This window comes from Streptococcus sp. HMSC10A01, assembly GCF_001807785.1.
Lineage (GTDB): Bacteria > Bacillota > Bacilli > Lactobacillales > Streptococcaceae > Streptococcus > Streptococcus gordonii.
The window spans coordinates 311,768-369,438 of sequence record NZ_KV790983.1 but is presented as its reverse complement, the minus strand read 5'-3'; the positions used below and the strand labels follow the sequence as shown (position 1 = coordinate 369,438).

Annotated in this window: 42 protein-coding genes and 4 pseudogenes (2 of these 46 running past the window's edge); 33 read left to right on the top strand and 13 right to left on the bottom strand. The window is 42.2% G+C overall.

Annotated features, from left to right (window positions below):
* From msrB to HMPREF3108_RS08840, 6 genes are all read left to right on the top strand, one after another.
* Positions 1 to 719, top strand: partial view of a peptide-methionine (R)-S-oxide reductase MsrB gene (gene msrB / locus HMPREF3108_RS08870; RefSeq protein ID WP_070494286.1) — the 3' portion only. It extends 217 nt beyond the left edge of the window; only the last 719 of its 936 coding nucleotides appear in the window; its start codon lies off the left edge, out of view; its stop codon occupies positions 717 to 719.
* An 84-nt stretch (positions 720 to 803) separates the two neighbouring features.
* Entirely contained in the window at positions 804 to 1,490 is a 687-nt protein-coding gene (locus HMPREF3108_RS08865) for a DUF4947 domain-containing protein (RefSeq protein ID WP_070494284.1), read from the top strand.
* A 92-nt stretch (positions 1,491 to 1,582) separates the two neighbouring features.
* Positions 1,583 to 2,854: a TRZ/ATZ family protein gene (locus tag HMPREF3108_RS08860; RefSeq protein ID WP_070494282.1), complete on the top strand. Its 1,272-nt coding sequence runs from the start codon at positions 1,583 to 1,585 to the stop codon at positions 2,852 to 2,854.
* A 283-nt stretch (positions 2,855 to 3,137) separates the two neighbouring features.
* Positions 3,138 to 5,066 carry a beta-glucoside-specific PTS transporter subunit IIABC gene (locus HMPREF3108_RS08855; protein WP_070494280.1) on the top strand — a complete coding sequence of 643 codons (1,929 nt, stop codon included), beginning with the start codon at positions 3,138 to 3,140 and terminating at the stop codon, positions 5,064 to 5,066.
* 156 nt (positions 5,067 to 5,222) lie between these two features.
* Positions 5,223 to 6,485, top strand: a complete 1,263-nt coding sequence (locus HMPREF3108_RS08850) for a CapA family protein (RefSeq protein WP_048777392.1) — start codon at positions 5,223 to 5,225, stop codon at positions 6,483 to 6,485.
* 352 nt (positions 6,486 to 6,837) lie between these two features.
* Entirely contained in the window at positions 6,838 to 7,032 is a 195-nt protein-coding gene (locus tag HMPREF3108_RS08840) for a hypothetical protein (protein ID WP_070494277.1), read from the top strand.
* Between the two features lie 111 nt (positions 7,033 to 7,143).
* Here HMPREF3108_RS08840 and HMPREF3108_RS08835 read toward each other — a convergent pair whose 3' ends face one another.
* Complete coding sequence (locus HMPREF3108_RS08835) at positions 7,144 to 8,016, bottom strand: AraC family transcriptional regulator (protein WP_070494275.1); 873 nt, start codon at positions 8,014 to 8,016, stop codon at positions 7,144 to 7,146.
* 110 nt (positions 8,017 to 8,126) lie between these two features.
* Between HMPREF3108_RS08835 and HMPREF3108_RS08830 the strand changes: the two genes are divergently transcribed.
* From HMPREF3108_RS08830 to HMPREF3108_RS08755, 16 genes and pseudogenes are all read left to right on the top strand, one after another.
* Entirely contained in the window at positions 8,127 to 9,563 is a 1,437-nt protein-coding gene (locus tag HMPREF3108_RS08830) for a glycoside hydrolase family 1 protein (RefSeq protein ID WP_048775461.1), read from the top strand.
* A 122-nt stretch (positions 9,564 to 9,685) separates the two neighbouring features.
* Positions 9,686 to 11,356 (top strand): MutS-related protein, encoded by a 1,671-nt coding sequence (locus tag HMPREF3108_RS08825; protein ID WP_070494272.1) that lies wholly within the window; start codon positions 9,686 to 9,688, stop codon positions 11,354 to 11,356.
* The gene (locus HMPREF3108_RS08820) at positions 11,353 to 12,180 is read left to right on the top strand and encodes a Cof-type HAD-IIB family hydrolase (RefSeq protein WP_070494270.1); all 828 of its coding nucleotides are present in this window, start codon (positions 11,353 to 11,355) and stop codon (positions 12,178 to 12,180) included. The genes HMPREF3108_RS08825 and HMPREF3108_RS08820 overlap by 4 nt, the downstream gene beginning before the upstream one ends.
* A gap of 5 nt (positions 12,181 to 12,185) precedes the next feature.
* Positions 12,186 to 12,818 carry an SGNH/GDSL hydrolase family protein gene (locus tag HMPREF3108_RS08815; protein WP_070494268.1) on the top strand — a complete coding sequence of 211 codons (633 nt, stop codon included), beginning with the start codon at positions 12,186 to 12,188 and terminating at the stop codon, positions 12,816 to 12,818.
* 147 nt (positions 12,819 to 12,965) lie between these two features.
* Entirely contained in the window at positions 12,966 to 13,361 is a 396-nt protein-coding gene (locus HMPREF3108_RS08810; RefSeq protein WP_046164964.1) for a CopY/TcrY family copper transport repressor, read from the top strand.
* A gap of 18 nt (positions 13,362 to 13,379) precedes the next feature.
* Complete coding sequence (locus tag HMPREF3108_RS08805; RefSeq protein ID WP_002901455.1) at positions 13,380 to 13,751, top strand: cupredoxin domain-containing protein; 372 nt, start codon at positions 13,380 to 13,382, stop codon at positions 13,749 to 13,751.
* A 10-nt stretch (positions 13,752 to 13,761) separates the two neighbouring features.
* Entirely contained in the window at positions 13,762 to 15,984 is a 2,223-nt protein-coding gene (locus HMPREF3108_RS08800; RefSeq protein ID WP_053794196.1) for a heavy metal translocating P-type ATPase, read from the top strand.
* 451 nt (positions 15,985 to 16,435) lie between these two features.
* Positions 16,436 to 18,212, top strand: a pseudogene (gene spxB, locus HMPREF3108_RS08795) (pyruvate oxidase).
* Between the two features lie 109 nt (positions 18,213 to 18,321).
* Positions 18,322 to 18,669, top strand: a complete 348-nt coding sequence (locus HMPREF3108_RS08790) for a VOC family protein (RefSeq protein WP_061596180.1) — start codon at positions 18,322 to 18,324, stop codon at positions 18,667 to 18,669.
* A gap of 541 nt (positions 18,670 to 19,210) precedes the next feature.
* The gene (locus HMPREF3108_RS08785; protein ID WP_048777379.1) at positions 19,211 to 20,785 is read left to right on the top strand and encodes an ATP-binding cassette domain-containing protein; all 1,575 of its coding nucleotides are present in this window, start codon (positions 19,211 to 19,213) and stop codon (positions 20,783 to 20,785) included.
* 251 nt (positions 20,786 to 21,036) lie between these two features.
* A complete protein-coding gene (locus HMPREF3108_RS08780) occupies positions 21,037 to 21,297 on the top strand; it encodes a SemiSWEET family transporter (protein ID WP_001291473.1) in 261 nt (86 codons plus the stop codon).
* A 208-nt stretch (positions 21,298 to 21,505) separates the two neighbouring features.
* On the top strand, positions 21,506 to 22,945 hold the full coding sequence (locus HMPREF3108_RS08775) for a 6-phospho-beta-glucosidase (RefSeq protein WP_048777378.1): 1,440 nt from the start codon (positions 21,506 to 21,508) through the stop codon (positions 22,943 to 22,945).
* A 382-nt stretch (positions 22,946 to 23,327) separates the two neighbouring features.
* Positions 23,328 to 24,008: a response regulator transcription factor gene (locus tag HMPREF3108_RS08770; RefSeq protein WP_070494266.1), complete on the top strand. Its 681-nt coding sequence runs from the start codon at positions 23,328 to 23,330 to the stop codon at positions 24,006 to 24,008.
* Between the two features lies 1 nt (position 24,009).
* The gene (locus HMPREF3108_RS08765; RefSeq protein WP_048777376.1) at positions 24,010 to 24,885 is read left to right on the top strand and encodes a sensor histidine kinase; all 876 of its coding nucleotides are present in this window, start codon (positions 24,010 to 24,012) and stop codon (positions 24,883 to 24,885) included.
* Positions 24,886 to 25,334: 449 nt separating this feature from the next.
* Positions 25,335 to 25,568 (top strand): annotated as a pseudogene (locus HMPREF3108_RS08760) (hypothetical protein); the annotation flags it as partial.
* Between the two features lie 121 nt (positions 25,569 to 25,689).
* Positions 25,690 to 26,308 (top strand): annotated as a pseudogene (locus HMPREF3108_RS08755) (helix-turn-helix domain-containing protein).
* Positions 26,309 to 26,396: 88 nt separating this feature from the next.
* Here the strand turns inward: HMPREF3108_RS08755 and HMPREF3108_RS08750 are convergent.
* From HMPREF3108_RS08750 to pabB, 8 genes and pseudogenes are all read right to left on the bottom strand, one after another.
* Complete coding sequence (locus HMPREF3108_RS08750) at positions 26,397 to 27,119, bottom strand: lantibiotic ABC transporter permease (RefSeq protein WP_060553118.1); 723 nt, start codon at positions 27,117 to 27,119, stop codon at positions 26,397 to 26,399.
* Positions 27,112 to 28,044 carry an ABC transporter ATP-binding protein gene (locus HMPREF3108_RS08745; protein ID WP_070494264.1) on the bottom strand — a complete coding sequence of 311 codons (933 nt, stop codon included), beginning with the start codon at positions 28,042 to 28,044 and terminating at the stop codon, positions 27,112 to 27,114. Before HMPREF3108_RS08745 ends, HMPREF3108_RS08750 begins: the two co-directional genes overlap by 8 nt.
* Before the next feature lie 145 nt (positions 28,045 to 28,189).
* Positions 28,190 to 28,885, bottom strand: coding sequence for an ABC-2 family transporter permease (locus HMPREF3108_RS08740; protein WP_070494262.1), 696 nt, complete (start codon positions 28,883 to 28,885; stop codon positions 28,190 to 28,192).
* An 11-nt stretch (positions 28,886 to 28,896) separates the two neighbouring features.
* Positions 28,897 to 29,804 (bottom strand): annotated as a pseudogene (locus HMPREF3108_RS08735) (ATP-binding cassette domain-containing protein).
* A 142-nt stretch (positions 29,805 to 29,946) separates the two neighbouring features.
* Positions 29,947 to 30,639, bottom strand: a complete 693-nt coding sequence (locus HMPREF3108_RS08730; RefSeq protein ID WP_070494260.1) for an ABC transporter permease — start codon at positions 30,637 to 30,639, stop codon at positions 29,947 to 29,949.
* A gap of 37 nt (positions 30,640 to 30,676) precedes the next feature.
* A complete protein-coding gene (locus tag HMPREF3108_RS08725) occupies positions 30,677 to 31,435 on the bottom strand; it encodes an ABC transporter permease (protein WP_048777369.1) in 759 nt (252 codons plus the stop codon).
* 16 nt (positions 31,436 to 31,451) lie between these two features.
* Positions 31,452 to 32,360 (bottom strand): ABC transporter ATP-binding protein, encoded by a 909-nt coding sequence (locus HMPREF3108_RS08720; RefSeq protein ID WP_048777368.1) that lies wholly within the window; start codon positions 32,358 to 32,360, stop codon positions 31,452 to 31,454.
* A gap of 220 nt (positions 32,361 to 32,580) precedes the next feature.
* On the bottom strand, positions 32,581 to 34,314 hold the full coding sequence (gene pabB / locus HMPREF3108_RS08715) for an aminodeoxychorismate synthase component I (protein WP_048777367.1): 1,734 nt from the start codon (positions 34,312 to 34,314) through the stop codon (positions 32,581 to 32,583).
* 132 nt (positions 34,315 to 34,446) lie between these two features.
* On the opposite strand from pabB, the gene HMPREF3108_RS08710 reads away from it, so the two are divergent.
* From HMPREF3108_RS08710 to HMPREF3108_RS08670, 9 genes are all read left to right on the top strand, one after another.
* Entirely contained in the window at positions 34,447 to 34,818 is a 372-nt protein-coding gene (locus HMPREF3108_RS08710) for a hypothetical protein (RefSeq protein WP_048777366.1), read from the top strand.
* 278 nt (positions 34,819 to 35,096) lie between these two features.
* Positions 35,097 to 37,349, top strand: coding sequence for a 5-methyltetrahydropteroyltriglutamate--homocysteine S-methyltransferase (gene metE, locus HMPREF3108_RS08705; RefSeq protein ID WP_048777365.1), 2,253 nt, complete (start codon positions 35,097 to 35,099; stop codon positions 37,347 to 37,349).
* 137 nt (positions 37,350 to 37,486) lie between these two features.
* Positions 37,487 to 38,341 (top strand): methylenetetrahydrofolate reductase [NAD(P)H], encoded by an 855-nt coding sequence (metF, locus tag HMPREF3108_RS08700; protein ID WP_053794185.1) that lies wholly within the window; start codon positions 37,487 to 37,489, stop codon positions 38,339 to 38,341.
* Positions 38,342 to 38,796: 455 nt separating this feature from the next.
* Positions 38,797 to 41,181, top strand: a complete 2,385-nt coding sequence (locus HMPREF3108_RS08695; protein ID WP_070494258.1) for a phosphoketolase family protein — start codon at positions 38,797 to 38,799, stop codon at positions 41,179 to 41,181.
* A 224-nt stretch (positions 41,182 to 41,405) separates the two neighbouring features.
* Positions 41,406 to 42,248, top strand: a complete 843-nt coding sequence (locus HMPREF3108_RS08690) for a Cof-type HAD-IIB family hydrolase (protein ID WP_070494257.1) — start codon at positions 41,406 to 41,408, stop codon at positions 42,246 to 42,248.
* An 11-nt stretch (positions 42,249 to 42,259) separates the two neighbouring features.
* Entirely contained in the window at positions 42,260 to 42,856 is a 597-nt protein-coding gene (locus HMPREF3108_RS08685) for a histidine phosphatase family protein (RefSeq protein WP_080982543.1), read from the top strand.
* Positions 42,853 to 43,464 carry a histidine phosphatase family protein gene (locus HMPREF3108_RS08680; protein WP_048777361.1) on the top strand — a complete coding sequence of 204 codons (612 nt, stop codon included), beginning with the start codon at positions 42,853 to 42,855 and terminating at the stop codon, positions 43,462 to 43,464. The genes HMPREF3108_RS08685 and HMPREF3108_RS08680 overlap by 4 nt, the downstream gene beginning before the upstream one ends.
* Positions 43,465 to 43,909: 445 nt before the next feature.
* Complete coding sequence (locus HMPREF3108_RS08675; RefSeq protein ID WP_070494255.1) at positions 43,910 to 48,394, top strand: SGO_0316/SGO_0317 family LPXTG-anchored serine peptidase; 4,485 nt, start codon at positions 43,910 to 43,912, stop codon at positions 48,392 to 48,394.
* An 84-nt stretch (positions 48,395 to 48,478) separates the two neighbouring features.
* Positions 48,479 to 52,963, top strand: coding sequence for an SGO_0316/SGO_0317 family LPXTG-anchored serine peptidase (locus HMPREF3108_RS08670; RefSeq protein ID WP_048777359.1), 4,485 nt, complete (start codon positions 48,479 to 48,481; stop codon positions 52,961 to 52,963).
* 91 nt (positions 52,964 to 53,054) lie between these two features.
* Here HMPREF3108_RS08670 and HMPREF3108_RS08665 read toward each other — a convergent pair whose 3' ends face one another.
* The 4 genes from HMPREF3108_RS08665 to def form a co-directional block, all read right to left on the bottom strand.
* Positions 53,055 to 53,471 (bottom strand): hypothetical protein, encoded by a 417-nt coding sequence (locus HMPREF3108_RS08665; RefSeq protein ID WP_011999846.1) that lies wholly within the window; start codon positions 53,469 to 53,471, stop codon positions 53,055 to 53,057.
* The gene (locus tag HMPREF3108_RS08660; RefSeq protein WP_070494253.1) at positions 53,452 to 54,351 is read right to left on the bottom strand and encodes a phosphodiester glycosidase family protein; all 900 of its coding nucleotides are present in this window, start codon (positions 54,349 to 54,351) and stop codon (positions 53,452 to 53,454) included. Before HMPREF3108_RS08660 ends, HMPREF3108_RS08665 begins: the two co-directional genes overlap by 20 nt.
* Complete coding sequence (locus HMPREF3108_RS08655; protein WP_070494251.1) at positions 54,348 to 55,391, bottom strand: bifunctional glycosyltransferase family 2/GtrA family protein; 1,044 nt, start codon at positions 55,389 to 55,391, stop codon at positions 54,348 to 54,350. The genes HMPREF3108_RS08660 and HMPREF3108_RS08655 overlap by 4 nt, the downstream gene beginning before the upstream one ends.
* A 229-nt stretch (positions 55,392 to 55,620) precedes the next feature.
* Positions 55,621 to 56,235, bottom strand: a complete 615-nt coding sequence (def, locus tag HMPREF3108_RS08650; protein WP_045505510.1) for a peptide deformylase — start codon at positions 56,233 to 56,235, stop codon at positions 55,621 to 55,623.
* Between the two features lie 155 nt (positions 56,236 to 56,390).
* Here def and HMPREF3108_RS08645 point away from each other — a divergent pair, with 155 nt between their 5' ends.
* Both HMPREF3108_RS08645 and HMPREF3108_RS08640 read left to right on the top strand, forming a co-directional pair.
* On the top strand, positions 56,391 to 57,533 hold the full coding sequence (locus HMPREF3108_RS08645; RefSeq protein ID WP_070494250.1) for an MFS transporter: 1,143 nt from the start codon (positions 56,391 to 56,393) through the stop codon (positions 57,531 to 57,533).
* A gap of 1 nt (position 57,534) precedes the next feature.
* Positions 57,535 to 57,671: the 5' portion of a pseudouridine synthase gene (locus tag HMPREF3108_RS08640; RefSeq protein ID WP_070494248.1), read on the top strand. Its footprint extends 592 nt past the window's final position; 137 of the gene's 729 nt are visible here — the first part of the coding sequence; the start codon lies at positions 57,535 to 57,537; its stop codon lies beyond the right edge, outside the window.

Below are 57,671 nucleotides of genomic sequence, written 5' to 3'. Positions count from 1 at the left end.
GAGTTATTGATCCTCTGTCGGTCAATAAGCAGGGAAATGATGTAGGACGCCAGTATCGGACAGGTGTTTACTATACCAATCAAGCTGATAAGGCGGTCATTGAACAGGTCTTTGCTGAGCAGGAAAAACAGCTGGGACAAAAGATAGCTGTTGAGCTGGAACCTTTGCGCCACTATGTATTAGCTGAAGACTACCATCAGGATTATCTCAAGAAAAATCCCGGTGGCTACTGCCATATCAATGTCAATGATGCCTATCAGCCCTTGGTCGATCCTGGCCAATATGAGAAACCTACAGATGCGGAACTGAAAGAACAGTTGACGCAAGAGCAATACCAGGTGACCCAGCTCAGTGCGACAGAGCGTCCTTTCCACAATGCCTACAATGCCACTTTTGAAGAAGGAATTTATGTCGATGTGACGACTGGAGAGCCTCTCTTTTTTGCCGGTGACAAGTTTGAGTCGGGCTGTGGCTGGCCTAGCTTTAGTCGGCCTATTGCCAGAGAAGTTCTGAGATACTATGAAGACAAGAGTCATGGCATGGAGCGGATTGAAGTGCGCAGCCGTTCTGGCAATGCCCATCTGGGCCATGTCTTTACTGACGGTCCAGAATCAGCAGGCGGTCTTCGCTACTGCATCAACTCCGCAGCTCTGCGATTTATTCCAAAAGAAAAAATGGAAGCAAAAGGTTATGCTTATCTGCTTCAACACATGAAATAAAAGGCCGTTAGGCCTTTTTTGCTGAGCGTTGACAAAAGTTTTTAGATAAGGGATAATGATCATAATAAAAATGAGGAGTGAAAGATGAAATTAAAAAGATTTTCGACGATTTTACTTACTATTTTAACGATTATCACTCTAACTGCTTGTAAATCTAATGGTAAAGGGCAGGCTAATTCGAATAAACCAACTGAAGAAAGTTCAAGCTCAAAATCAGAAGAAAAGACTAAGTCAACTAGTAAAGAAGAGAAAACTAGTAAAGAGACCCAGTCGTCAAGTAAGGAAAGTGGAGAGAAGGATAATTCTGGTTTCTCAGAAAAAAGGGAAGCTTCGGACGAAGGAGACCAGTTAGCTCCAAAAGATAAAATCTATGCAAAAGGACATGGAAGTGTATCTTATAACTCTTCTGACGGGCAAATTAAAGCTCAAGTGCCTAGTTATGAAGGCTATACTGAGGAAACAGTCAAAGAAGCACTGGGGGAACCTGAGGCAGTGATAAGGGATCCAAAATACCTCACTGGAAACTTTAGAAACCAAGAAATTAAAAACTTAAAATCATTATATTTAGATCAGCATCTTACAAAAGAGCAACTGAGCGCCTTTGGTGCTGCAGTAGCGGATGTTGCAGTCGGAGTTGGACTAGCTGGGGGAGAAGACTCTGCTAACAGTTATGTCTTATATAGTTACAAGAGGAACGAGGTTTTTCTCGTATTTTATAAAGGCCAATTATTATATATTACACCGGACCCTGATTATCTTAATTTCGAATAAACTATCAGAATCTCTTGAACTATTTTATAAGGCCTGTTATAATAGCTAAAATCTCCTGAGTGCAAGTGTTTAGAAAGTGAGGATATATCCGGATGAAAGCTTATACAAATGTCAATCTGGTGACCTGTGATAGCGAATTTCATGTTTATCGGGAAGGCCTGCTTGTGGTGGAGGACGACCGCATTGCCTACTGCGGACCCTATAACCAAGCTTGGCTAGGGAAATGTAGTGAAACAGTGGACTATGAGGGGGCTTGGATCATGCCAGGCTTGGTCAACTGCCATACTCACTCAGCCATGACTTTGCTACGTGGGATTCGTGATGACAGCAATCTGCATGAATGGTTGGAGGATTATATCTGGCCAGCAGAGAGCCAGTTTACAGCAGAAGTGACTACTAAAGCAGTTCGATTTGCTCTGGCTGAGATGTTGCTGTCAGGAACAACAACATTTAATGATATGTATAATCCTCATGGGGTGGATATTAAGCAGATTTACCAAGCTGTCCGTCAGTCGGGGATGCGCTGTTATTTCTCTCCAACTCTCTTCACTTCACCAGCAGAAACAGCAGCAGAGACCCTGGCTCGTACCCGGGCTATTATAGAGGAAATCCTCTCCTATGATGACGAAGATTTTCAGGTCATGGTGGCTCCTCATTCACCCTATGCCTGTGATGAAGATTTGCTAAAGGGTAGTGTAGATTTAGCGCGTGAGTTGGATTTGAGGCTTCATATCCATGTGGCAGAGACCCAAAATGAAAATAAAATTATCCTGGAACGTTACGGTAAAAGGCCTCTGGCTTTCTTGAAAGGGCTGGGTTACTTGGAGCAGCCAGCAATTTTTGCTCATGGGGTTGAGCTGAATCCGTCAGAGATTGCGGATTTAGCGACGTCATCAGTCAGCATCGCCCACAATCCTATCAGTAATCTCAAGCTGGCTTCTGGTGTAGCCCCGGTGACTAACCTACTGGCTGCTGGTGTGACTGTTGGCCTGGCAACAGATTCTGTCGCTTCTAACAATAATCTGGATATGTTTGAAGAAGGTCGGACCGCTGCTCTACTTCAAAAGATGCGGGAGGGTGATGCAAGTCAGTTTACGATTGATCAAGCCTTGAAAGCACTGACGATTGAGGGTGCTAAAGCGCTGGGTTTGGAGGACAAAATTGGTAGTCTGGAAGTGGGGAAGCAAGCCGATTTCATTGCTATTCAACCAAAGGGGCGGATTCACCTTTATCCATTGGAAAATATGCTGTCACACCTCGTGTATGCGGTTAAAGGAAGCGATGTTCAGGATGTCTATATTGCTGGCAAGCAGGTCGTTCGAGATGGCCAAGTTTTGACAGTGAATGTCAATATAGAAGATTGATTTTGAGAAGAAAATAGAGGCTGCATTTGCTTTCAGTCTCTTTTCTTTTAAAATACTTTCTAAAAATATTAAATATTTTTTAGAAAACGCTTGCAAATTTAAAATAATATGCTATACTAGATGTAAGGATTGTTACTGATCACGCAGGCAAAACCTAGATGAATACAAATAATGAGTTAGAACTCTGTTCTATCTTCTCATTTGGTATTCGTCTAGGTTTCTTCTTTTTTTTCAGGAGTTTGAACAGGTCTAGCGTGATCAAAATAGAACAGGAGGATCCCAAATGGCTAAAGACTACACAGAATTAGCTAAGGACATTGTTGCCCACGTTGGGGGCAAGGACAATATTACCAAACTGGTACACTGCGTGACACGCTTGCGTTTTTCCTTAAAGGATGAATCAAAGGCGGACACAGACTATCTGATGAAGAGAGATGGGGTTGTAACGGTTGTCAAGGCTGGTGGTCAATATCAAGTTGTTATTGGCAATCATGTGCCAGATGTTTATGAAACGGTGCTCAGAGTTGCTGGTATTTCTGGCGAAGGCAGTGTTGATGCGGATGACGATGCAGTAGAAGGCAATCTGTTTGACCGCTTCATTGCTCTCGTATCGGGCCTCTTCCAGCCGATGCTCGGTACCTTGTCTGCAGCAGGTATGATCAAAGGTGTGGTAGCTATTATGGCAGCCTTAGGTGTCGCCAAAACAGATGGTGCTTATGTGGTTCTTAATGCAGCGGGAGATGGCCTCTTCCAGTTTCTTCCATTGATTTTGGCTATTACAGCTGCTAAACGTTTCAAGATGAATCAGTTCACTGCTTTGGCTATCGGGTTTGCTCTGGTTTATCCAAATATCGCAGCTAGCTTTACGGCGGAAAAACCGCTTTATACACTTTTTGCTGGTACACCGATTGAGTCTCCGATTTTTTCGACTTTCTTCGGTCTTCCAATTATCTTTCCAGCATCGAGCTATTTGTCAACGGTCCTTCCAGTGATTGCAGCTGTTTGGGCTGGAGCCAAGATTGAAAAAGGCTTTAAAAAAATCATTCCAGATGTTGTCAAAGTCTTTATCGTACCATTCTTTACTCTTTTGATTACAGTGCCACTGGCCTTTCTGGTTATCGGTCCGGTCATGAGTTGGGCATCTGATTTAGTAGGTGCTCTCTTTACAGGTATCTATGATTTTAGTCCGGTGCTATATGGTATCGTTCTAGGGGCTGCTTGGCAGGTTCTAGTCATGTTTGGTCTTCACTGGGGCTTGGTGCCACTAGCAATCCTGGAACTGCAAAAAGGTCCAGGTGTCATTCTTGTTGCCTCTATTGCTATCTGTTTTGCACAAGCAGGTGCTCTTATTAACATCATGATGCGAACCAAGGAAGAGAAGGTTCGTCAGCTTTCGATTCCAGCTTTCATCTCAGCTCTCTTTGGTGTAACGGAGCCAGCTATTTATGGGATCACACTCCCAATGCGCTTGCCATTCATCATGACCTGTATTTCTGGAGCGTTGACTGGTGCATATCTAGCTTTCTTTGATGTCAAAATGCAGGTTATGGGAGGTATGGGACTTTTTGCAATTCCATCCTTTATTGAAGCTGGCAACAGCATGACCTTGATTCACTTCCTCATCGCTATTGTAGCGAACTTTGTACTAGGTTTTGGATTGACTCAGCTGGTCAAGATTCCAAACCTTTTCGGCGGTCCGTCTGAAAAAGATGCTACTCCGTCTTTAAATGTTGAAAACGAAAGAGTCTCTGACGGAGCTACTGAGCAAGTCGTGACAAGCCCATTAGCTGGCGAAATAATCGCTCTTGAGGATACTCCAGACGCAGTCTTTGCTAGCGGAGCTATAGGTAAAGGAGTTGCCATTGAGCCAAGTGTCGGTGAAGTAGTGGCCCCTGCCGATGGTGTCATTCGCCTGCTCTTCCCTACCAACCATGCTATTGGTTTAGCTACAGATGATGGAGCAGAACTCTTAATTCACGTCGGTATGGATACAGTAGCCCTTGATGGAAAAGGTTTCACAGCTCATGTTGTCCAAGGCTCTAAGGTCAAAAAAGGCCAGCTTTTGCTCAGCTTTGATATCGATACTATCAAGGAGGCTGGTTACCCTGTGACAACTCCAATCATTGTCACCAATATGAGTCGCTTCAGAGATCTGAAGGTTTTGGCAGAAGGGGAAGTTGACCTAGGGGATACTCTATTTGAATTAAACTAAAAACCATATGAAAAGAGCAGGATGTGGATGTCACCTGCTCTTTTTAAGTTTCAAAAGGTCTTAAGGTTCAGATATTTTAATAATGACGATGTTTTTCTAGAGGATGACTGGAACATCTATTTTATGGTAAAATAGATATGGTAGGAGGCGACAAGGATGAAACGTTCGGATAGAAGAAAAGCTGAAGCCCAAAAGAAGTGGTTTGTTTTTGCTTTGTTTAGTCTGATTATTCTTTCAGCTAGTCTCATTTTATTTTTCCAAAAGGAAATAGATGCAAGAAAGCAGACGAGGCAGGCAAGTATAGAAAATAAAAGTTCAGCTAGGCCGAAGACAGTAGCAAACAAGCAGGTTCAAACGGCTCGTATCATGGCAAATGGTGATTTGCTTTACCATGATGCCCTATATATGAGCGCCCTACGAGAAGATGGTAGCTATGATTTCTCAGAGAATTTTAAGTATGCTAAAGAATGGCTCCATCAAGCAGATCTTACGATTGGAGATTTTGAAGGGACCATTAGTCCAGACCTACCTTTAGCAGGCTATCCGCTGTTTAATGCACCTGAGTCAGTAGTAGGAGCTATTAAAGATGCGGGTTATCATGTGCTTGACTTGGCTCATAATCATATTTTAGATTCTCAATTATCTGGTCTATTTTCAACTGCTAAGGCTTTTGAAGACCAAGGAATTACACCGGTTGGTGTTTATACCCATGAACCACGTGGCCAAGCGCCTCTGACTATTAAAGAGGTAAATGGGATTAAAATAGCTATTTTAGCCTATTCCTACGGATTTAATGGAATGGAAGGAAATCTCAGTCAAGATGAATATGACCAACATTTATCTAATCTTGATGAGGAGAAAATGAAATCGGAAATCGAACGTGCTGAGAAAGAAGCCGACATTACGGTTGTTATGCCCCAAATGGGAGTAGAGTATCAGCTACAACCGACAGAAGAGCAGGTAAGCCTCTATCACAAAATGGTGGATTGGGGTGCCGACATCATCTTTGGTGGACACCCACATGTGACACAACCATCTGAAACTCTGGAAAAGGATGGCCAGAAAAAACTAATCATCTACTCTATGGGAAATTTCATATCTAATCAACGGATTGAGACCATGGAAGGAGTTGAAAATGCTCAGTGGACCGAGCGGGGGGTTCTCATGGATCTGACTCTTGAAAAGACGCTCAAAGGTACCCGAATCAAGAGCGCTCAGGCTCATCCGACCTGGGTCAGCCGTGTAGAAAAAGGAGGATTTTCTGCTGAAGGCTATCCGCTTTATAGCTACCAAACTCTGATTCTGGAAGACTTTATAGAAGGTGGAAAATATCGGGATAGGCTGGATGAAGCTACCAAGGAGCGGATTGATAAAGCCTACCAAGAAATGAAAGACCATGTTGGCTTGAATTGGGACTAACTATTTTCTTGTCAATCAACATTACCAGAGGAGCTAGGCTTTTCTGGTTTTTATTTGGTGATGAATATGACATTTGCTATAATGAACAAGAAAGGAGCTTAGAGATGGAAGGTATAGGGAGTGGATTGTTGATAGTAGGTTTCTTTGTTCCTGTGTTTTATATACTATTGATCCTTAGTCTGCCGGCTCTTTTGATAATTTTCTTTGGTCAGCCAGGCAAGCAAGTCTCTCTATTTGAAGTTCTTGGGACGTCTATGGCTCTTGTTTGGCTTGGGGCTTGCTTTATACTTTGTTTTTGGAATTATCTATGCTCTCATTACTGGTCATGCTTACTAGAGAATTAGGAGGAGTCATGTTCTTATATCAATTCATTTTCTTTTGGTTGCTTTTGGTGATTTGGTTGATTCTGGCTTTAGCAGCCATCGTTCTGCTGATTTTTAGCTTTTTTCTTCGACGCAATTTCTTTAAAGAGAAGCTAGGACGTTTGCTTTTGCTGAGTTTGCTAGTGTTGGGACTTGTTAATATCATTCTGGCCTTGCTGACTTAAATGATTTGGATAAAAAGACAAGCAAGATAAAAAAGATAATTTTCAATATTTTTGACAAATAAAACAGCCTCGGATATCGTCGAAGCTGTTTTTTATGTGTTTCAATAAATGTCATTTCTTTCGGTACTGTCTGGGAGTCATTAGATAGTATTTTTTGAACTGACGATTGAAGTTAGATAGGTTGTTGAAGCCAGATTGATTCGCGATTTCAAGGATTGAAAGATTTGAATGTTGCAGAAGCTCGGTCGCCTTTCTCAAGCGAAACTGAATGAGGAACTCCATGCAGGAGATGCCAATATGTTTTTTGAAAAAGTTCATAAAATGAGTAGCGCTGTAGCCACAAATATTAGCCAGATGATCAATTGTCAACTCCTCTTGATAATGAAGACTGATGTAATCAATAATATTTCTGATCTTCTCTTCCTTACGGTAGCCTTCCAAGGATTGCGTTTTGGAGACAACATAACCATTTTCAAAAAGCAGATAAAAGAGCTGGTTGAGCTGAGCCTTTATCTGAAATTCAAAGTAGTCCTTGCGATGATAGCCAGTCTCCATGGTTTCAATCAGACAGGAACGGATGGCTTCATATCCCTTGTGATGGGGTTCGATCACGTGAACAAAGTCCAGCTCCCCCTTGTAGAGGGGTTGCAGGTAATCGATACTAGCCTGGTCCATGGCAGAGTAGCCCATTAAGTCTAGCTGGAAATTCAAGGCATCCATGTAATGTTTTTGATTTTCGATGGGATGAATGGAGTGAAGAGCATTGGGGCGGATCAGGATGATGTCCCCCGCCTTGCTGTTGAAATATTCCTGGTCAATATGAAACTTGGCAGTTCCCTCATGAACATAGATCATTTCAACGTCAGTATGCCAATGAAAGAGGATGTCCGGTTGCCCATTTTCAGTAATAGTTCGGGTCAGTGAATAGGGGGTCCCTTGATTTTTATATACGGTATTTTTATGAAGCTGTCCAAGATCTAGCATTCCCTGCTCCTTGTAGTAGAATAGTATCAATATATAAGAGAATTGTGTAAGAAAACATTTTCATCTAAGATTATAATATAATCAAAGAAAAAACGAAAGCGAGAAATGCAATGGCTAAATTTCCTAAAAATTTCCTCTGGGGCGGTGCAACGGCGGCAAATCAATATGAGGGTGCCTATAATCTAGATGGGAAAGGCCTGTCTGTTCAAGACGTGACTCCAAAAGGCGGAGTGCCAGCCAAGCCAGGTGATCGCAATCCTTTGATTACCGAGGGGCCGACAGCAGATAATCTTAAGCTGGAAGGAATTGATTTCTATCATCGCTATAAGGAGGACATTGCTCTCTTTGCAGAGATGGGCTTCAAGGTCTACCGGACTTCCATTGCCTGGTCTCGGATTTTTCCAAACGGAGACGAGCTGGAGCCCAATGAAGCTGGTCTGCAATTCTATGACAATCTCTTTGATGAGTTGGCCAAATATGGTATTGAGCCACTGATTACCCTGTCTCACTATGAAACGCCCCTGCATTTAGCGCGTCAGTACAATGGATGGGCCAACCGTGATTTGATCGGCTTCTACGAGCGCTATGTTCGTACGGTTTTTACCCGTTATAAGGACAAGGTCAAGTATTGGCTGACCTTTAATGAAATCAACTCTGTTCTCCATGCGCCTTTTATGAGCGGAGGCATTGCCACGCCAGCTGAAGATCTGTCCAAACAGGACCTCTATCAAGCAGTCCATCATGAGCTAGTGGCGTCTGCCTTGGCAACGAAGATCGGTCATGAGATCAATCCTGATTTTAAGATTGGCTGTATGGTTCTGGCTATGCCGGCCTATCCTATGACACCTAAGCCTGAAGATGTGCTAGCGGCTCGGGAATTTGAAAATCAAAACTACCTCTTCTCTGATATCCATGCGCGTGGAAAATATCCAGCCTATATCAATCGTTTCTTCAAGGAGAACGGGATTGAGATTCAGTTTGCGCCGGGTGACAAAGAGCTTTTGGCGGAAAATACTGTAGACTTTATTTCCTTCTCCTACTATATGAGTGTGGTTGCAGCTCATGATCCGGAAAATTATTCTTCTGGCCGAGGCAATCTTCTAGGTGGCATCCTAAATCCTCATCTGGCTAGCTCAGAATGGGGCTGGCAGATTGACCCAGTCGGCCTGCGCTTGGTGCTAAATAGCTTTTATGACCGCTATCAGTTGCCTCTCTTTATCGTGGAAAATGGTCTCGGTGCCAAGGATGTCTTGGTGGATGGTCCAAATGGCCCAACGGTTGAAGATGACTACCGTATTGATTATCTTAAACAGCACTTGCAGCAGGTGGGAGAAGCGCTGGAAGATGGCGTAGAACTGCTAGGTTACACGACTTGGGGCTGTATTGACTTGGTCTCAGCCAGCACGGCAGAACTCAGCAAACGTTACGGCTTTATCTACGTTGACCGCAACGATGACGGTAGCGGAACTCTAGCCCGTTATAAGAAAAAATCTTTTGAGTGGTACAAAGAAGTCATTGCGACGAATGGAGACAGTCTCTATCATTAAAGAGTAAAAAGTGGGTTTTCGGACTCGCTTTTTAACTGTTCGTGGCCAAATGGCTCTTTGATTTTTACTATATCAAGTAGTATAATGAGGGAGATTATTTCAATTGCTATTAAGGAGTTCTTATGTTTGATTCTTCTTTTAAAATCCTGTTCTTCATTCTAGGGATTTGTGTCGTGATTTATATTATTGGAATAGTGAGTCGTCACCGTTTTAAACAAAAATTGGCAGGCTACTGGGGAAGTTCTAATCGTTTGGCTAAAGCCGATAGCGAAGCGAGTCTATGTGAGTCTCTTCTGCTGGAAATGGAACTTCAGTCATACGATAGCTTAGTAGACGATCAAACCTGGTCGGATTTGGATTTGTATGATATTTTCTCTAAGATAGATGCTGGGGCCCAGTCTAGTCTTGGTTCTGAGTACTTGTATAGTAAACTGAGGTTGCAACGCTTTGAAGCAGATCCGATTTTTGAACAATTGCAGAGCTATTTGAAAAACCATCCCAAGGAGCGCTTGGATCTGCAAGTTTTATTTGCTCAGTTAGGTAAGAAGAATTACAATCATGCCAAGAAATTAGTTTTACAGCCCATCAAGCCCAATTACTGGTGGCCTCTTTATATCCTCTTAGGTTTGTTGCCAATTATCTCCTTGGGTCTGATATTTGTAGCTGATTCACTAGGCCTAGTTCTATTTTTGACCAGCCTAGTGGTCAATATAATCTTTTCAGCCATGACACGCTGGTCTTTGTCTATGAAGCTGGAAAATATGAGTTACTTAGTCAGGATTTTCTATATAGCTGATAAAATGAAGGGCTTGAATTTCCCAGATCACGAACATTTAAAGCCATCTATCAAACCTTTCCGTGCTGCTAGGGTATTTGGTTCAGTTTTTCAAAATCAAACAGGTGGGTCAGAGTTAGAAATCATCTTGCTCTATCTGAATATGATTTTCCTAATTCCTCAGATGGCTCAATCCTATATTTCCAGACAAATTTTTCACCATCAGCAGGAGGCAAAGTCTGTTTTAGATATTCTCGGTCGCTTGGAAGCAGCTATAAGCCTTTTGAACTACAAAGAATCTCTTCCCTTTTACTGCCAGCCAAGTTTTTGTGAAGAGGCTGGAATAGAGGGCAAGAAACTCTATCATCCACTACTTAGTCAGCCAGTCAGCAATGATGTCAGCTTTACCAAAAACATCATGATCAGCGGAGACAATGCTTCTGGAAAATCTACTTATCTACGGACAGTTGCTATTAATGCTCTCCTGGCTCAAAGCCTGAACTTTGCCTGTGCAGAAAGTCTCAACCTAGCCTATGGTTCGGTCTTGACAGCCATGGATGTGAGCGATAGTATCGAGACAGGCGACAGCTATTTTATTGCTGAGAGTCGCACCATTAAGCGGATGCTAGAGAGTTTGGAACAAGAAGGAATCCATTATTTCTTCATCGATGAGCTTTTTAAGGGGACCAACACTCTTGAGCGGATTGGTGCAGGTCTAGGTATTATAAAATGGCTGGCCGGGCGTCACTGTCTATACATGATTTCCAGTCATGATGTGGAGTTGGTGGCTACTTCTGGAGACTTAAATGACCAATTTCACTTTGACAGTCAATACCGTGATGGAGAAATTGTGTTTGATTATCAGATTAAAGAGGGGAGTGCCCTGACCAAAAATGCAGTGAATACACTTGAAAGCCTTCATTATCCCAAGGAAATAACGGATGGGGCTAGAAGAATTATAGAAGACTATGAAACTAGCGGTCAGTGGCATTTGCCAGAAGAAAGGGAAAATGTATGAGCATCAGAATGATTGCGACAGATATGGATGGAACCTTGCTGGATGGCCAGGGACAGCTAGATTTGCCTCGTTTGACTACTATTTTAGATGAGCTAGATAAGAGAGACATTCGCTTTGTAGTAGCTACTGGTAATGAAATCGGTCGGATGCGAAATCTTTTTGGTCCAGAACTGGCGAATCGTATTACCTTTGTCGTAGCTAATGGCGCCCGAATTTTCGAAGGGGAAGACAAGATTGTGGAGCAGCATTGGGATAGCCATCTGGTCCAGGATGTTTTAGAATATTTTGCTAGCAGAGAACGAAATTACCATTTGGTTGCTAATCTGCAAAATGGTCCTCACACCTTAGAAGGAATGGACTTTCCTATTGTAGATAGAATTATGACGGAAGAAAGAGCCAGGGAATTCTACCGGCAGATTCATTTTCTCAGTGATTTTCAGGAGCTGGATAAAGAAGCTGTTATAAAAATGAGTATCGTAGTAGATGAAGAGCAGACTAGTTCTGTGACACAGAGAATCAATCAAGATTTTGCAGGGCGACTCAATGCAGTTACCAGTGGCTACGGGGCTATTGATCTATTGCCAAGAGGAATCCACAAAGGCTGGGGACTGCGTAGTTTGATGGAGCGTTGGAAGATTGACGCTGATCAAATCATGGCTTTTGGCGACAGCGAAAATGATATAGAAATGCTTGAATTGGCTGGTTATTCTTTTGCTATGGAAAACGGAGAAGAAAAAGTCAAAAGAATGGCCAAATATATTGCACCAAGTAATGATGAGGCAGGTGTTCTTCAAGTTTTAGAGCAGTATTTAAAAGAAAGATAGGGAATATGGCAGTACAATTATTAGAAGAATGGCTCTTGAAAGAGCAGGCAAAAATGCAGGATAAATACCGAGAATTGAATCAAGTATCCGTTAAGGAACCAGATATTATTTTTATCGGAGATTCCATCGTAGAATACTACCCTTTACAGGAACTATTACAGACGAATAAGGTCCTGATTAACCGTGGAATTCGTGGCTACAAGACGGATTTGCTCCTAGACAACCTTGATGCCCACCTCTTTGGTTCTGCTTTAGATAAGGTTTTTATTTTAATAGGAACCAATGATATTGGTAAAGAAATACCTCAGTCTGAGACACTGGAAAATCTTGAAGGAGTGATTCAGAAGATTTCCAGAGAGTACCCATTGGCCCAGATCCAGCTTCTATCAGTCTTGCCAGTGAATGAGGGAGAAGAGTACAAGGGGACAGTTTATCTCAGGACGAACGGGAAGATTCAGGACCTCAATCAGGCCTATCGCCAGCTGGCTAACGCCTACATGAATGTCCAATTTATCGATCTCTACGATGCTTTTCTGGACGAGGGAGGCCAGCTGCGCCCAGACTACACAACAGATGGTCTCCATCTGACCATTGCTGGCTATGCAGCCCTGTCCAAGGCTTTGCAGGAGACGTTATAGAGATAAAAATAGGGAGCGAAAAAAGCCCAACCAGACAAATCTTTAAAGGAAGATTTGTTTTTTTAAAACTTTTTGTTTACAAATGTAAATGTTAGTGGTAAAATAGCATCATAAGATTTACAAATGTAGATTTTGAAAGGAGAAGCTATGCAAATTTCCAATGCGGAATGGCGCATCATGAAGATTATCTGGATGGAAGGCAAGCAGACCAGCACGGATTTGATCGCCGTCTTGTCCGAGCGCTTTGATTGGTCGAAGTCGACCATCAAGACTCTCTTGACGCGCTCGGTGGAAAAGGGGTGCTTGACTAGAGAAAAAATAGGCAAAGCCTTTGTTTACTCGGCTTTGTTGACGCAGGACCAGAGTTTAGACTTGGTGGTTGAGGAGGTGAAAGACAAGGTTTGCTCAAAAAGAATTGTCCAGGTGCTTGAAAACTTGATTCAGGCGAGTGACTTTACGCTTGCAGATCTTAATCAGCTGCAGCAGGTCCTGGAAGAAAAGAAAGCAGAGGCTGTCGAAACAGTCCCTTGCAATTGTATGTAATAGAAAGAAGGAAATTCCATGTTTGGATTGTTGATTAGTATTGTTTGTTTACTTGTGGTTGCTTTTATTGCTTGGTGGTTCTTTGCAGAGCATGAAAAGGTAAGCGGCCACGCTCGTCAGAAATCAGGTTATCAAGAAATTGAAGTCGAAGTCATGGGGGGCTATTCGCCTGAAACCATTGTCCTGAAAAAGAATGTTCCAGCCCGGATCATCTTTAATCGCAAGGATCCATCTTCATGTCTGGCTCAAGTGATCTTTCCAGATTTTGGCGTTCATGAAGATTTGCCTTTAGGTGAAAAACATGTCATTGAAATTACGCCAGAAAAAGCGGGCGAATATGGGTATTCATGTGGAATGAACATGATGCATGGTCACATGATTGTGGAATAAAGGAGTAGGTATGGTAGAAAAACAAAAAGCAGTTGTGGAAAACGGAGTGCAAAAGATCCGTATTACAGCAGAAAAAGGCTATAGTCCAAAGGAATTTCAACTTCAAAAAGGGATCCCTGCTGAAATCACCTTCCATCGGGTCAATCCTTCCGGCTGTTACAAGGAAATTTTGTTTGAAGATCAGGGGATTTTAGAGCCTTTGGAAGTCGGTGTGGATAAGGTGATATCCTTTACCCCGACAGAAACAGGGGACTTCGAGTTTTCATGTGGAATGAAGATGCAAAAGGGTTCCTACACGGTTGTGGAAAAAAGCCGTCGTGTCTTAGGTTTACTGGGTCGCTTTTGGATTACTAGTATCTTTACCCTTCCCTTATTGATCTTGATGATCGGGATGATGGCAGGATTTGTATCCCATACAGTCAGTCGCTGGGGGACTTTTCTAGCTACAACGCCGATCATGTTGGTAGCAGGAGTTCCTTTTATCAAGAGTGCCTGGGCCTCATTTAAGAAGCACCATTCCAATATGGATACCTTGGTAGCTCTTGGAACCCTGGTAGCCTATGTCTATAGTGTATTTGCCCTTTTTACTGGTCAGCCAGTATACTTTGAGGCTGCGGGTTTTATCATCTTCTTTATCCTCTTAGGGCAAATCTTTGAAGAACGGATGCGTAACAATGCCTCCGAGGCTGTGGAAAAGTTGTTGGATTTGCAGGCAAAAACGGCTCAAGTTCTCCGTGATGGGAACTATGTTGAGGTGGCGGCGGAAGATATCCAAATTGATGACTTGATTCGGGTCCGTCCTGGGGAAAAGATTGCGGTTGATGGGACGATTGTAGAAGGAAGTACGACCATTGATGAGTCGATGGTGACAGGTGAAAGCTTGCCTGTGGAAAAATCAGTTGGTGATGCAGTTATCGGCTCCACTATCAACAGCAATGGGACCATTCTCTTTAAGGCTGAAAAAGTCGGTAGTGAGACCCTCTTATCTCAAATTGTGGACTTTGTCAAAATGGCCCAATCCAGTCGTGCTCCTATTCAAGATTTGACGGATAAGATTTCAGGTATCTTTGTTCCAGTGGTGACGATTTTGGCCATTGCGACTTTCTGGGTTTGGTCCGTGCTTCTGGGCGCGTCGCTTCAAGAGGCCATGCTCTATGCAGTCTCTGTCCTCATTATTGCCTGTCCTTGTGCCCTTGGTTTAGCAACCCCAACAGCCCTGATGGTCGGAACCGGCCGTAGTGCCAAGATGGGGGTTCTGATTAAAAATGGAACAGTTCTTCAAGAAGTGCAAAAGATTCAAACCGTTGTGTTTGATAAGACAGGGACTATTACCATTGGCCAACCACTTGTAACCGATGTTGTAGGAGATGAAGCGCGTGTCTTGACACTGGCTGCTAGTCTTGAAACTTTTTCAGAACATCCACTAGCCCAAGCGGTGTTATCCCAAGCAGAAGAAAAAGGTTTGGTGTTATTCCCTGTGGAAAACTTCCAAGCGATTGAAGGAAAAGGGGTCCAAGGTCAGATCGACCAGCAGTTGGTGACCTTGGGAAATGGCAAACTTCATGACGGGACAGCGATGGATCCGGAGCTTGAAAAACGGATGGTAGAGTTGCAAGAGCAGGCCAAAACAGTGATCAGTTTGTCTGTGGATGGGCAAGTGATTGGCTTGATTGCCATTCAAGATGCTCCGAAGGCCAGCTCAAAAGAAGCGATCAAAAAGCTCAAAGAACGGGGCTTGAAAACGGTCATGTTAACGGGGGATAATGAACGGGTGGCTCAAGCTATTGCTAAGCAAGTGGGAATTGACACCGTCATTGCTGATGTCCTTCCTCAAGAAAAAGCTAGCGCCATCCAAAAACTGCAAGAAGCTAGCAAGGTCGCCTTTGTTGGAGATGGGATCAATGATGCTCCAGCTCTCTCGATCGCGGATGTGGGGATCGCTATGGGATCTGGAACGGATATTGCGATCGAGTCCGGTGGCATCGTGCTCACGCAAAATGATTTACTTGGCGTTGTGCGCGCCTTTGACATGAGTCAAAAGACCTTCCGCAGGATCTTACTCAATCTCTTCTGGGCCTCTATCTACAATATCCTTGGGATTCCAATTGCTGCTGGAGTCTTTGTAGGACTGGGATTGACCCTCAATCCAGAACTAGCAGGTCTTGCTATGGCCCTTAGTTCTTTGTCTGTTTTGACTAGCTCGCTGCTTCTCAATGTTGAGAAAATTGATTAAATGAAACAAAAAGAGAGTGGGACAGAAATCGGTAATTCGTTAGAATTCGATTTCGTCGTCTCACCTCCGCACATTTGAGTAGGGCTGTAAAAGCTAATGAAATCAATGTAGTAGAGCCCACTCAACCACTGCGTCTTGCTCGACAATCCAAAGACAATTGAGAGGCTAGGACTTTTGTCCCAGCCTCTTTTTGTTCGATTTCCTACAGCTACAAGTCTTAGAGGTGCATGCAAATTATAATAAAATATCCTATTCTACTATAGTTTGTGAAATTTTCTCAAAAAAGAGCATCTGTTATGTAATAGGGATTGAGCATCTCTGAGCATATTCTTATACAAGTGAGAAAAAACATGGTAAATTGATATAGTAAAGTTTCTTGAAGCGTTTTCATTCACAAGTGAAAATGTTTTCAATAACTGAAAATTTAATTTATTGAAGGAGAGTTATTCTTATGACTCAAGGGAAAATTACTGCATCTGCAGCAATGCTCAACGTATTGAAAACATGGGGCGTAGACACAATCTACGGTATCCCATCAGGAACACTCAGCTCACTCATGGATGCTTTGGCTGAAGACAAAGATATCCGCTTCTTGCAAGTTCGCCACGAAGAAACAGGTGCTCTTGCTGCGGTCATGCAAGCTAAATTTGGCGGCTCAATCGGGGTTGCAGTTGGTTCAGGTGGTCCAGGTGCGACTCACTTGATTAACGGTGTTTACGATGCAGCTATGGATAACACTCCATTCCTTGCTATCCTTGGATCACGTCCAGTTAACGAACTCAACATGGATGCCTTCCAAGAATTGAACCAAAATCCAATGTACAACGGTATCGCTGTTTACAACAAACGTGTAGCTTACGCTGAGCAATTGCCAAAAGTAATCGACGAAGCTTGCCGTGCCGCAGTTTCTAAAAAAGGTCCAGCTGTAGTTGAAATTCCAGTAAACTTCGGTTTCCAAGAAATCGACGAAAACTCATACTACGGTTCAGGTTCATACGAACGTTCATTCATCGCTCCTGCCTTGAACGAAGTTGAAATCGACAAAGCTGTTGAAATCTTGAACAATGCTGAACGTCCAGTTATCTATGCTGGTTACGGTGGTGTTAAAGCAGGTGAAGTGATTACTGAATTGTCACGTAAAATCAAAGCACCAATCATCACAACTGGTAAAAACTTTGAAGCCTTTGAATGGAACTATGAAGGTTTGACAGGTTCTGCTTACCGTGTTGGTTGGAAACCAGCCAACGAAGTGGTCTTTGAAGCAGACACAGTTCTTTTCCTTGGTTCAAACTTCCCATTTGCTGAAGTTTACGAAGCCTTCAAGAACACTGAAAAATTCATCCAAGTCGATATTGACCCTTACAAACTTGGTAAACGTCATGCCCTTGACGCTTCAATCCTTGGTGACGCAGGTCAAGCAGCGAAAGCTATCCTTGATAAAGTAAACCCAGTTGAGTCTACTCCATGGTGGCGTGCAAACGTTAAGAACAACCAAAACTGGCGTGATTACATGAATAAACTCGAAGGTAAAACTGAGGGTGAATTGCAATTGTACCAAGTTTACAATGCAATCAACAAACATGCTGATCAAGACGCTATTTACTCAATCGACGTAGGTGACACTACTCAAACATCTACTCGTCACCTTCACATGACACCTAAGAACATGTGGCGTACATCTCCACTCTTTGCGACAATGGGTATTGCCCTTCCTGGTGGTATCGCTGCTAAGAAAGACAATCCAGATCGCCAAGTATGGAACATCATGGGTGACGGTGCATTCAACATGTGCTACCCAGACGTTATCACAAACCGTTCAATACGACCTTCCAGTTATCAACGTTGTCTTCTCAAATGGTAAATATGCCTTCATCAAGGACAAATACGAAGACACAAACAAACACTTGTTTGGTTGTGACTTCCCTAATGCTGACTATGCGAAAATCGCTGAAGCTCAAGGAGCTGTTGGATTTACAGTTGATCGTATCGAAGACATCGACGCAGTTGTTGCAGAAGCTGTGAAACTCAACAAAGAAGGTAAAACTGTTGTGATCGATGCTCGCATCTCTCAACATCGTCCACTTCCAGTAGAAGTACTTGAATTGGATCCAAAACTTCACTCAGAAGAAGCAATCAAAGCCTTCAAGGAAAAATACGAAGCAGAAGAACTCGTACCATTCCGCCTCTTCTTGGAAGAAGAAGGATTGCAATCACGCGCAATCAAATAATTTCTCTCGTCGAAAATCAAATGTAAACTTTGTAGATTTTATTCTTTGATTTTCAAGAGTCAAACTTGAAAAGATCGGAGTAATCCGGTCTTTTTATGGAGGAGAGTAAATGAATTTAAATCAATTAGATATCATCGTTTCAGATGTTCCTCAAGTCTGTGCTGACTTGGAGCGTATTTTGGATAAAAAGTCCGATTATGTTGACGAGGGTTTTGCTCAGTTCACGATTGGCAGTCACTGCCTCATGTTGTCCCAAAATCATTTGATTCCTTTGGAAAATTTTCAGTCTGGAATCATTCTTCATGTCGAGGTTGAGGATGTAGAGCAGAACTACCAACGGTTGAAAGAGCTTGGTGCTGAGATTTTATACGGCCCAGTTGTAACTGATTGGGGAACAGAATCGCTACTAGTTAAAGGCCCTGCTGGTTTAGTGATTGATTTTTATCGTATGAAATAGGATGCGTGGTCATTTGAAGTTAACCTTAGAGGAAGGAATAGCGAGATTGTGTCTCGACGAACAGAAATGTGATAGTACGGCATGTATAGTAGTAGATAAGGGAATTTGAAATTAGTTTGTACTCGATTGAATATTATTAAAATGTAGAACTTTTCTAATATTCTGATTTTTCTTGAATTGTTATTTTAATAGTTGTATAATGTATTTAAAATAAAGCAAAGATAAAGAGGTGGTAATATGAAAGTTATCACGATGTGTCTTAAGGTATGATACTGAAGATGGTAGTGTATATTTTAATACTAAAAATAATCATTCATTTTTAATCACGAATGAATTAAAGCAGACTATACAGAAAAATAAAACAACTGAAAGTGAATATATTGCCTATTTAGAAGAGAATAAATATTTTCCTGAAGTAAATGAGGTAAACAAATTTTTAAAACAGATAGAAGATAGGAATAATGAGATTATAATATTTGTTAAATTTATATAATAAAAATGGAGAGGAGTGCTAGCCTCTCTCTTTTTCTAGGAGGGCATTATGAATAAAATATTTCACTATCTGGATAAGAAAACGAAGTTTTATACTATCATTGGTGCACTGGCAAATGGAGGTTTGGCTCTTGCTCAACCCTTAGTCGTATCACAAGCCTTATCCTTAAATCAGGGAGAACTGACTTATTCTAAAATCATACAGTTTGCTGTTTTTGGCTTTACAGTATACTTTGTCCTGTATAGCTTAATGCTCTTTTGTAATCATACACATAATGTTTTTCGTCGTGAAATTCAAATGAATATGAGGGCAGATTTATTTGACAAGCTGATGACAAATAAAGATTTTAGCGAAGATGAAAAAATCACCATGCTCACACAAGATATGGAGTATTTGGGGGATAATTACTTAGAAAAATACGTCAATATCATTTGCTGGAGCTTTGTTGCATTACTAACAGCGATTTATATTATTTCGCAAAATTTGTTGCTAGGTAGCATTTTTGTCTTTTTCACTATTTTACGTCCTATTCCTCAGTTCTTGATGAATAAAAGACTCAAACATACTGGTGATGACATGGCGCAAGGCAGAGTAGAAGTTCATAATCAAGTATCTGATAGTATCCGAGGAGCACATACTCTACTCATGAACCAAGCAATTTCTGAAAATCAGAACAGATTTTGGAAGATTAATCTAAATTATCAACGAGCAATTCAAAAGTTTTGCTTTACCCATAATGTTATTTTCTTTTGCAACGGTTTTATGGTCTTTTTGAGCCAAGTTTTACCACTTGTTTTAGGTTTTTACTTTGCTATGGCCGGGCAGAAAGTGTCAGTGGCAAGTCTTGTTGCCATGTACATCGCAGCAGGTCAGCTAGTGAGCCCTATTCAGACTATTATGTATGATGCTGTAGATATACAAGGGGCAAAAACGACAGCAGATAAGATTTTTGGAATATTAGAAATTGGAGATGTAAAACAGATAGATAAAAAAGATGCGCAAGAATTGCATGCCCTGCACATTAAAAATTTAAGTAAATCCTATGGTGACAGACAGCTTTTTACTCATCTAAACTTGGATGTTCAAGCAGGTCAGAAAGTTTTAATCAAAGGACCGAGTGGTTGTGGTAAGTCAACCTTGTTCCGACTCATTACTAGAGAAGAAATAGCAGATGAGGGAGAAATTATCGGCGTGACAACTGTTAATGAATGTACATCAAGTTTTGTATCCAGTATAGGAATTATTAACCAACACCCATTTCTCTTTAACGATACAGTGCGTTACAATTTGACCTTAGGACAAGAATTTTCTGAGGAAGAGCTGCTTGCTGTTTTGAAACAAGTCAAACTAGATTTTGAATTGACAGGTGGGCTGGATTTTATTATCAAGAATAACGGGGAGAATATTTCTGGGGGACAAAGGGTGCGGATTGAATTGGCACGCTTTCTTCTTCGTAGAAAAAATCTATTATTAGCTGATGAAGTGACAGCAACCCTAGATAAAGAAAACGCCCTCATGGTACATGAACTACTATTTTCTCTTCCTGTTATGATGTTAGAAATTGCCCATCATATTGATGATGAAAGTAGATATCAACAAGTTGTAGATTTAGGAAAATATTAATTCTGGCCCAAAAGTCAGTTTTATCATAAAATGAAGTAAATATTTCAGCAATAAAAGACCCAGTATCAAGATTTTTCAGCACATAAAAATATTCGTTTTTCTGCTTATAAATACTTTTCCCAACTTCACTCTTATTTCTTATCACAAGATTGTGATAGTTTACATCTTCATAACAAAAGCTTCAAAGTCTTGATTGTTTTGAAAAAAGATTATAAAATATGATTCAGCAAAAAATGAAAGAGGCTATAAAAATGTCTGAAAAACAAATGAAAATTTTAGGTTGGGTAGCGACCTTCATGTCTGTTATGATGTATGTGTCTTACTTCCCACAAATCATGAACAACTTGGCTGGTCAAAAAGGAAACTTCATCCAACCCTTGGTCGCAGCTATCAACTGCAGTCTCTGGGTCTACTATGGACTTTTCAAAAAAGAAAGAGATATTCCACTTGCAGCAGCCAATGCACCTGGGATTGTTTTTGGCCTCGTAACGGCTATCACGGCTTTGATTTAAAAGGAACGGAGAAGACTGGTTTTCAGTCTTCTTTTTTTGTTTCAGAGGAGACTATTGCTTTTTTTGAGAGGATAATTTTTTTAAAAAGGATCTGATCAACTTAAATAGTAGAATAGTATCAGTATATCACAGTATTTTATAAGAAAAGGTTTACAGAATGACCTATAATATAAGTAAATAAACAAGCAATTAGAAAGCGAGTAGAAATATGACTGAAAAACTGACTTTTCCTGATGGTTTTTTGTGGGGCGGAGCGACAGCTGCCAACCAGTGTGAGGGAGCTTATGATGCGGATGGTCGCGGGCTGGCTAACGTAGATGTGGTGCCGATTGGTGAGGACCGTCTGGCCATCATCACTGGTAAGAAAAAGATGTTTAACTTTGAGGACGGCTATTTCTACCCAGCCAAGGAAGCCATTGACATGTACCATCGCTTCAAGGAGGACATTGCCCTCTTTGGTGAGATGGGCTTTAAGACCTATCGGCTGTCCATTGCTTGGAGCCGGATTTTTCCTAAGGGAGATGAGCTGGGGCCTAATGAAGCTGGTCTGAAATTTTACGAAGACCTCTTTAAGGAATGCCACAAGTACGGCATTGAGCCCTTGGTGACCATTACTCACTTTGACTGTCCCATGCACTTGATTGAGCAATATGGTGGTTGGCGGAATCGTCTCATGCTGGAATTTTACGAGCGTCTCTGCCGGACTCTCTTTACCCGCTACAAGGGCTTGGTCAAGTACTGGCTGACCTTTAATGAGATTAACATGATCCTGCATGCACCTTTTATGGGGGCTGGGCTCTGCTTTGAAGAAGGTGAAAATGAGGAGCAGGTCAAGTACCAAGCGGCCCATCATGAGCTGGTAGCCTCAGCCATTGCTACCAAGCTGGCACATGAGATTGACCCGGAAAATAAGGTAGGCTGCATGCTGGCGGCGGGTCAAAATTATCCTAACACCTGCCATCCACGCGATGTATGGGCTGGTATGGAGGAAGACAGGAAAAGCTATTTCTTCATCGACGTGCAGGCGCGTGGTGAATATCCCAACTATGCCAAGAAAGCTTGGGAGCGCGAGGGCATCACTGTCGAGATGACAGAAGAAGACCTACAGCTGCTCAAGGAGCATACGGTGGACTTCATTTCCTTCTCATACTACTCTAGCCGGGTGGCTTCAGGCGACCCTAAGGTCAATGAGCTGACCGAGGGTAATATCTTTGCTTCTCTCAAGAACCCTTATTTGGAAGCTTCTGAGTGGGGCTGGCAGATTGATCCGTTGGGCTTGCGCATTACGCTAAATACCATCTGGGATCGTTATCAAAAGCCTATGTTTATCGTGGAAAATGGTCTGGGTGCAGTGGATACTCCAGATGAAAATGGCTATGTGGCTGATGATTACCGGATTAACTATCTGGCGGCCCATGTCAAGGCTATGCGGGAAGCCATCAATGAAGACGGTGTGGTGCTGTGGGGCTACACGACCTGGGGCTGTATCGACCTAGTATCAGCCGGCACTGGCGAGATGAAGAAGCGCTACGGCTTTATCTATGTGGACCGGGACAATGAAGGCAAGGGAACACTCAAGCGATCTAAGAAAAAATCCTTTGACTGGTACAAGGAAGTCATCGCGACTAACGGAGCGTCTGTGAAATAAGAAAAAGGCTGAGATATGAATGTCTCAGCCTTGTTTTTGATTTGTCCCCATTCCGATCTTAGACTGAATCGGATGAGAACTGGGAGAACCCAAGCATTATGACCCTAAAAAGAAATAGTGTAAATAAATTTTCTTTTATAAATCCTCAATAGCGAATCTTATACTTCTAAAGATAACTCTACAAAATACTCTAATCATTCTTTGTTTCCTTTCTACACGCGATCCAGAAATATTGCTTTCTTTCATTGTAAGGAACAGGTTTCAAATATTCTTCAAGAAATTCTAAAATATTTCTAAAGTTTTGTACGAAGATGACATTTCATTGACTTACGGCTTTTTCCTTGCTACACTAATAGTAAAAATGGAACAGAGGAGAAGGACTGTGGCTAGAATTCTGGTGATTGAAGACAATAATGATATTCATGCGATTCTGACAAGTCTGTTTGAGAAAGAACATGAAGTATACTCGGCTTATTCGGGAACAGAAGGGCTGGCTGTTTTTGAGCGGGAAAAGCCTGATCTGGTCTTGCTGGATATCATGTTGCCTGGTAAGAATGGTGACCAAGTATTGAAGGAAATTCGCAGGACTAACAGCCAAGTGCCTATTCTAATGCTGACGGCTTTGGGAGAGAAGTCGCTTGTCAGTGAGTATCTTTTAAATGGAGCCAATGACTATATTGTCAAGCCCTTTAATCTGGATGAGGTCTTTGCCCGTGTAACAGTTCAGTTGCGTAGTCAGCAAGTCACATCGGCAGAGGAAGAAAGTCTTTGTTTTAAGAATATTCAATTGTTGCCAGCAACTTTTCAGGCTGTTTGTGGGGAACGAGAGATTCGTTTGAGTAAGAAAGAATTTCAAATTTTTCAACTCTTGCTCCGCCATCCTAAAAAAATCTTTACTAAAGAAGCTTTGTTTGAATCTGTATGGGAAGAAGCCTATCTTCCTGGGGACAATACCCTCAATACTCATCTTAGCAACCTACGTAAAAAGCTGGCTCAGCTGGATCCATCCGAAGAGTATGTTGAAACAGTTTGGGGCCTAGGTGTAAGACTCAAGGAGGACTGAAATGGGAGTTCTTGCATTTTTATTGGCCATTATCTGCCTACTTTTAGTCCTTGTCTTGATACGTTATCATATAGCAGTTAAGGATGTAGCCCAGCAAATCCGGCAAAAGCGTCAACAGGCTAGTTCTAGTAGGCTAGCTCCATCGGTCCATGTAGCAAGTATTCTAGAGCTGACTGAAGAGGTTGAGGAGATCTTTCAGGAGCTGGATAAGACGACCTTTGTGGTGCAGCAAGAGAAAAAGACTCTGGACATGGCTATCAGTAATATTGCTCACGATATCCGGACGCCTTTGACCATTGCTAGTGGCTATACCCAGCAACTATTAAAAGAAAATAACCAAGAGAGTCAGCAACTAGTCAAGATTGCGGATAGTCTGGGGATGGTATCCAAACGGCTAGAAGCCTTGATGGAGTATCGCCGACTGATGGAGGGAGCTATTCGCCCAACCTTTGTTAAGACGGATCTTTCTCAGCTGGTGACTCAGCAACTTTTTGCTTATTACGATGCCTTTCAGAAAGCTCAGATTGACTTGGATCTTGATTTGACTGAAGGTTTGACCTTGACAACGGATCCTGATATTTTGGAGCGTATTGTCCAAAATATGATAAGTAATGTCCTTAAGCATGGTCAAAAGGCTGCCAGTATTTCTCTGAAACAAGACGGAGAGCACTGTATCTTTATCGTCAAAAATATCGTTCAACAACCAATCTTGCACCTGGATAAATTAACCAACCGTTTCTATTCAGAAAATCTCTCCAGCAGTGAGGAGTCCTCTGGTCTAGGTCTTTATATCACCCAGCAGTTAGTCGAAATCCTAGGTGGGGACTTGACCATGAGAGCCGAAGACGACTGGTTTGAACTGGTTGTGACCTTGTAAAAAAGACTTGAAAAAGCAAAATAAGGAAGGCTCAGCTCTATCAGCTAGCCTTAAAATCCGCTCATAAACCTCAGCTAATTTTTGAATTGGCTGAGGTTTATTTTTAGATTAAACCAAAGAAAGGCTTGATAAAAATGCATTTTTGTTTTGTGATTTGAAAAGTCAATTATCTTAGAGAGGCCATTTTGCCTGTCAAAGTGAAAAATCAACCAACTGCTCTAAACCCTTGATATAACTGACTTGCAACTGACAGTTGACAATGATTCCAAGTTCAATCACCCAAAAAGCAACTAGATTTTTTCTTTATTCCAAGTCCAGTCGCTAGAAAGGCAACTGGCTTTTTTGTTAATCTGAAAGCAGAAGCCAAGTTTTTGATTTCGGAATGAACGAATCGCTGTCTTTGAGGATTTTGATTAAAAACTTGAGTTTAATTTGAAGGAGGAAAAAGCATGAAGAAAGTTCCTTTATTCATTATGCTAATCTTATTTTTATTTTTAACTGCTTTATCGGCTGCTGCTGATGAGGCTCGACTTCCCTCTGAGACATCCTATAGCCAAATCGGACAGAAAATCCAAGACTATGTCAAGGAACATGAAAAGACATCGGCTAGCATGGCGACAGCAGTCTTCGACAAGGACGGTACCATTTACCAAGATTTCTTTGGCTATATGAACAAAGAAAAAGAATAAACCTAGCATTGTATGATGAGGTGACAGGCAGACTTTGCGGTGTCTTCGCCTTGTGCTATAATAAGTGTCAATGAAAGAAAGTATAAAAAATAAGAAAGAGTAGGTAAAACAATCCATGAATCTATCAGACAGAATCCAGTACCTGCGAAAAGCGCGGGGCATTTCGCAGGAGGGGCTAGCCGACCAAATCGGTGTGTCCAGACAGGCCGTTTCCAAGTGGGAGAGCGAGCAGAGTATGCCTGATTTGGATAAGATCATTTCCATGAGTGACTATTTTGAGGTGACTACAGACTATCTGCTCAAGGGAATTGAGCCTGTAGTCCAGAAAGAGGAAGAGCAGTCAATCGAGCACAGGAGAATTGCCAGCAATATTTGCTATCAACTCACTCTTGGCTTGGTCGGTCTGGGAATCATCCTCTCCATTATCCTAGCTGATTTTCTCAAGGTTAGTGTCTTGCTAACGCCGGTGCTGATCGTCCAGGGAGTAGGGCTACTGGTGTGGGGAACAGGCCACAATCTATCCGAGGTAAGACCTTCTTTTCAGGTTAAGCTAGCCTTGATTTTATTCTTGCTTTTTGTTCCTCTCGGATTTCTATCTAATGTTCTTTTTCCTATGGGCAAGATCTTTCCATATCCGACTAGTCTAGCAGCTAGCCTTGCCTTTGTCATTTTCTACCTTATCCTAGGAGTCTGCATCAGTCTGTTCTTGAAAAAGCAAAGATTGGAAGCAGTGAAAGAAAGCCGATAAAGCGGGCTAGACCAGAAGGGGTGAAATCCGCTCAAAAAAACTCAGCTAATTTAGTGATTAGCTGAGTTTTTATTTTACAAATCTCTCTTCTTCAGTGTAGCCAGTCCTGCTATGGTAAAGACCGTGATTAGACTGAGAGCAAAGATAGCTGTTTTGGCGATGACACCTGGTATTGAAGCGTCTTCGTAGAAGAACTCCATCTTGATAGCCTTGAACCATTCATTATTGGCATCGAACATTTGACTAGGGAGACCGAGTAAGATGTAGGTCATGATATAGGTGATAAAGACGACACTATAGTTTCGAGTCAAGTAGAGGACAAAGCTGGTAATGCAGTACCAAGCGTAGGTACAGATGATCTGCATGACAAAGAGTATTGCGAATTGTCCCCAGAAATTAGCTGGTAGGGTTCCCATATTACCGCCGGTTCGGACAAATTCGATGACAATACCAAAAGTGTAGAGCAGTATGAACTGTAGAGGAAGTAAGCTGCCGATAACCAGTGCTTTAGAGAAGTAATATTGGGTCCGAGTCTTGCCTGTAGTCAGGTTATTGTGATAAAGTTTGTCATTGAGATCAACACCGAGAAGCAAGCTAGTCATGACATTGCAGGCAATAAAGAGCATGCCAATATTGTAGGTGACGGCATATATGGCAAAAAAGATACCGTTGTCGGAACTGACGGCTTGGGAAGTGAAAATGGCGAGGAGAATTCCAAAGATGCAGAAAGCCTGCACTCCCCAGAATCCTACGGAGCGGAAGATACGGTAGTAATCCGCCTTGATGCTATTAAACATGGGTGTTCCCTCCTTCTTGGTTGATTAAGTCTGTAAAGTATTTCTCTAAGTCTTTGTGGGCGTAGTAGATTTCCCCGATTGGGATATCTGCTAGGATTAATTCCTTGGCAATCTTGCGAATTTCTTGTACTTGGCCGGAAATATGCAGCTCATCTTCCTTGTTGGTCGGTCTGAGCTGGTAGCCGAGCTTGTCTTGCACTAAATGAGCAGCTTGCTGGATATTATCCGTTTTGAGGATGATATAGTCGCCGCTTTTTTGGTCAAATTCTTCCTTAGACAGCTCTTTGATAAAATGCCCTTGATTGATAAATCCAAAACGAGTTGCTACTAGATAGAGCTCGGACAGGATATGGCTGGAAATGATGATAGTGATGCCCAGTTCTTGATTGAGGCGCTTGACCATTTCTCTAAATTCCTGAATCCCAACTGGGTCTAAACCATTGATGGGCTCGTCCAAAATGAGCAAGTCGGGACGCCCCAAAATGGCAATGGCAATGCCCAACCGCTGTCTCATCCCCAGAGAGAAATTGCGGAATTTTTTCTTTCCAGTATCGGTCAGGCCGACATATTGAAGGGTTTCTTTGATGACTTTGTCAGCATTTGGAATGCCCCGGTCGGTACAGTAGTAGCGCAGATTTTCATAGGCCGACATGTGGGCATGAGCTACAGGGGCCTCGATGACAGATCCAGTATGGCTGAGGGCTTTTGTCCATTCTTGTTGGCTCTGAGAGCCCAGGACAGATACGGTTCCTCCGCTAGGATAGATGACTTGAGTGATAATTTTGATCAGCGTGGTCTTACCAGCACCGTTTTTACCAATGAGACCGTAGATCTCTCCTTTTTTGATGGAAAGACTGACATCTTTCAGACCATATTGATCCCCGTATTTTTTAGTCAGTCCTTTCACTTCTAAAACATTTTGCATGGTGTTTCTCCTTTAATTCCTTTGTTTATAGTTTTAGTATACAAACTAATTATCAAATATTTCTCAAGTCTTTTTAAAGTATTTCTAAAGAAATATGAAATGAAAAAATTAAAAGGAGCAAGTTAAGAACCAGCTCCTTTTTTTACTATAAATCTTTTTTGTGGAAAGTATAGAGACTTGCTACGGTGAAGACGGTTCCTAAGACCAAGGCGATGAGAACAATTCTCAAGGTTACGCCACTGCTTTGAAGTGTCTCAAAGTCAAAGCTCATGGTTAAATGCTGCAGCCATAAAGATTTGGGGTATAATTGCGCAAGAGCTCCAGTTAAAGATGCGCAGAAAAGGTAACCTCCCAGAGCAGCAATCATAGATTTACTCAGATAAAGAATAAAGGAAATAATGGCTGTCCAAGCCATGACAGTCAGGCACTGCATAAAGAATAGAAGAGTAAACTGAAGCAGGAAGGTGGCGGATAAATCACCAATACCGTTTAGAATGGTCGCTAGGATAAAGTTGATACTATAAAAGAGAGCCAACTGCAAGAAGGTTACGCAGACCATGACTAGGGCTTTAGAGATGAAAAAGCTGGTACGGGAAACGCCGCTGGTTAAAGTATTCTTGTAAAGCTGCTTGTTCAGATCTGTCCCGATGACGACCATAGAGAGGATAATGATTATAAATGTATTATTACCGATTGCGCTGGAGCCAGCTTGTATCAGCTGGACGGCATTTAATTTGCTAAAGACTGCGCTCAAGGTCGTCAGTAGAAAGATGAATTCGGTAATCCAAACAGCCTTGGAACGAAAGAAACGGTAAAAATCTGCTTGAAAAGTATGTAACATGTTTTTTCTCCTTACTGGACTAAATCTGTAAAGTATTTTTCTAAATCTTTGTGAGCTGCATAGATAGCATTGACATGAATGTTGGATAAGACCAACTCCCTGTTGATGTCATTTAGTTCCTGTTCTTGGGCGACAATGTGCAACTCGTCAGATTTATCAGCTTCCTTGAGCTGATAGTGGAGCTTGCCTTGGATGAGATTGGCAGCCTGATCTCTATCTCTGGTCTTGAGGACGATATAATCTTCACTGGCTCGGTCAAAGTCGTCTTTGGTGAATTCTGCGACGAGTCGTCCTTGGTCAATCACGCCAAACTTGGTGGCTACCAGATAGAGCTCGGATAAGATGTGGCTGGAAATGATAAAAGTGATTCCCAATTCTTGGTTGAGTCGCTGAATCATCAGTCGAAATTCCTTGATGCCAAGCGGATCTAGGCCGTTGATGGGCTCATCTAAAATCATGAGTTCAGGCTTGCTTATAAGGGCAATAGCGATTCCCAAGCGCTGCTTCATTCCTAGCGAAAAGTTGCGGAATTTCTTTTTACCAGTATTGCCTAATCCGACATAGCCAGGGTTTCCTTGATGAGCTGGTCGGGCTGGGCAATCTGGTGGACCTTGCAGTAGTAGTTGAGATTTTGATAAGCAGTCATTTGATTGTAAGCGACCGGTGTTTCGATAACGGTTCCTATCTTGCGCAGGGCTTCGTTCCATTCCTTAGAGTTCTGCGAACCAAAGACAGACACGGTTCCGCTGTTGGCATGAATGAGCCGGCTAATGGTCTTGAGAAGAGTGGTTTTGCCAGCCCCATTCTTGCCAATCAGTCCATAAATATCGCCTTTTTGGATCAAAAGACTGACATGATCAAGCGCATATTGTTGGCCATATTGTTTGGTAACTTGCTTTACTTCTAAAACAGTTTGCATAGCATATTCTCGCTTTCTTAGGTTTAACTATAGTATACAAACCAAATTTCAAATATTTCTCAAGTCTTTTTAAAGTATTTCTAAAGAAATATGAAATACAAAGAAAAACAAAAAGAGCTAGTCAGGGACTAACTCTGTAAATTTATAAGTCTCGATGTTGGAAGGCCTGATAGCCACCCCAAAGGGATCCGGCAAGGATCAAGAATGTGAAGAAATCAGAATTTAGTTGAGGGAAAAGAGCGTGGAGGCTAGCCTGAAGCATTATCAGGACGAAAAAAATTAGATAGCTGGCTAGAGTAGAGTAGGTTAGGTAGAGTAGGCAGGCAAAGGCAGAACTACAGGCCATGATAAAGACAAAGGAACGAAAGAAGGATAGTGAAAAATTCTCAAAGAAATCCTTTGGCATGATCCCAGGCCCATGAAAGATACTTCCCAAGATAAAAGCTGTGACAAATACGGTAGCCAATTGAATAAGACTAGTAGTTGTAAGGGTAGCAGTTTTAAATAGATAAAATTCTTTTCGCGAAAGGCCACTAGCTAATGTATTATTGTAGAGTTTTTTGGTCAGGTCTCGCCCCAATAAAGAAGTAGTGAGGACAAGAACTGCAATCATGACAAAGGGGAGGAAATCATGAGCGACTTGATTGAGGGCTTGAAATCCTGTCCATCCTTGACTGACTATTTCATCTTGTCCAGAAGGTTTAGAGACATACAAACTAAAGTTAGCTTCTCCAAAAGAGCTAACGAAGATGAGGAGGAAGAGCAGACCCTCTGTTATCCAAAAAAGTTTGGAACGGATGAGCTGGAAGAGTTCCGCCTGAATGGTGTGTAACATGGAATTTCCTCCTATTGTTTAAAATACTACTAGCATCTTATAAATTTTTTGTTTTAAAAATCTTTAGTCCCCCAATGAGAAAGAGGAAGGTGACAGCTGATGTTGTAAGGATAGCCTTGATGACAGTTCCTCCATCAGCTGCCATAGCAGTGTTGAAACGTAGAGTGAGATAGGGGAGCCATTCATTATCAGGATAAAAGATAAGAGGGATAGATAGTAGGGCTCCGCCAATAAAATAGGTTAAAAAGCTAGATACGATAGAGTGACTGGCATAGAGGACAAAAGAGATGATACTAATCCAAGCGATGGTGCTGAGAAATTGAACGAAAAGAGCAGCGCCCAGATGAGGCAAAAAAGAGCTAGGGGCAGTTCCGATTCCGTTGGACAGGCTGGCAGTCACAAAGGAGATAGCCAGAATAAAGAGAAGGTGTAGAAGTGCGATACTAACGCAAACAAAGAACTTAGAAAAATAATAGCTGAGTTTAGAGATGCCGTAGCTGAGGCAGTTCTTGTAGAGCTTTCGTGATAGATCCACTCCAAGGACCATACTGATGATAATAATGGTGAAAAGGAGTAGACTGTCTGTATTGCCTGCAAAATAGTCCAAAGCTTGAAGGCCGGTTAGTTTTCCTAGAGATTGACTAGCAGCCGCATTTCTGGAGATATTTGCTCCAAAATGAATATTTGCTTGAAGGAAGGTTGCTGAGGAAATCACACAGAATAATAAAAACTCAGTAATCCAAAAGCCTTTTGAGCGCATGAGCCGGTAAAAATCGGCACGAATGAAGTCTTTCATAATGAGCCTCCCTTTGTTACTCAACTAAATCCGTAAAGAAATTTTCCAGATTTTGACGTGCATAGTAGATTTCTTGCACAGGTAGACCTGCACCTACAAGTTCTTCTACAATCTTGCTGATTTGGTGCGAATGAGTGAAAATATGAATTTCGTCAGAAGCATTGACCACCTTGATCCGATAATTGAGCTGGTCATGAATAAGCCGGCTGGCTTCTTCTAATTTGGAAGTCTTAAGAACAATATAGTCTTCGCTTTGCTCTTCAAACTCAGACTTAGAAATTTCTCGAATCAGTCTGCCTTGTTCGATGATGCCAAACTTTGTTCCCACTAAATAGAGTTCAGATAAGATGTGGCTGGAGATGATAAAGGTCATCCTCAATTCTTCGTTGAGCCGTTGGACCATCTGACGGAATTCTTTAATACCGACTGGGTCTAAACCGTTGATCGGTTCGTCTAGAATCATCAAATCTGGCTTAGATAGCAAGGCGATAGCAATACCCAAACGTTGCTTCATACCGAGTGAAAAATCTCTGAATTTCTTCTTGCCAGTATCTGTTAGGTTTACGTATTTCAAGGTTTCTTGGATAACCTTGTCAGCATGAGGGATATGGCGGAGTTTGCAGTAGTAGTTGAGATTTTCGTAGGCTGTCAAGTGATTGTGAGCAACCGGCGTTTCGATGACAGACCCGACCCGCTTGAGGCCTTGCGTCCATTCTTTTTGATTTTGAGAACCAAAAAGAGAAACACTGCCACTATCTGCCTCTAGTAACTGAGCGATAATCTTGATGAGGGTCGTTTTTCCGGCTCCATTTTTCCCGATAAGACCGTAAATGTCACCTTTTTTGATGGTCAGACTAACGTCGGTCAGGGCATATTGTTGGCCGAATTTCTTGCTAATTTGCTGTAAAACCAAAATATTTTCCATGATGAGTTCTCCTTGTATAGATAGGGAGAGGAAGCTCTCTTTTCACTATCCAGTATAGTACCAATCTTTCAAATAATTCTCAAGCATTTCTAAATTATTTCTAAAGTTTTTTAGCAAAAAAATTCCTGCAAATAGCAGAAATTTTTCAGTTATATCTAGCTTGTGTAAGTCCTTGATTGATCATCGAAGACTTTGTGATACAAGGTTCTAATGCTTACTTTTATATTGGTGGCTTGCTGTCCAATTCCAGCTCATACAGTCCTCTAACTGCATTGCAAGCATAGATTTTATCGGCTTTAGCTAGGTCAGCTAGCGTTAAAACTTTCTCAGTGGCCTTACCCTCATCTAGTAGCTGCTGGCGGTAGATGCCCTTGAGAAGTCCCAGTTCAGCTGGAGGCGTGTAGAGTTTGCCATCGAGCTCCAGCAGTAGATTTCCGATAGAAGTTTCCAGCAGCTGGCCTTGTGCATTGTAGTAAATCTGCTCTTGCTGCTCCAAGGTCAGATGTGGCCGATAACTGGTCTTGAAATAGGTAAAGGGATGGGCTAGATTGGCTGTCTGCTCGACCAGTTTTGCCTTTCTGAAAGCCTCTGTTAGTGGCAGTAGAGGGGCCGTTTCTAGCTCAATGCTACCGTCTTTTTTTAGAGCTATACGCAGCCTGTAATCCTGCCCTTTATCCAGCTGAGCGCAGCTTTCTTCTAGCTCTTGCTCTAGCTTACTTTGGTCAAAAGGATAGGCAAAGTAGCTGGCTGCTTCTTCCAGTCTTTGCAGGTGTTTGTCTTGCAAGGTCAGGTTTCCATTTGTCACTTTTCCTGTAGAAATCAGGTCGAATCGCGGATTTTTTCGATAGAGGACTGCAGATTTTTGCTGGGTTTCGATGTATTCAGATTTCCACGTGCTGTCCCAAGTGATGCCGCCACCAACGCCATAGATAGCTTTTCTTTCCTCGAGCTGAATGGTGCGGATGGCGACATTGAAAATCCGTCTCTGGTCTGGTAGGCAGATGCCGACTGTACCGCAGTAAACCCCGCGAGCAGCTTTTTCTGTCGCCTTGATGATAGCCATGGTCGAAATCTTAGGAGCGCCTGTAATGGATCCGCAAGGAAAGAGCGCCTTGAAAAGTTCTGCCAGCCCAACTTCCTCCTGCAGCTGGCTTTTGATGGTAGAGGTCATCTGCCAGACCGTAGAGTATTGCTCGACGCTGCAGAGTCGCTCAACCCGCTCGCTGCCAGTCCGAGAAATGCGGTTCATATCATTGCGCAGCAAATCGACAATCATCATATTTTCTGCTCGGTTTTTGGCATCTTGAGCTAACCATGCAGCCTGCTCTCTATCCTGCTCTAAGGTCAGTCCCCGATTGGTGGTCCCTTTCATAGGGCGAGTGGTCAGTTGACCTCGGTACTCCTCGAAAAAGAGCTCGGGACTGATGGACAAGATGGCGGTCTCATCATGCTCTACATAGGCATTGTAGGCTGCATTTTGCTCGACGACCAGCCTATTGTAAATAGCCAAGCTGTCCTCAGGATTGAGCTCCGCGCACAGCTGCACCGTATAGTTGACCTGATAGGTATCACCCTGACGGATATGATGATGGATAGTCTCAATTGCCTTTTGGTACTCTTGCTCAGAAGTCAGCTCCTGCCAAGCCACTGGCATCTCCACTTCCTCATAGGTCAAGGGAATGGCAGCCTGCTCTGCCTTATCGTGGATAGTAAAGTAGAGGAGGTATTCTTTCTGGAGCGGTGCTGAATGAACTCGGAACTTTTCCTCAAAGGCTGGAGCTGCTTCATAGCTGACATAGCCGACAGCGTAGTATCCTTTCTCCTGCCAGCTCTCAATCTCTGTCAAAAGTTCCTCCACTTGGTCCAGGCGGCGAGTCTTTAGCTCCTTGATGGGATTCATAAAAATCAGGCGTTGGCCCAATTGCTTAAAATCAATAATCGTTTTCTTGTGCATAAAGTTATTTTATCACAAGATAATTTGAATGAAAACGGATTTATCGGATATGACAATCATTCTTTTATAATGGTTGACAGATTAGAAAGTGGTTAGGTATACTATTTTAAAAAAAGAAAAAATGAGATTTATATGAAGTCGAATAAATTGTTATTGGTAAATGGAATTACCAGTATCTTAGGAGGACTCTTAATCCTTTACGCTTCTTCTGAGAGATGGGACTGGAAAATAGTTGATTTAGTTCCCAAACTGGTCGAAAACTCTGGTTGGGGTGGCTTGGTGGTATTAATAAGCCTGCTGTTTTTGGCGCTTTCTATTGTCGGAATGGCACATTATAGCGAAGACTCAAGAGTCAATAAGACCAGCCATAAGCTTCTCTTTTGTGCCTCAATTGTTGGATTTATCCCTTTTTTGGGTAACTTAGCTGGCCTTTTATCTATAGGGGGAGGAGCTCTATACCTTTTAGATTTGCCGAGATTTAAGAGTGATGAAAAGGCTGAGTAAGCTGTGTCGCGTCCACTTTTTCTCAATCGAAGAGCTCAGAAAATGATGGTGAAATAAGAAAAACCAGCGAGAAAATCGCTGTTTTTTCTATTTTGAATTATAGTTTTTACTTATATCAAACAATAATTTCAATCAATGTCAGTTGAAAAATAAGGTTTTATAGTGACATAAAAAATCAAGGTATAGTTTTAGACTATATCAAAATTAGGGAAATTCCAATTATACAGGGGGTGGATTTTCTGATAAGATAAAATCAAGAAAAATTTTGGAGGACGCATATGTCAACAACTATCATTGGTTTCCCACGTTTGGGTGAATTCCGCGAATTAAAATTTACAACTGAAAAATACTTTAGAAAAGAAATCTCAGCTCAAGAACTTTTGGCTGCAGCTAAAGAGTTGCGCGCTAAGCACTGGAATATTGTTAAGGAAAAAGGAATTTCAGAGATTCCGTCAAATGACTTTTCTCACTATGACAATGTGCTAGATGCAGCTTTTCTCTTTAATGTAGTACCGTCATCTGTGCAAGGCTTGGAATTGACGGACTTAGAGCGTTATTTTGCCTTAGCTCGTGGCTATCAGGGAGAAAAAGGGGATGTCCGAGCTCTTCCAATGAAGAAATGGTTCAACACTAACTACCACTACATCGTCCCTAAATTTGAAAAAGAAACTCAAGTAAAACTTGCAGGCCACAAGATTTTTGACGAATTTGCAGAAGCTAAGGAGCTAGGCTTAGTAACCCGTCCAGTAGTGGTCGGACCATTCACTCTCCTACAAGTGTCTGACTTTGAAGACGGTGTGGTACCAGCTGACTTTGTTGATGCCTTGGCTGCTGCCTATCAAGAAGTCTTTGCAAAATTAGCAGAGCTGGGTGCAAAGCGTATCCAGTTGGATGAGCCAAGCTTGGTCAAAGATTTGTCTGCAGAAGAAAAAGCTCTCTTCTTGGATCTTTATAAGAAGCTTTTGGCAGACAAAAAAGGCTTGGAAGTCTTGATTCAGACCTACTTTGGTGATGTTCGTGACGTCTACGCTGGCCTTGTCAACTTGCCAGTAGATGCGATTGGTTTGGACTTTGTCGAAGGTAAGAAAACACTTGAGCTTGTAAAAGGTGGCTTCCCTGCTGACAAGACTCTTTATGCAGGGATTGTAAACGGTAAAAACATTTGGCGCAACAACTACGAAAAGAGCTTGGCTGTTCTTGAGCAAATCCCAGCTGAAAACATTGTCTTGACAAGCTCATGCTCACTTCTTCATGTGCCATTTACAACTGCTAACGAAGAATTTGAACCAGCAATCTTGAACCACTTTGCTTTTGCAGTAGAAAAATTGGAAGAACTTCGTGACTTGGATGCTATCCGCAATGGTCAAGGTGCAGAAGCTCTTGCAGCTAACAAAGAACTCTTTGCGACTGAGCGTGTGGGTGAAAATGCAGAACTTCGTGCGCGCATCGCTGGATTGACAGACGCTGACTACACTCGTTTGCCAGCCTTTGCTGAACGTGAAGCCATCCAAGAAGAAGCCTTTAAACTTCCAGCCCTTCCAACAACAACCATCGGTTCATTCCCTCAAACAAAAGAAGTTCGTGCTAAACGTTTGGCCTTCCGTAAGGGTGAATTATCACAAGAAGACTATGACAAGTTCTTGGCAGAGCAAATTGACGAATGGATCAAATGGCAAGAAGAAGTTGGATTTGATGTGCTGGTGCACGGTGAGTTCGAGCGTAACGACATGGTTGAGTACTTCGGTCAAAACTTGTCAGGTTACCTCTTCTCTAAGAATGGTTGGGTACAATCATACGGTATGCGTGGGGTGAAACCACCAATCATCTGGGGCGATGTCACTCGTCTCAACCCAATCACTGTTAAATGGTCTAGCTACGCACAAAGCCGTACTGATAAACCTGTTAAAGGTATGTTGACTGGACCTGTTACCATCCTCAACTGGTCCTTCCCACGTGAAGACATCTCTATCAAGGATTCTACTCTTCAAATCGCACTTGCCATCAAGGACGAAGTACTTGATCTCGAAGCTGCAGGAGTGAAGATTATCCAAATCGACGAGGCTGCTCTTCGTGAGAAATTGCCACTCCGTCGTAGCGACTGGTATGAAGACTACCTTGACTGGGCAATCCCTGCCTTCCGCTTGGTACACTCTACAGTAGCGGCAGACACTCAAATCCACACTCACATGTGTTACTCAGAATTTACAGATATCATCCCAGCTATCGACAACATGGATGCGGACGTTATTTCCTTTGAAGCAAGCCGTTCAAACCTTGAAATCTTGGATGAACTCAAAGCGAAAAACTTCCAAACAGAAGTGGGACCTGGTGTTTACGATATCCACTCACCACGTGTGCCGAACGAAGGCGAAATCGACCACACCATCGAAGCTATTCTTGCCAAAGTACCAAGCAAGAAAGTTTGGATCAACCCTGACTGTGGTTTGAAAACACGTGGTATTCCAGAAACCAAAGCTAGCTTGGTTCGTTTAGTAGAAGCAGCAAAAGCAGCTAGACAACACTTGAAATAATCCTCCTCTAACACAATCGTTTATTTTTATGGAGGGCAAACAGAAAATTTAAACCGGAGCTGACAATCCTGCAGAAATTGTTCCTGTAGGATTGTTCTCAGCTTAGCGGTATATCACTGAAAGGAACTTTTTATTTTATGGTTCGTCACCACACACCTAGTCTCTCATTTGAAGTATTTCCTCCCAATCCAGCAGTAGGCAATGAAAAAATAATCCAAGCTCTTCGGGAAATGCAGGATATTGCACCTCACTATATTAGTGTGACCGCTAGCAATAATAAATTTAATATAGAGGAGACAACGGTTCGTTTGGCTGACTTCATCTATAATGATTTGAAGATTCCTACCATCGCTCACCTTCCAGCGGTCTATCTAACCAAGGAAATGGTCTCAGATACACTCCAGGCTTTGGACAAGGTTGGTGTGCATAAGATTTTAGCTTTGAGAGGGGATATTTTCCCTGATGTAGCACCCAAGGATGATTTTAAGTATGCGACTGACTTAATTGAGTATATCAAGGAAGAAGCACCGCACTTTGATATCATCGGAGCCTGCTATCCGGAAGGTCATCCTGATTCGCCAGATCGTGTTTCTGATATCAGGAATCTCAAGAAAAAAGTGGATGCTGGATGCTCCAGTCTCGTCACTCAGCTGTTTTTTGACAATGATCGCTTCTATGATTTTCAGGAAAGATGTATTTTAGCAGGAATTGAAGTACCTATTCACGCAGGAATTATGCCTATTCTTAATCGAAATCAGGCTTTGCGTCTGCTTAAAACTTGTGAGAATATCAAACTTCCAAGAAAATTCCGAGCTATTCTGGATAAATACGAGCATGATCCAGAGTCTCTGAAATCTGCTGGCTTGGCCTATGCCATCGACCAAATTGTTGATCTGGTGACTCAAGATGTAGCGGGTGTTCATCTATATACCATGAACAATGCTGCAACTGCCCATCATATTTACCAGGCAACGCATACATTTTTCTCATAATATTAACCCCCTATCCCTTATTTTTCTCAGACTGATTGATATTTAGCATGGTCTGGAAGAGAGGGGATTTTTTGGTCTCTGTAAGTTTTTATTTAGGCTTGTTCTTGGTTGTTTTTGATCTCGGAGTATGAAATTGCTTACATTTCTTATAAATCAGCTGAAACAGATTATTTTATATAAAGTTAATTTAATTGTTTCATATTCCAAAAAGTATGGTAGAATGGTAACATAGGAGTTTTAAATCTTATTGATTAACTTCTTTTATATCACACCTATACTTCTACTAGATACAACCTCCTGACCCAATAGAGTATGGAAGTGAAAGAGGGAAAATTAAACAGCTAAATGTTTTATTTTTTGCACTTTTCAGGGGAGATCTTGGGAGAAGCCAGGTGTAGATTCATGTTTAGGGACTTAGCTATGGCTAATCAACCCAAATAGAAAGGCGAGGAAACATGACAACAGATTATAATTCTAAGGCTTATTTAGAAAAAGTTGATGCTTGGTGGCGTGCTGCTAACTATATTTCAGCGGCTCAAATGTACCTAAAAGACAATCCGCTTTTGAAACGCGATGTGGTAGCTAATGATCTAAAAGCTCACCCAATCGGACACTGGGGAACTGTTCCAGGGCAAAACTTCATCTACGCTCATTTGAACCGGACGATTAATAAATATGACCTAGATATGTTCTACATTGAAGGACCTGGTCACGGTGGTCAGGTAATGGTTTCAAACTCATACCTCGACGGCTCATATACAGAGTTAAATCCAAATATTCCTCAAAACGAAGAAGGCTTCAAACATTTGTGCAAGATCTTCTCATTCCCAGGGGGGATCGCTTCTCACGCAGCACCTGAAACACCAGGTTCTATCCATGAAGGTGGAGAACTCGGTTATGCCCTATCTCATGCAGCAGGAGCTATCTTGGATAATCCAGATGTGATTGCAGCAACTGTTATTGGTGATGGTGAAGGGGAAACTGGTCCATTGATGGCAGGTTGGTTGTCAAATACTTTTATCAACCCTGTTAATGACGGTGCTATTCTTCCAATTTTCTATCTTAACGGCGGTAAAATTCACAACCCAACTATCTTTGAACGTAAAACAGACGAAGAATTGACCTTGTTCTTTGAAGGTTTAGGTTGGAAGCCTATTTTTGCTGATGTGACAGCTATTTCAGAAAATCATGAAGCTGCCCACGCTCTTTTTGCAGCTAAATTGGACGAAGCAATCGAAGAAATTAAGAAAGTCCAAGCTGAAGCTCGTAAAGGATCAGCTGAAGAAGCAACTCAAGCTGTTTTCCCTGTATTGATTGCCCGCATTCCAAAAGGTTGGACTGGTCCTAAGTCATGGGAAGGTACTCCAATCGAAGGTGGTTTCCGTGCTCACCAAGTGCCAATTCCAGTAGATGCTCACCATATGGAGCATGTTGATGCCCTTCTTGATTGGTTGAAATCTTACCGTCCAGAAGAATTGTTTGATGAGTCTGGAAAAGTCTTGCCTGAAATCGCTGCGATTGCACCGAAAGGTGACCGTCGTATGGCTATGAACCCAATCACTAATGCTGGTGTTATCAAACCAATGGACACTGCTGATTGGAAGAAACACGCCCTTAAGTTTGAAACTCCAGGTGAGATCGTGGCACAAGACATGATTGAGTTTGGTAAATACGCTGCTGATTTGGTAGATGCTAACCCAGATAACTTCCGTATCTTTGGTCCGGACGAAACAAAATCAAACCGTCTGCAAGAAGTCTTCACTCGTACTAGCCGTCAATGGTTGGGCCGTATGAAACCTGAATACGATGAAGCTTTGAGCCCAGCGGGTCGTGTTATTGACTCACAATTGTCAGAGCACCAGGCTGAAGGTATGTTAGAAGGTTACGTTTTGACTGGTCGTCATGGCTTCTTCGCTTCTTACGAATCATTCCTTCGTGTAGTAGATTCAATGGTGACACAACACTTCAAATGGTTGCGTAAATGTAAGACTCATACTACATGGCGTAAGAACTACCCAGCCTTGAACTTGATTGCAACTTCAACAGTTTTCCAACAAGACCATAATGGATATACTCACCAAGATCCAGGTATCTTGACTCACTTGGCAGAGAAAACTCCAGAGTATATCCGCGAATACTTACCTGCAGATACAAACAGCTTGTTGGCTGTTATGGATAAAGCCTTCAAGGCAGAAGACAAGGTTAACTTGATTGTTACTTCAAAACACCCACGTCCGCAATTCTACTCAGCTGAAGAAGCAGAAGAATTGGTACGTGAAGGTTACAAGGTTATTGACTGGGCTTCAACTGTGTCTAACAATGAAGAGCCTGATGTTGTCTTTGCAGCAGCAGGAACTGAGCCAAACTTAGAAGCTCTTGCGGCAGTATCTATTCTCCACAAGGCCTTCCCAGAGCTTAAGATTCGCTTTGTTAACGTGGTTGATATCTTGAAATTACGCCATCCATCTGTAGATGCGCGTGGACTTTCAGACGAAGAATTTGACAAAGTGTTCACAACAGATAAGCCAGTCATCTTTGCTTTCCATGGCTATGAAGGAATGATTCGTGACATCTTCTTTAACCGTCACAACCACAACCTTCGTGTTCACGGTTACCGTGAAAATGGAGACATCACTACTCCGTTTGATATGCGTGTTATGTCAGAATTGGATCGCTTCCACTTGGCTCAAGATGCAGCAAATGCAGCACTTGGTGCAACAGCAGCTGACTTCTCTGCTAAAATGGACGAGACTGTGGCTTACCACAATGATTATATCCGTGAAAACGGTGATGATATCCCAGAAGTTCAAAACTGGAAATGGGAAAACATTAACAAATAAGATTTAAAAGGCTTGGAATTTTTTCCGGCCTTTTCTTGTTGATTTGAGAAGTAAATTATTTAAATAAATCATAGAATAGTATCAGAATCTCTGATTATTTCATAGGAAAAGGCTTTCAAATAAGTATATAATAGAAGAAAACTAGAAAACTTCACTAAAACAAGTTAATCTAAAGTGATAAAATCTACAGATTTTGCAATAAAAACCAGAAAACAGGGAGCTTTATGACGAGAAAAATCATCTTTCTGGATGTGGATGGGACCCTCATCGACTATGATAATCATATACCGGAGTCTGCGGTACTTGCCATTCGACGGGCGCGGGAAATGGGACATCTGGTCTATGTCTGCACAGGTCGCAGCAAGGCTGAGATGCCACCGGAATTTTGGGATATTGGCTTTGATGGTATGATTGGTGGCAACGGTTCTTATGTGGAGCATGAGGGGCAGGTTATTCTGCACCAGCTGATTCCGCGAGATGTCGCTAAGAGGCTAGTGGACTGGCTTCAGGAGCGGGGGCTAGAGTTTTACCTGGAGAGTAATAATGGCCTCTTTGCCAGCAGGGGCTTCCGCGAAGCAGCACGACCAGTGCTTCAGACCTACGTCCTTGGAAAAGGTGCTAAGCCAGAAGAAGTCGTAAATATGGAGGCTGAAGAAGCCCTTCACGGCCTGGTCTATGGAGGAGAGCTCTATCGAGACGACCTGAATAAAGTCAGCTTTATCCTTAAGAGCTACCAAGACCATCTGGACTCTAAGGTAGCTTTTCCTGAGCTTAAGGCGGGTACTTGGGGAGGCAAGGGGGAGCATGCACTCTTTGGCGACTTAGGAGTCAAAGATATTACCAAGGCGCATGCCATTGAGGTTCTGCTGAAGCATCTTCATGCTGATAGGTCGGATACTCTGGCTTTTGGCGATGCCAAGGTTGATATTCCTATGCTGGACTATTGTCAGGTCGGCGTTGCTATGGGAAATGGCGGAGCAGAAATCAAGGCCATGGCCGATCTGGTGACAGACTCTGTCAGTCAAGACGGTCTCTACAAGGCCTTTGAAAAGTTAGAACTCATCTAAAGGAGATATGAATGATGGCAAAAACTCTTTATCTGATGCGGCACGGGCAGACGCTTTTTAATCTGCGTCATAAGGTGCAGGGCTGGTGTGATGCTCCTCTGACCGATTTTGGCATCTATCAGGCCAAGGTAGCAGGGCAATATTTTAAGGATGCCGGTATTACATTTGACGATGCTTATAGCTCTACTCAAGAGCGGGCCTGTGATACCTTGGAATTGGTAACGGATGGTAAGATTCCTTATAAGCGTATCAAGGGACTCAAGGAATGGAACTTTGGAACCTTTGAAGGGGAAAGCGAAGACCTCAATCCACCCCTGCCTTATAAAGATTTCTTTGTGATCTATGGCGGTGAATCACAAGATCAGGTGCAGGAGCGTATGGCAGCGACCATTCTTCAGCTCATGCAAGAGACAAACGGTCAGTCTGTGCTCATGGTTTCACATGGCGGAGCTATGGCCAATTTTGCCAGAGCTTGGCAGAAAAACTGGCGTCTGGATGACCTAGGTCACATGACTAACTGCGGAATTTTAAAGTTTACTTTTGAACATGACCAATTCTATCTAGAAGAGGCTATTGGTCACGATTTTAGCGATTGGGAGGGAAAATGAAAGATTTATATTTGATGCGGCACGGTCAGACTTTTTTCAACCAAGAAGGCTTGGTGCAGGGAGCTTGCGACTCTCCTTTAACAGAACTGGGGCAGGATCAAGCCCGGCAGGCAGGAGCTTATTTGCAAGGGCGGGGCATTCGTTTTGGTCATCTCTATTCCTCCACCCAGGAGAGGGCTTCTGATACCTTAGAACTCGTTTCCGGCCGGACCGACTATACTCGTCTCAAAGGTATTAAAGAATGGAACTTTGGTCTTTTTGAGGCTCAACCCGAACGCCTGCAGCCGAAATTTCGACCAGGAGCTACCTCTTTTGAAGACCTCTTTGTCCCTTATGGCGGAGAAGGCGTGGACCAAGTCGGTGAGCGCGTACTGCTCACTCTGACTGAGGTCATGGAGCAGGCTGGAGCAGAGCCAGTCTTGGTTGTTAGTCACGGCGGTGCCATGTGGGCCTTCTATCTCAAGATTGCAGCTCAAGCTCTGGATCCCAAGGTGCGCTTTGGCAACTGCGCCATCTGCCATTACCATTATGAGCAGGGACACTTTAAGCTGGAAGAAGTCATTGATCCGCTAACGGGTAGTGTGTATGAGTGTGAAACTTCTCTTTGACTATAAAAAGAGAGAATAAGTACGGAAAAAGATCAGACTCAAGTTCCTTTTCTAGATATGAAATACAGTCCTTAGAAATAATATTCTAAGGACTTTTTATTTATCTCTCATCGAAAAGTGTTAAATGAAAATGAGAGTTAGATTATTTTCATATTGTAAACAGTCTCTTTAGTCCCATTTTTTGAAATTGGCTTGTAGTTGATCTAGATTTTATCTAATGGATTTGTAAATTCAAATGAGAGGAAAATAGCGAGAAATTCCTTATTTATGAGGCTTCTAAGAGGATTTTTGAACTAATTTCTATTATTTTTCTAAGATTAATTGTCAGAAATATTAATATTATATTACACTTATATATTTCTACTAATTTTCATTGACTTTAAAACATAGAAAGACTACAATGAAGCCGTGGCAAGCGCTTACATTTTATATAGGAGGTCCAATTATGAGAAACGACAGACAACAACGCTTCTCTTTTCGCAAATATTCAGTTGGTTTAGTATCCGTGGTAGTCGGATGCCTTTTTTATAGCCCAACTATCTTGGCCCAAGAATCAGGAATAAATCCACAACTGGAGCCACCAGCAATCGTCGAACAGAGTTCCGAACTTGTGCAGCAAGAAGATTCGAAGTCGGAACAGCCAGAGTTAGCACCTTCAGAGGCAGATACAAGGAGCCAGGAGTTGCCTAACTCTGAAACGAAGAGTGAAACAACAAAGACAGATGGTGAAGGAGAAAAGACTCAGGTTGTTGATTCTGTCGTCAATGAAAATGGACAAGAAAATAAAGCATCGGAGGAAAATCCCGATAAGGAAATATCGCCTAATCAAAATAAGATAGATTCAGAAACTACAAAGAAAGAAGTGACACAGGAGCCTAAAAAGAATGATTCAGAAGCAAGAAAAAATGATGCAAATGTTGAGTCAGATATTGCGAATAAAGTAGATGAGGAGGCCCGTGTTCAAGCCGTAGTCCGTCTGGCAGGAGAAAAAAAGGAGACACCAGTAGGAGCTACACAAATTGAAGCTCGTATGCATGAAAATCAACCAATCAAAGCTGCGGTCTTAAAGGAATTGGACGAAAAAGGAATCCAATATAAGAAATTAGCAGATTTTGATCTGATTTTTAACGGTTTTGTTTTAGAAACAAGCTATAAGGAAGCTTTGAAGATTCGTCAGGTAGCCAGAGTTGAAAAAGTTGACATCACACCTCTTTCAACTGCCAACACTCCTCAAGATCTTCCTAAGAAACAAAATACCTTGTTGCCAACCAAGGTTAGTGATGAAAATGAACTAATCAATCTCCAACCATTATGGGATAAGGGGATAAAAGGACAAGGACGTATCGTCGCAGTTCTTGACACTGGTCTTGATTACGAGCATAACTTCTTTAGTTTGACAGACAAAAGCAAGGCCAAATACCAGAATAAAGAGCAAATGGAAGCTGCTATGAAAAAAGCAGGAATTACCTATGGTAAATGGTATAACGATAAGGTGGTTTATGCTTATAACTATTCTGATATGAATGATGAGATCAAAGAGGACGATCCTCGCTCACACGGAACTCACGTAGCCGGTTCAGCAGTTGGAAATGCGACTAAACCAGCTCCGACTGGAGAACTGCTTAAAGGGGTGGCTCCTGAAGCGCAACTGATGTTTATGCGGGTCTTTTCAGATAAGAAAGGAATGACTGAGCAGGGCTTTATCGTTGCAAAAGCTGTGGAAGATGCTGTTAAGCTTGGAGCAGATACAATCAATATGAGTTTCGGCGGTATTAGTGGCTCAGAAGCGGATACCAATCCTCTTACTCGACAAGCCTTTGAATTTGCTAGAAAGTCAGGTGTTGTCATAAATGCTGCAGCAGGAAATTATGCTGTGAATGGATATTGGCAAGCCAAACCAAAAGCAGATGCTCCTGATACTGGAACAATTGACGAACCAGCCATTGAGAATGGTGTTTTAGCAATCGGAGCCTTTAATAATAAGATTGACCATGTGACAAAGATTCGCTTAGAAATCCCTGCCTTAAAAGATAAGAAAGAATTCCAGAATGGTCTTGTTGATTTACCGGTCTATCGACTCATTTTCCCTGTTGAAGGTCCGCAGTCTTATGTCCATGTTGAAAAAGGTGGTGAAGAAGCTTACCGGACAGCTTCTGTCAAAGGAAAGATTGCTTTAGTTGAGAGCGGTGGTGACGTTACGGATGAAGATAAGGTCAACTCTCTTCGACAAGCTGGTGCCAAAGGGGTCTTAGTTTATCAAAATGAGGAACAGGGAGATCAGCTCCAAAATCTTCCAATGGGCTACTGGGGTTCCTTCTATCCTGTCAGTGTGCTAGGACATAGTTTAGGTAAAGAATTAGCTGCGCATGCTGGCGACTATAAGCTGACTTTCCATCAAGAGGTCAAAAAGGTTCCTTATAGTGAAGCCGATAAGATGCTCTACTTTACAGGTTGGGGACTGTCAACAGAAGGAAAACTGAAGCCGGATGCAACCTTGCCGGGTGGCATGATTTATTCTGCTATTCCGAACGGTTCTTACGACATGGATGGTGGGACTAGTATGGCAACTCCTCATGCTGCTGGGGCAACAGCCTTGATTAAGCAGGCATTAGAAGAAAGATTCCCGCAATATAGCCCAGAGCAAATTCATACCTTGCTTCGTCAACTGGTTATGAGTACAGCTAAACCTCACAAGGACAAGGAAAGCAATACCTATTCTTCAGTCCGCCAACAAGGTTCTGGTCTGATGGATGCTGCGGGAGCTGCTTTTGGCAATCTGTATGTAACTGGAAAAGGAACGGATAGTAGTCTGACACTTGGAAATGTTAAAGAAAGCTTTACCTTCGAGGTGACTGTTCATAACTTGTCTAATCAAGCTCAAGAGCTCAGCTACCATACTGTTGTCAATACAGATCAAGTTGAAAATGGTCGGATTACACTTCAAATGCGTCAGCTACTGGACCAAAAGGGTGATAAGACTGTCCTTGTACCTCCAATGGGTAGTGTGACAATTCCGATTAAGATTAATACGAGCGCCTATACCAAAGAATTATCCCAACAAATGAAGAATGGCTATTTCCTAGAAGGTTTCGTCTTCTTCAAGGATGCTAAGATGCAAAAAGATTTAGTCAGTCTTCCATATATTGGCTTTAAAGGACATTACCAAGACCTACCTGGTATCGAAAAGCCAGTTTATGAATTTACTGGTAAGGAAAAACCTTTCTATTACTATCAAGATGAGAAAGCGGAAAATCCAGTCAAGGATCCGGGAAATCATTTTACTGCTTTAGTCAGCTCTATTCGTAGAGATGGCAAGAAAGAGCAGGTTGTTCTTGGTGAAACAGACGGTAAATACGATGGTAACGCCTTGGTATTTTCTCCAAATGGAGATGGGCATTTTGATACGGTTAAACTAAATGCGGTCGTCTTGAGAAATGTTGATAATATCCATTTAGCAGTCTACAAGGCAGATGATACGAAACGTGAACACCCGATTTTTGAACAAGGAAACGAAAGTGAGAAAAAAACTGATTACGGCTGGAGAATTAACGATAGAAGTAGAATCCTTTATGCTAGTCGTTGGACAGGGAAAGACCAAAACAATCAGGTCGTTCCGGATGGGGAATACCAATACGTTCTTACCTATCGTCCAAGTACTCCTGGAGCAAAACCTCAAGAAATCGTTTTGAAGGTCAAAGTCGACAATCAAGTCCCTCAATTAGCGTCAACCAAAGATCTCTATGATCCAAAAACGCGTATCTTTAGACCGGGAACCATTATCGAGGAAGGAAGTGGTCTGGCAGGTAAATACCTATCCTACGAAAAAGATGGGCAAACCATTGAAATCAGCCCGAATCAAGATGGTTCATATTTGATCCCAGAAGGGGTTGATCCAGCAACTGTTCGTTTTTATATTTGGGATAAGGCTTATAATACCAATACTTTAACCCTTGATGGTCAGAACGCTTATAAGTCGGCTGAGAAGGAATCAGGAAAATCAAGAGGAAAAAGAAGTTCTGAGGACGGTCAAGCAGAAGCAACAGATGGAAGGCTGGAAGTTCGTGTTGTTGATGAAGAGGGAAATCCAACCTCTCAATATCCTGAGATGATGCGCTACCAAGTATTCGACAGTAAGGGCAATCGAATTGATAAAGAGTTTAATACTTATTATGAAAGTGAGTTGCCAAGGTTGCCATTTGGTAGCTATACTGTCAAAGTAGTTGCACAAGACGAAAACTATTCATGGGTATCTCCTACAACTGTAACGGTCGAGTTGACGAAAGAACATCCTGAAGGCCTAGTCAACTTTGTTTACCATTACAAATCTAAGAATCGATTTAACGTAGTCTTTGATAAGGATTTACCATCTGGAACTAGAGTTTTTGCTATTCGTAAGGATAACGGAGAACAGCATGAATTAGAACAAACCCTCTATGAACCAAAGACTTTTGAAAAGATTTTATTAAATGGAGATTATCAGATTCATATTGAACTGCCAAAAGGTTATCGTGCGGTAGAAAATGATGTTTTCTATTCAGTAGGAGAAAAAATCAATCGCTTCTTAACAACATTTGTAGAAGTTGCAGAAGACAATCCGGTTAATCCGAATCCAACACCGAATCCAATCCCAAATCCAGTACCAGATCAAAAACCAGATCCACTCATTCCGGATAAGACATCCGATCCTGGTAAAGGAAAAGAAGTGGATAAAGAAGATCAGCTAATTGCGAAAAAAGCAGACTTGCGTCCTATGTATGTCAAGCCAAGTGAAAAGAAGGAAGAGGACATACGAGAAGTCTCTGACTTGGATTCAAAAGAAAACTTGCCAAAGACCGGACAAGCTGGGGACAATATCAGTCTATTGGGAATATTCTTGTCACTTTGCACCTTCGGACTCATTCATAAAAGAGGAAAAGAAGGTCAGGATTAATCACTTAAAGATAGGTTAATAATTAGACAACAGCTGGAAGCAGTCAGGTTTCTTACTTCCAGCTTAAAAATAAAGGAGTTTTGTATGGAGTTTCACCGAAAACAACGTTTTTCAATTCGAAAGTATGCTATAGGGGTAGCATCTGTATTGATTGGACTGGCTCTTGTTGGACCACTGGTTGCGGCAGATACAGTAACCTCTGAAGAACAAGCAGTTACAGCGTCTACAATGGATACTGCACCGACGACGGAAGAAAATCATCCTGTCAAAGAGGAAGAAGTAAGAAAACCGGAAGAACCGTCTCTTCCTTCTACTCTTGACTCGGGTCAGACAGAAGTTGTTCAGCCATCTGATAAGGGTAATGAGCCTGTAAAAGAAAGTGGCAATGAGCCCGATAAGGTAAGCACTGAAAAAGAGGCAGGAAGTAATATCACTCCTGAACCTGAGAAGAGAAGTGAAAATGATTATAAGCAGCCTGTCCTTGATACCTCAAAGAAAGTAGCTCAGGAAAATATAGAAGAAAAATCCCACAAAGAAGTAGCTGAAGCTCCAAAAAATGAACTGGATGAAGCGACTCCTGTAGAAGCTCTTGTTCGCCTAAAGGAAGAAAAAACACCTGGCGAAGCCCCTCTTACATCAGCTACAGACAAGGCTAGACGAATTGAGAAGACAAATCGGGAACACGAGGAATTTTTAAAAGAATTAGAAAGACAGTCCATTCGCTTTAAGAAACTATATGATATTAATCTTTTGTTTAGTGGACTTGCTTTAGAAACGACTTACGGAGATGCGAAGAAAATTCGAGGTTTGGCGCGTGTCGATGCTGTGGACTACGCTCCTCTTCGGCGGACCAGAGTGGAAGAGCCGCAACCAGCTGTCGCTTCCCCAACCCCAAGTCCTGCCAAAGTTAGCGAAGAAAACAGTTTAATCAATTTACAACCGCTCTGGGATAAAGGGATTAAAGGTCAGGGTCAGGTTGTAGCTGTGATTGATTCAGGAGTTGATCCTGCCCACGACGCTTTTCGTTTAACGGACATCAGCAAGGCAAAATTCAAAAGTGAAGCTGATATTGAAGCAGCCAAGAAAAAGGCTGGTATTACCTATGGTAAGTGGTACAACAACAAAGTCGTCTATGTTCATAACTATAGTGATATGGATGATAATGTAAAAGAAGAAGATCCGATTTCACATGGTGCCCATGTGGCTGGGACTGCCGTAGGAAATGCTTCTCAACCATCTCCAAACGGGGAAATTTTCCGCGGGGTAGCTCCGGAAGCTCAGCTCATGTTTTTGCGCGTCTTTTCAGATACGAAAGGTGGACAAGTCCAAAACTTTATTTATACCAAGGCTGTGGAAGACGCTGTGAAGCTTGGGGCTGATACCATTAATATGAGTTTAGGAACTGCCTCAGGCTCCATCTATGATGTTGGTGAAATCACCCGTCAAGCCTTCGATGAAGCTCGCAAGGCGGGAGTGACCATTACTGTTGCTTCTACCAATATGGCAACCAATGGTTTTTGGCATAGTAAGCCACTTGCTACAACACCTGATTACGGGATGACAGGGACACCGTCAGTCAATCCAAATGTTATTTCTGTTGCTTCAATCAATAGCTTGACTAAACACGTTTCAACGGAAGCAAGCTTAACCGTTAAGGAACTAGTCGGTTCTACAGAATTTCCTGATGGTAAAATTCCAATGCATTCTTTTGTTGAACGAGATGGTTTCCGGACGACCATTCCACAAAATTATATCCATGTGGAAAATGGTGGGCTGGAAAACTATCAAGGAGATCAGATTAATGGCCGTTTGGTTTTGACTGAAAGAGGCGGTCAGGTCTCAGATGTTGAAAAAGTCAAACAGCTGAAAGCGGCTGGAGCAGCTGGAGTGATCTTCTATCAGACAAAAGAGCAAGGAGAAAGGCCTACTCCATTTGATCTAGAAGGTTTAGGGGAGCGTTTCCCTGTTGGGGTAATCGGCCACCGTGCAGGAGAGGTTTTGTCCCAGCACGCCAGTGATTATCAACTGAACATTGCCAACAAATTTAAGCGTGTACCGTATGAGGCTGCTAAACAGATGTCAGACTTTTCATCTTGGGGCTTATCAGTTGATGGTGACTTGAAGCCGGATGTGACCTTGCCAGGTGGAATGATTTACTCATCTGTTAATAACGGTGAATACTATATGGACAGAGGGACAAGTATGGCATCTCCTCATGCTGCTGGGGCAACAGCTTTAGTCAAGCAGTCTTTGAAAGAGCGTTTCCCTTATCTGACTTCTGAACAGCTTCAAATCCTCGTCAAGCAAATGACGATGAGTACAGCGGTTCCTCATGTGGATGAAGAAACCAAGGCCTATTCCTCTGTTCGTCAGCAGGGAGCTGGAGTCATGGATGTGACAGCTGCTGCTCTAGGTGATTTATATGTCACTGCAAAAGGCGAAAAGAGTAGCTTGACCTTGGGAAATGTGAAGGACACTTTCGAGTTTGATGTGACAGTTCATAATTTGTCTGATCAGGAAAAGACGGTCACCTACGAAACAACTCTTCAGACGGATCAAGTTGAAGATGGGAAATTTACGCTCCACCCACTTCTTTTAGAGACCCTGACAGGTAAAGAAACTGTCACTGTTCCAGCTCATGGTCAACGGACCATTCGTGTCTCAGTTGATGCCAGCAAGTATCAATCCGAGCTGAGTAAACAAATGCCAAATGGTTATTTCCTAGAAGGATTTTTCCTTGTTAAAGATGCTAAGAGTAACCAGCATTTGGTCAGTCTTCCTTATGTGGGTTTCCGAGGGGAATACCAAAATCTGCGAGGAATTGAAAAACCGATTTATGAATATACTGGCTCTGACAAACCTTTCTATTACTATAAGGACAAAACAGACTATCCAGATAGCAAGATTCCTGATGTGGAAGAGCGGCATCCAGATAATCATTTTACATCCTTGATCAGCTATGTGTACGAAAACGGCGAATCTGTAGCTAAAACACTGGGACAGGATGGCGAAAAGTTTGATGGGGATCAACTCTACTTTTCACCAAATAACGATTCTAGTTTTGATAGTGTGAAGGTAAAAGCTGTTATGCTCCGCAATGTCGAAAATGTGCATCTGACAGTCTACAAGAAAGAAGACACAGAGAGAAAACAACCCATTTATGAGATCGGAAATGAAGTTCATAGAAAAACGGACTGGAGCTACCGAAGCGGAAACAGAAGTGAAGAATTCTATGAAATTTCTTGGGAAGGTTTGGATAATGATGGGAATCGGCTTCCAGATGGAGAATATCAATTTGTCATTTCCTACCGTCCATCAGCCTCTGGTGCTAAGAAGCAGGAGTTGAATTTCAAAGTAAAAATTGATAATACGGCTCCAAGTATAGAGACGGGTAGCGCCCACTATGATCCTAAGACCAGAGTTTTCCGTCCTGGAAAGATTATCGAAACAGGAAGTGGAGTCGCAGGTACTTATCTGTCATACACTAAAGATGGAGAAACGCATGCCTTGACTCCAGAAGAAGATGGAAGCTATCTCATTCCTGAGGGAGTAGATCTTTCAACAGTTCGTTATTCAGTTTGGGATAAGGTATACAATACAGCTGAGCTAGACTTGCAAGGAAATAAAGTAGAGACTAGCGAAGACCTAACAGCTCAAGCAGCTTCGGTCGCTGAAGAGCCAACGTCAAGTCCAGAAAATAAAGAGACCCCTGATAAGGGGACCTTGGAGCTTGTCTTTACGGACAGTAGCGGAGAGGTAATTAATTATTATCCATCAATCGTGCGTTACCAAGTCTTTGATGATCAGAGGCGTGCTGTAACTGGTGAGTTTAATTTGTCCTATAATGGTGGCAACTTCCCAGAGCTCCCATTTGGCACTTATACAGTCAAGATTACTCTTTCTGATTACCATTATGATTGGGGAGATGAGCTAGTGAAAAAAGTGACAGTTTCTCCTGAGGATCCTCATCCAAAAGTCACCTTTGCTTCTCGCTATTTATCCGAGAATAAGTTGACAATAGGTTTTGACAAGCCAGTGCCAGAAGGAACTATTGTGAAGACTATTGATGAGAAAGGGGTTATCCGTACGCTTGCTCATAGTATTTATGATCTTCTGAGCTTTGAAAGCATGCTGATGAATGGAAACTATCGTATTCATGTTGAGCTTCCAGCAGGATATCGCGCGACTGAAAATGACTTTATCTATGAAGTCACAAATAAGATTAATCGTTATGTTTTATCCTATCTGAAGGAGATGGTGATTCCGACGCCTGATCCAGATCAAGATAGTGGAATAATTGTAAAACCAGATAGGAAACCAGGAGTCCCAGCTCCTACAAATCCGGATAGTCGTCCTACTTTTGAAACAAATAAAGCTAGTGAAAAAGTTGCAACAGCTATGCCACTAACGATTAACTATAAAACAGCTTCTAGTAAGCAAGAAGAATCTGGTGTCCTTCCGAAGACAGGACAAGAGGACCAAACTTCTCTAGCACTCAGTCTCTTTGGAATAACTTCGCTAGCATTGGTCGGAATGGCCATTCACAAAAAGCGTGAAGAAAGCGAATAGTCTATAGGAGAATTAAAAATCTTTTAAGTTAGCTTACCTACATAAGAAACAACCGGAGTCATTTTAGACTCCGGTTGTTTTTGTTATTTATTTAATCAATAAGATTATTTTCTTCTGTCCAGACGCTTCTAGTAAATAATATTGAGAGTACAGCTAATACAAGAAAGGCGATGCTAGTATAGATATAGGGCTGATCCAGCGTCGTGGAACGTCCAGATAGATTAACAATGCCTCGGAAAAGGACACCCGCCGTGAGAGTAGCAACTGCTGAGTTCCAGAGGTTGAGGCTGAGTCTTGAGAGGTTAGGAATGATCTTGAGTAGGATTAATAAGAGGATGCCTCCAACTAAAGGAACTGCGTAGAGATAGTGCATATAGGTAGAGGTTTCACCAAAGCTAAAAGATTCATATATACGGCTAAAGGCAAAGAAGAAGATACTTAAGAGAGTATAGACAAGAGCTGTCTTCTTGAAACGTTTTTTGCTTGGATTAGTAACCGATGTAGACAATGTCGCTCACCGCCCTTTCTGAAATATTTCCATTGGTCGTTGGTTTGTTGATCACCTGACCATTGAAGTAGAGTGTAGAAGATCCGCCACCGTCAAGGTTATAAGCAGTCTTGACGCCATACGATTTCATAACTTCAGCTAACTCATAGAGGGATAGTCCCTGACTTTCTGAGGTCCGGCCATCTGACACGACAATAATATAGTGGTTTTCGTCGATAATACCGATGGCTGTACGTGGGTTCGAAGACATGGATTGACCAACTTCAGAATTAGTGTCAACAACAATCTCACCGTTTTCTACTAAGGATGGACCAAAGGCTAGGAGGTTAACAACTCCGTCTTTCACCAGCTGTTCTGCAGATGTTTCGTCCTCATAAATGATCTTAAATGAGCCGGCCTTGTAAATCGCCAAATCGCCATTGCTGGAGTCTTCTCGGACGGTATCACGGTAGACAACCCCGTTGCGGATAACATAGCCAGTGGAATTTGCCCCGTAGTAGTCACCGTTGACCGCTAAAATAGCATTGTTGTTGGCAGCAGTGACAGAGGTTTTGGCAGTGACATTGGTTCCATATGTGTTTTGAGCCAGAGCAGTTTTTAAATATTCAGCAGAGCTGACAGTTATGTCAGCAATATAAACCTGGGTATTGCTCACTGTTTTTTCTGTCAGTGTAATGGAGATATTGTCGTCACTATAGCTAGTATCAGACGTGCTGACATTGGTTGCCGTTGTACTGGTGCTACTACTTGTAGTATTGGCTTTAACAGTTGTGATGGACTCTGATAAGACAAAGGTTTTGAGCATAGAGTAGCTGAAAGATGCTGTCAACAATAAGCCAAAAAGACTAGCATAAACATAAGATTTTTTAAATAATTTCATGATACGGTGTGGGTCCTTTCTTTAAAAATAAACTTCTTTTGGATAAGCCAAGAGAGCGAAAATAGCAGAATGCCGACCAAAATCTTAACGAGTAGAAGGTTGATCCCAAAGACAGCGTAGAAGAGTCTAATTAGAAGGGTGTCTAATATAAACAAACCCAGAGCCAGGCCAAAGTAGCCACTTCCTGTTTTTGCAATGCTATCTTCATTTTTAAAGACGAGCTTTTTATTGGTGGAGTAATTAAAAATAGAGCTAGTAACGCGGGCAATCCCATTGGCAAGTAGAATACGCAGAGTTGTCGGCACAGCCACCAGAAAGAGTAGGGCGACAGCGTAGACTAGATAGTCCACAATGAAGCTACTTAGTGAGGATAGAGCAAACTTAAACATATCTTTGTAAATCATTAAGCCATCTTGAATGGGTCTGAAATGGGAAGTTTTATTATCATCGATGTAGACGGTCTCGATCGGAACTTCCACGATTGGATAAGCCTTGCAGGCTTGCAGAAGTATATTCATTTCGTATTCATAGCGTTGACCTTTAATGGAAAGCATAAATGGAAGCATATTGCTAGTGAAAGCACGGAGGCCAGTCTGAGTATCAGAAACAGCGACGCCGGTTTGTTGCTTAAATAACAGACGAGTCAGACTATTTCCAAATCGACTTCGTAGAGGGACCTTTCCGGTAAATGAGCGTGCTCCTAAGATTAACTTCTGAGGTTGCTCATGGGCACAGCGGGTAACACGTAGAATGTCCCAAAGCTTATGTTGACCGTCTGCATCTGCTGTGACAATGACACCATAGCGATCTTGAGACTGAATATAGCGAAAAGCTGTCTTTAGGGCCTGTCCCTTGCCTTGGTTAAGAGAATGATGCAGGATAGTTGCATACGTTGCTGCTTGTTCGAAGACACGATTACATGAAGCAGAACTGCCGTCATTGATTACGATTACTTCAAAGTCACTCTTTTCACGAACTTTTTTTATTAAGCGAATGAGATTGTAATCTGGCTCATAAGCTGGAATAACGAGATAATCCATAAGCTGTACCTCTTTCTTAGATGTTTGATAGATAAGATACAGAACAGTATAAAGAGCAGTCCTTAAAGCTAACTGATATCAGTTTTCTTTAAGTTTGGCTTAATATTTGTTTAAGGAAAAATGGCCGAGAGACAAGAAAAAAGAGGGAGGCCAGACTACTTGTTTAAACAGTTAGTCTGGTCTCACCTCGTTAAGAGACAGAAGTCAGAAATTTTGTACTTTTGATCCATTATTCCAAAATTAACATGCCTTCTTTAATGGCAAATGGATCTGTCTCGTTGATCCGATCGTAGAACATGATACCATTGATATGGTCAATTTCGTGTTGGACAACGATAGCCTTGTAACCTTTAAGTTTTACTCGATGTTTTTCACCATCTTTATCGAAGTAATCTACAGTGACACGCGCATGTCGGACTACATAGCCAGGGACATCGCGGTCGACTGATAGGCAACCCTCTCCATCAGCCAAAGCTGCATCTTGGACAGAGTGGGCCACGATTTTAGGATTGTACATGACTTCTTTTAAAGCATAAGCTTCTTGGGGTGGATTGCCGTTTTCATCCTCAGGGTTAGGTAAGAGAACAGCGATGATACGGCGGGAAATATCAAGCTGCGGAGCAGCCAGTCCCACACCGCCACGCAATCCAAGTTTTTCAGCCATGACTGGATCTTGTGAATTGTGTAAGAACTGCATCATTTTTTCGCCCAAAAGAATATCTTCGTCCGCTAAGGGAAAAGAAACTTCCTCAGCAACAGCGCGTAGGGTTGGATTTCCCTCGCGAATAATATCCTTCATATCAATCAAATGAGCTGGTTTAATAAGTTTTTCAATAACAGACATCTTCTCTTTCCTCTTTCTTTCTATAAGATACTATATCACAAAACAGACTAGAAATAAAGAAGACGACTTGATGATGAATTTTTCTAAATAAACAGATTGCGTCTTTGTGCAAAAAACTGTATGATACTAATAGTGTGTTATTGAAGGGAAAGAAAATGAAAAGAACAATGGAAAAAATCAGTATCCTGAGTCTATCTTTGGTACTGACAACCTCTTTTTCAATCTCCAGTGCCTTGCCGGCCATGTTTGATTTTTATAAGGACTATCCAGCCGATAGGATAGAACTTCTAGTGTCCCTGCCCTCTATAGGGATTATGGTCATGCTCTTGTTGAATGGACTAATTGAGCGTTTCTTATCTGAAAGGATCATGATTGTGACTGGCTTGCTGATTATGTCTGCTTGCGCCTTTGTTCCCATTTTGAATCCATCCTATAATCTAGTCTTTCTTTCCCGTTTAATTTTTGGCTTGGGGACAGGCTTGATCAATGCTAAGGCTATTTCAATTATTAGCGAGCGTTACCAAGGTCATGAGCGCATACAGCTCTTAGGCTATAGAGGATCAGCAGAAGTAGTGGGGACAGCCCTTCTGACTCTGGCAGTCGGCCAACTTTTGCGCTTTGGCTGGACAGCAACCTTCCTTGTTTATACCTTCTGCTTTTTGGTTTTGGGACTTTTTCTCCTCTTTGTTCCTTATGAAAAAGGGGAAGTTCATCAACATAAGCAGGCCAAGAAAGAAAAAATGACAGCAGGCCAGTTCCGCTTCACCTTATTATCAGCTTTGGTGGCTGGGGTAATTGTACTCAGTAATACAGCCATCAACTTGCGCGTACCTAGTCTAGTGTTGTACCATCAAATAGGGACAGCTCAAACGGCCAGTTTGATTTTAAGTGGTATGCAGTTAATTGGAATTGTGGCTGGTGTTAGCTTTGCTCCTATGGTCGGAATTTTTAAGGACCGTTTACTGACGATTATTGGAATTTGTTTTGGCTTGAGCTTGATTCTGATTGGTCTTTCCAGCAATATATGGATGTTAGCTTTTAGTGCCCTTTTTGCAGGCTTTACCTACAGTATAACTCTGACGACCGTTTTTCATACAGTGTCAGAAAAGATCCCCCCTCATCTAATCAATCAGGCTGTTTCAATTACTGTTTTAGGTTGCAGTGGTGGTGCCTCTGTGACGACATTTCTCCTTTCTTTGATTGGTCATCTATCTCAAGCTCCGCTGTTCATTTTCTCCGTCCTAGGAGTTGTCATGATGATCATAGCAATGCTAAGTTACAATATCACAAAGGAATAATATGCGCCTAGATAAATTTTTGGTAGAAAATGGTCTTGGTTCACGAAGCCAAGTGAAGGAACTCTTGAAAAAAGGTTTAGTTTTGGTCAATGGTAGAGCGGAAAAATCTCCCAAGACTCAGATTAACGAGACGGCGGA

Coding starts and splice junctions, on each gene's coding strand:
- HMPREF3108_RS08710 (WP_048777366.1), top strand. CDS start 34,447: ATGAAGTCGAATAAATTGTTATTGGTAAATGGAATTACCAGTATCTTA.
- HMPREF3108_RS08835 (WP_070494275.1), bottom strand. CDS start 8,016: ATGCTAGATCTTGGACAGCTTCATAAAAATACCGTATATAAAAATCAA.
- HMPREF3108_RS08685 (WP_080982543.1), top strand. CDS start 42,260: ATGATGGCAAAAACTCTTTATCTGATGCGGCACGGGCAGACGCTTTTT.
- HMPREF3108_RS08690 (WP_070494257.1), top strand. CDS start 41,406: ATGACGAGAAAAATCATCTTTCTGGATGTGGATGGGACCCTCATCGAC.
- HMPREF3108_RS08785 (WP_048777379.1), top strand. CDS start 19,211: ATGAATAAAATATTTCACTATCTGGATAAGAAAACGAAGTTTTATACT.
- HMPREF3108_RS08675 (WP_070494255.1), top strand. CDS start 43,910: ATGAGAAACGACAGACAACAACGCTTCTCTTTTCGCAAATATTCAGTT.
- HMPREF3108_RS08775 (WP_048777378.1), top strand. CDS start 21,506: ATGACTGAAAAACTGACTTTTCCTGATGGTTTTTTGTGGGGCGGAGCG.
- HMPREF3108_RS08680 (WP_048777361.1), top strand. CDS start 42,853: ATGAAAGATTTATATTTGATGCGGCACGGTCAGACTTTTTTCAACCAA.
- HMPREF3108_RS08695 (WP_070494258.1), top strand. CDS start 38,797: ATGACAACAGATTATAATTCTAAGGCTTATTTAGAAAAAGTTGATGCT.
- HMPREF3108_RS08855 (WP_070494280.1), top strand. CDS start 3,138: ATGGCTAAAGACTACACAGAATTAGCTAAGGACATTGTTGCCCACGTT.
- HMPREF3108_RS08840 (WP_070494277.1), top strand. CDS start 6,838: ATGTTCTTATATCAATTCATTTTCTTTTGGTTGCTTTTGGTGATTTGG.
- HMPREF3108_RS08655 (WP_070494251.1), bottom strand. CDS start 55,391: ATGGATTATCTCGTTATTCCAGCTTATGAGCCAGATTACAATCTCATT.
- HMPREF3108_RS08720 (WP_048777368.1), bottom strand. CDS start 32,360: ATGGAAAATATTTTGGTTTTACAGCAAATTAGCAAGAAATTCGGCCAA.
- HMPREF3108_RS08815 (WP_070494268.1), top strand. CDS start 12,186: ATGGCAGTACAATTATTAGAAGAATGGCTCTTGAAAGAGCAGGCAAAA.
- HMPREF3108_RS08850 (WP_048777392.1), top strand. CDS start 5,223: ATGAAACGTTCGGATAGAAGAAAAGCTGAAGCCCAAAAGAAGTGGTTT.
- HMPREF3108_RS08790 (WP_061596180.1), top strand. CDS start 18,322: ATGAATTTAAATCAATTAGATATCATCGTTTCAGATGTTCCTCAAGTC.
- metE (WP_048777365.1), top strand. CDS start 35,097: ATGTCAACAACTATCATTGGTTTCCCACGTTTGGGTGAATTCCGCGAA.
- HMPREF3108_RS08780 (WP_001291473.1), top strand. CDS start 21,037: ATGTCTGAAAAACAAATGAAAATTTTAGGTTGGGTAGCGACCTTCATG.
- HMPREF3108_RS08740 (WP_070494262.1), bottom strand. CDS start 28,885: ATGTTACATACTTTTCAAGCAGATTTTTACCGTTTCTTTCGTTCCAAG.
- metF (WP_053794185.1), top strand. CDS start 37,487: ATGGTTCGTCACCACACACCTAGTCTCTCATTTGAAGTATTTCCTCCC.
- HMPREF3108_RS08670 (WP_048777359.1), top strand. CDS start 48,479: ATGGAGTTTCACCGAAAACAACGTTTTTCAATTCGAAAGTATGCTATA.
- HMPREF3108_RS08725 (WP_048777369.1), bottom strand. CDS start 31,435: ATGAAAGACTTCATTCGTGCCGATTTTTACCGGCTCATGCGCTCAAAA.
- HMPREF3108_RS08660 (WP_070494253.1), bottom strand. CDS start 54,351: ATGAAATTATTTAAAAAATCTTATGTTTATGCTAGTCTTTTTGGCTTA.
- pabB (WP_048777367.1), bottom strand. CDS start 34,314: ATGCACAAGAAAACGATTATTGATTTTAAGCAATTGGGCCAACGCCTG.
- HMPREF3108_RS08745 (WP_070494264.1), bottom strand. CDS start 28,044: ATGCAAAATGTTTTAGAAGTGAAAGGACTGACTAAAAAATACGGGGAT.
- HMPREF3108_RS08820 (WP_070494270.1), top strand. CDS start 11,353: ATGAGCATCAGAATGATTGCGACAGATATGGATGGAACCTTGCTGGAT.
- HMPREF3108_RS08810 (WP_046164964.1), top strand. CDS start 12,966: ATGCAAATTTCCAATGCGGAATGGCGCATCATGAAGATTATCTGGATG.
- HMPREF3108_RS08805 (WP_002901455.1), top strand. CDS start 13,380: ATGTTTGGATTGTTGATTAGTATTGTTTGTTTACTTGTGGTTGCTTTT.
- def (WP_045505510.1), bottom strand. CDS start 56,235: ATGTCTGTTATTGAAAAACTTATTAAACCAGCTCATTTGATTGATATG.
- HMPREF3108_RS08860 (WP_070494282.1), top strand. CDS start 1,583: ATGAAAGCTTATACAAATGTCAATCTGGTGACCTGTGATAGCGAATTT.
- HMPREF3108_RS08800 (WP_053794196.1), top strand. CDS start 13,762: ATGGTAGAAAAACAAAAAGCAGTTGTGGAAAACGGAGTGCAAAAGATC.
- HMPREF3108_RS08750 (WP_060553118.1), bottom strand. CDS start 27,119: ATGTTTAATAGCATCAAGGCGGATTACTACCGTATCTTCCGCTCCGTA.
- HMPREF3108_RS08825 (WP_070494272.1), top strand. CDS start 9,686: ATGTTTGATTCTTCTTTTAAAATCCTGTTCTTCATTCTAGGGATTTGT.
- HMPREF3108_RS08765 (WP_048777376.1), top strand. CDS start 24,010: ATGGGAGTTCTTGCATTTTTATTGGCCATTATCTGCCTACTTTTAGTC.
- HMPREF3108_RS08645 (WP_070494250.1), top strand. CDS start 56,391: ATGAAAAGAACAATGGAAAAAATCAGTATCCTGAGTCTATCTTTGGTA.
- HMPREF3108_RS08830 (WP_048775461.1), top strand. CDS start 8,127: ATGGCTAAATTTCCTAAAAATTTCCTCTGGGGCGGTGCAACGGCGGCA.
- HMPREF3108_RS08730 (WP_070494260.1), bottom strand. CDS start 30,639: ATGTTACACACCATTCAGGCGGAACTCTTCCAGCTCATCCGTTCCAAA.
- HMPREF3108_RS08865 (WP_070494284.1), top strand. CDS start 804: ATGAAATTAAAAAGATTTTCGACGATTTTACTTACTATTTTAACGATT.